The organism is Streptomyces sp. NPDC031670, from assembly GCF_055580545.1.
Window position 1 is genome coordinate 112239 of record NZ_JBVILC010000012.1, and the last position, 54568, is coordinate 166806.

General features: G+C 73.1%; 53 protein-coding genes and 1 tRNA gene (1 of these 54 running past the window's edge). 27 read left to right on the forward strand and 27 right to left on the reverse strand.

From position 1 onward, the window contains the following. Positions 1-46 precede the first annotated feature (46 nt). From ACZ5ID_RS22675 to ACZ5ID_RS22685, 3 genes are all read right to left on the reverse strand, one after another. Positions 47-853 (reverse strand): chaplin, encoded by an 807-nt coding sequence (locus ACZ5ID_RS22675; protein WP_468900805.1) that lies wholly within the window; start codon positions 851-853, stop codon positions 47-49. Between the two features lie 136 nt (positions 854-989). Then, positions 990-1223, reverse strand: coding sequence for a chaplin ChpH (gene chpH / locus ACZ5ID_RS22680; protein WP_406552497.1), 234 nt, complete (start codon positions 1221-1223; stop codon positions 990-992). A 227-nt stretch (positions 1224-1450) separates the two neighbouring features. Further along, positions 1451-2776 (reverse strand): M20/M25/M40 family metallo-hydrolase, encoded by a 1326-nt coding sequence (locus ACZ5ID_RS22685; protein ID WP_406552498.1) that lies wholly within the window; start codon positions 2774-2776, stop codon positions 1451-1453. 194 nt (positions 2777-2970) lie between these two features. Between ACZ5ID_RS22685 and ACZ5ID_RS22690 the strand changes: the two genes are divergently transcribed. The 5 genes from ACZ5ID_RS22690 to ACZ5ID_RS22710 all read left to right on the forward strand — a co-directional run bounded on the left by ACZ5ID_RS22690 (position 2971) and on the right by ACZ5ID_RS22710 (position 6321). Then, positions 2971-3058 (forward strand) — tRNA-Leu (locus tag ACZ5ID_RS22690). Positions 3059-3096: 38 nt separating this feature from the next. Then, positions 3097-4110, forward strand: coding sequence for an RluA family pseudouridine synthase (locus tag ACZ5ID_RS22695; protein WP_468900809.1), 1014 nt, complete (start codon positions 3097-3099; stop codon positions 4108-4110). 83 nt (positions 4111-4193) lie between these two features. Then, entirely contained in the window at positions 4194-5141 is a 948-nt protein-coding gene (locus ACZ5ID_RS22700; protein ID WP_468900811.1) for an aldo/keto reductase, read from the forward strand. Further along, positions 5138-5449 (forward strand): L-rhamnose mutarotase, encoded by a 312-nt coding sequence (locus ACZ5ID_RS22705; RefSeq protein WP_468900814.1) that lies wholly within the window; start codon positions 5138-5140, stop codon positions 5447-5449. The genes ACZ5ID_RS22700 and ACZ5ID_RS22705 overlap by 4 nt, the downstream gene beginning before the upstream one ends. Continuing rightward, positions 5446-6321, forward strand: a complete 876-nt coding sequence (locus ACZ5ID_RS22710; RefSeq protein WP_468900817.1) for an amidohydrolase family protein — start codon at positions 5446-5448, stop codon at positions 6319-6321. The genes ACZ5ID_RS22705 and ACZ5ID_RS22710 overlap by 4 nt, the downstream gene beginning before the upstream one ends. Here the strand turns inward: ACZ5ID_RS22710 and ACZ5ID_RS22715 are convergent. From ACZ5ID_RS22715 to ACZ5ID_RS22730, 4 genes are all read right to left on the reverse strand, one after another. Beyond that, positions 6305-6934: an MBL fold metallo-hydrolase gene (locus ACZ5ID_RS22715; protein ID WP_468900820.1), complete on the reverse strand. Its 630-nt coding sequence runs from the start codon at positions 6932-6934 to the stop codon at positions 6305-6307. The genes ACZ5ID_RS22710 and ACZ5ID_RS22715 overlap by 17 nt on opposite strands. Further along, positions 6934-8019, reverse strand: coding sequence for an S-(hydroxymethyl)mycothiol dehydrogenase (locus tag ACZ5ID_RS22720; RefSeq protein WP_406552504.1), 1086 nt, complete (start codon positions 8017-8019; stop codon positions 6934-6936). The genes ACZ5ID_RS22715 and ACZ5ID_RS22720 overlap by 1 nt, the downstream gene beginning before the upstream one ends. 151 nt (positions 8020-8170) lie before the next feature. After that, positions 8171-9622, reverse strand: coding sequence for an amino acid permease (locus ACZ5ID_RS22725; protein WP_468900822.1), 1452 nt, complete (start codon positions 9620-9622; stop codon positions 8171-8173). Between the two features lie 213 nt (positions 9623-9835). Continuing rightward, positions 9836-10537 carry a FadR/GntR family transcriptional regulator gene (locus ACZ5ID_RS22730; protein ID WP_358832794.1) on the reverse strand — a complete coding sequence of 234 codons (702 nt, stop codon included), beginning with the start codon at positions 10535-10537 and terminating at the stop codon, positions 9836-9838. A gap of 195 nt (positions 10538-10732) precedes the next feature. On the opposite strand from ACZ5ID_RS22730, the gene ACZ5ID_RS22735 reads away from it, so the two are divergent. Next, positions 10733-11242, forward strand: coding sequence for a gluconokinase (locus tag ACZ5ID_RS22735; RefSeq protein WP_468900825.1), 510 nt, complete (start codon positions 10733-10735; stop codon positions 11240-11242). 10 nt (positions 11243-11252) lie between these two features. After that, complete coding sequence (locus ACZ5ID_RS22740; protein ID WP_468900827.1) at positions 11253-12659, forward strand: GntT/GntP/DsdX family permease; 1407 nt, start codon at positions 11253-11255, stop codon at positions 12657-12659. On the opposite strand, the gene ACZ5ID_RS22745 is transcribed toward ACZ5ID_RS22740, so the two are convergent. The 4 genes from ACZ5ID_RS22745 to ACZ5ID_RS22760 all read right to left on the reverse strand — a co-directional run bounded on the left by ACZ5ID_RS22745 (position 12645) and on the right by ACZ5ID_RS22760 (position 16625). After that, entirely contained in the window at positions 12645-13334 is a 690-nt protein-coding gene (locus ACZ5ID_RS22745; RefSeq protein WP_468900829.1) for a cytochrome b/b6 domain-containing protein, read from the reverse strand. The genes ACZ5ID_RS22740 and ACZ5ID_RS22745 overlap by 15 nt on opposite strands. Then, positions 13276-13941 carry a molybdopterin-dependent oxidoreductase gene (locus ACZ5ID_RS22750; protein WP_468901095.1) on the reverse strand — a complete coding sequence of 222 codons (666 nt, stop codon included), beginning with the start codon at positions 13939-13941 and terminating at the stop codon, positions 13276-13278. Before ACZ5ID_RS22750 ends, ACZ5ID_RS22745 begins: the two co-directional genes overlap by 59 nt. Before the next feature lie 123 nt (positions 13942-14064). After that, positions 14065-15597, reverse strand: a complete 1533-nt coding sequence (locus ACZ5ID_RS22755) for an APC family permease (protein ID WP_468900832.1) — start codon at positions 15595-15597, stop codon at positions 14065-14067. A gap of 80 nt (positions 15598-15677) precedes the next feature. Then, positions 15678-16625, reverse strand: coding sequence for a hypothetical protein (locus tag ACZ5ID_RS22760; protein ID WP_468900834.1), 948 nt, complete (start codon positions 16623-16625; stop codon positions 15678-15680). A gap of 549 nt (positions 16626-17174) precedes the next feature. Here ACZ5ID_RS22760 and ACZ5ID_RS22765 point away from each other — a divergent pair. From ACZ5ID_RS22765 to ACZ5ID_RS22795, 7 genes are all read left to right on the forward strand, one after another. Then, complete coding sequence (locus ACZ5ID_RS22765) at positions 17175-18068, forward strand: DMT family transporter (protein WP_468900836.1); 894 nt, start codon at positions 17175-17177, stop codon at positions 18066-18068. A 19-nt stretch (positions 18069-18087) separates the two neighbouring features. Then, a complete protein-coding gene (locus ACZ5ID_RS22770) occupies positions 18088-18630 on the forward strand; it encodes an NUDIX hydrolase (protein WP_468900838.1) in 543 nt (180 codons plus the stop codon). Between the two features lie 23 nt (positions 18631-18653). Then, on the forward strand, positions 18654-19046 hold the full coding sequence (locus tag ACZ5ID_RS22775) for a YidH family protein (RefSeq protein ID WP_468900841.1): 393 nt from the start codon (positions 18654-18656) through the stop codon (positions 19044-19046). Continuing rightward, positions 19043-19360: a DUF202 domain-containing protein gene (locus tag ACZ5ID_RS22780; protein WP_468900844.1), complete on the forward strand. Its 318-nt coding sequence runs from the start codon at positions 19043-19045 to the stop codon at positions 19358-19360. Before ACZ5ID_RS22775 ends, ACZ5ID_RS22780 begins: the two co-directional genes overlap by 4 nt. Before the next feature lie 119 nt (positions 19361-19479). After that, on the forward strand, positions 19480-19779 hold the full coding sequence (locus ACZ5ID_RS22785) for a hypothetical protein (RefSeq protein WP_468900847.1): 300 nt from the start codon (positions 19480-19482) through the stop codon (positions 19777-19779). Between the two features lie 110 nt (positions 19780-19889). Further along, positions 19890-20918 carry a phosphotransferase family protein gene (locus ACZ5ID_RS22790; protein ID WP_468900850.1) on the forward strand — a complete coding sequence of 343 codons (1029 nt, stop codon included), beginning with the start codon at positions 19890-19892 and terminating at the stop codon, positions 20916-20918. A gap of 9 nt (positions 20919-20927) precedes the next feature. Beyond that, positions 20928-22142, forward strand: coding sequence for an acyl-CoA dehydrogenase family protein (locus ACZ5ID_RS22795; RefSeq protein WP_468900853.1), 1215 nt, complete (start codon positions 20928-20930; stop codon positions 22140-22142). A gap of 10 nt (positions 22143-22152) precedes the next feature. Here ACZ5ID_RS22795 and ACZ5ID_RS22800 read toward each other — a convergent pair whose 3' ends face one another. The 3 genes from ACZ5ID_RS22800 to ACZ5ID_RS22810 are packed head-to-tail and all read right to left on the reverse strand — an operon-like array spanning position 22153 to position 25217. Next, on the reverse strand, positions 22153-22746 hold the full coding sequence (locus ACZ5ID_RS22800; RefSeq protein ID WP_468900856.1) for a TetR/AcrR family transcriptional regulator: 594 nt from the start codon (positions 22744-22746) through the stop codon (positions 22153-22155). Between the two features lie 48 nt (positions 22747-22794). Next, complete coding sequence (locus ACZ5ID_RS22805; protein WP_468900859.1) at positions 22795-24447, reverse strand: class I adenylate-forming enzyme family protein; 1653 nt, start codon at positions 24445-24447, stop codon at positions 22795-22797. Then, positions 24444-25217: an SDR family oxidoreductase gene (locus ACZ5ID_RS22810; protein ID WP_468900862.1), complete on the reverse strand. Its 774-nt coding sequence runs from the start codon at positions 25215-25217 to the stop codon at positions 24444-24446. The genes ACZ5ID_RS22805 and ACZ5ID_RS22810 overlap by 4 nt, the downstream gene beginning before the upstream one ends. 170 nt (positions 25218-25387) lie before the next feature. Between ACZ5ID_RS22810 and ACZ5ID_RS22815 the strand changes: the two genes are divergently transcribed. From ACZ5ID_RS22815 to ACZ5ID_RS22825, 3 genes are all read left to right on the forward strand, one after another. Continuing rightward, positions 25388-26629, forward strand: coding sequence for an exo-beta-N-acetylmuramidase NamZ family protein (locus ACZ5ID_RS22815; protein WP_468900865.1), 1242 nt, complete (start codon positions 25388-25390; stop codon positions 26627-26629). 80 nt (positions 26630-26709) lie between these two features. Then, positions 26710-28035 carry an erythromycin esterase family protein gene (locus ACZ5ID_RS22820; RefSeq protein ID WP_468900868.1) on the forward strand — a complete coding sequence of 442 codons (1326 nt, stop codon included), beginning with the start codon at positions 26710-26712 and terminating at the stop codon, positions 28033-28035. Positions 28036-28166: 131 nt separating this feature from the next. Then, a complete protein-coding gene (locus ACZ5ID_RS22825; protein WP_468900870.1) occupies positions 28167-29486 on the forward strand; it encodes a lipase family protein in 1320 nt (439 codons plus the stop codon). 70 nt (positions 29487-29556) lie between these two features. On the opposite strand, the gene ACZ5ID_RS22830 is transcribed toward ACZ5ID_RS22825, so the two are convergent. Beyond that, positions 29557-32334, reverse strand: coding sequence for a penicillin acylase family protein (locus ACZ5ID_RS22830; protein WP_468900872.1), 2778 nt, complete (start codon positions 32332-32334; stop codon positions 29557-29559). Positions 32335-32617: 283 nt separating this feature from the next. Between ACZ5ID_RS22830 and ACZ5ID_RS22835 the strand changes: the two genes are divergently transcribed. Next, entirely contained in the window at positions 32618-33229 is a 612-nt protein-coding gene (locus tag ACZ5ID_RS22835; RefSeq protein WP_468900875.1) for a hypothetical protein, read from the forward strand. Positions 33230-33331: 102 nt separating this feature from the next. On the opposite strand, the gene soxR is transcribed toward ACZ5ID_RS22835, so the two are convergent. Next, complete coding sequence (soxR, locus tag ACZ5ID_RS22840) at positions 33332-33847, reverse strand: redox-sensitive transcriptional activator SoxR (RefSeq protein ID WP_468900877.1); 516 nt, start codon at positions 33845-33847, stop codon at positions 33332-33334. A gap of 128 nt (positions 33848-33975) precedes the next feature. Between soxR and ACZ5ID_RS22845 the strand changes: the two genes are divergently transcribed. Further along, positions 33976-34437 carry a MaoC family dehydratase gene (locus ACZ5ID_RS22845; RefSeq protein ID WP_358836025.1) on the forward strand — a complete coding sequence of 154 codons (462 nt, stop codon included), beginning with the start codon at positions 33976-33978 and terminating at the stop codon, positions 34435-34437. A 7-nt stretch (positions 34438-34444) separates the two neighbouring features. Here the strand turns inward: ACZ5ID_RS22845 and ACZ5ID_RS22850 are convergent, their stop codons facing one another. The 3 genes from ACZ5ID_RS22850 to ACZ5ID_RS22860 all read right to left on the reverse strand — a co-directional run bounded on the left by ACZ5ID_RS22850 (position 34445) and on the right by ACZ5ID_RS22860 (position 36636). Further along, positions 34445-35074, reverse strand: a complete 630-nt coding sequence (locus ACZ5ID_RS22850) for a TetR/AcrR family transcriptional regulator (protein WP_468900881.1) — start codon at positions 35072-35074, stop codon at positions 34445-34447. A gap of 63 nt (positions 35075-35137) precedes the next feature. Continuing rightward, positions 35138-35425, reverse strand: coding sequence for a YiaA/YiaB family inner membrane protein (locus ACZ5ID_RS22855; RefSeq protein WP_358836023.1), 288 nt, complete (start codon positions 35423-35425; stop codon positions 35138-35140). A gap of 59 nt (positions 35426-35484) precedes the next feature. Continuing rightward, positions 35485-36636: an acyl-CoA dehydrogenase family protein gene (locus ACZ5ID_RS22860; protein ID WP_406553851.1), complete on the reverse strand. Its 1152-nt coding sequence runs from the start codon at positions 36634-36636 to the stop codon at positions 35485-35487. Positions 36637-36727: 91 nt separating this feature from the next. On the opposite strand from ACZ5ID_RS22860, the gene ACZ5ID_RS22865 reads away from it, so the two are divergent. From ACZ5ID_RS22865 to ACZ5ID_RS22875, 3 genes are all read left to right on the forward strand, one after another. Continuing rightward, on the forward strand, positions 36728-37411 hold the full coding sequence (locus tag ACZ5ID_RS22865) for a TetR/AcrR family transcriptional regulator (RefSeq protein WP_468900885.1): 684 nt from the start codon (positions 36728-36730) through the stop codon (positions 37409-37411). An 18-nt stretch (positions 37412-37429) separates the two neighbouring features. Beyond that, positions 37430-38128, forward strand: coding sequence for an ArsR/SmtB family transcription factor (locus ACZ5ID_RS22870; RefSeq protein WP_468900888.1), 699 nt, complete (start codon positions 37430-37432; stop codon positions 38126-38128). 66 nt (positions 38129-38194) lie between these two features. Continuing rightward, entirely contained in the window at positions 38195-39163 is a 969-nt protein-coding gene (locus ACZ5ID_RS22875; protein WP_468900891.1) for a DMT family transporter, read from the forward strand. 32 nt (positions 39164-39195) lie between these two features. Here the strand turns inward: ACZ5ID_RS22875 and ACZ5ID_RS22880 are convergent, their stop codons facing one another. From ACZ5ID_RS22880 to ACZ5ID_RS22910, 7 genes are all read right to left on the reverse strand, one after another. After that, positions 39196-40275, reverse strand: coding sequence for a Zn-dependent alcohol dehydrogenase (locus tag ACZ5ID_RS22880; RefSeq protein ID WP_468900894.1), 1080 nt, complete (start codon positions 40273-40275; stop codon positions 39196-39198). A gap of 104 nt (positions 40276-40379) precedes the next feature. Continuing rightward, positions 40380-41774: an aldehyde dehydrogenase family protein gene (locus tag ACZ5ID_RS22885; RefSeq protein WP_468900897.1), complete on the reverse strand. Its 1395-nt coding sequence runs from the start codon at positions 41772-41774 to the stop codon at positions 40380-40382. A gap of 88 nt (positions 41775-41862) precedes the next feature. Next, positions 41863-42657, reverse strand: coding sequence for a class F sortase (locus ACZ5ID_RS22890; RefSeq protein WP_468900899.1), 795 nt, complete (start codon positions 42655-42657; stop codon positions 41863-41865). Then, positions 42644-43276: a hypothetical protein gene (locus ACZ5ID_RS22895; protein WP_468900902.1), complete on the reverse strand. Its 633-nt coding sequence runs from the start codon at positions 43274-43276 to the stop codon at positions 42644-42646. Before ACZ5ID_RS22895 ends, ACZ5ID_RS22890 begins: the two co-directional genes overlap by 14 nt. A 159-nt stretch (positions 43277-43435) precedes the next feature. Beyond that, positions 43436-44812, reverse strand: coding sequence for a CitMHS family transporter (locus tag ACZ5ID_RS22900; RefSeq protein WP_468900905.1), 1377 nt, complete (start codon positions 44810-44812; stop codon positions 43436-43438). Between the two features lie 123 nt (positions 44813-44935). Beyond that, positions 44936-47155, reverse strand: a complete 2220-nt coding sequence (locus ACZ5ID_RS22905) for a molybdopterin oxidoreductase family protein (RefSeq protein WP_468900907.1) — start codon at positions 47153-47155, stop codon at positions 44936-44938. Positions 47156-47345: 190 nt separating this feature from the next. Then, positions 47346-47921 (reverse strand): TetR/AcrR family transcriptional regulator, encoded by a 576-nt coding sequence (locus ACZ5ID_RS22910; RefSeq protein ID WP_468900909.1) that lies wholly within the window; start codon positions 47919-47921, stop codon positions 47346-47348. Positions 47922-48056: 135 nt separating this feature from the next. On the opposite strand from ACZ5ID_RS22910, the gene hmgA reads away from it, so the two are divergent. The 4 genes from hmgA to ACZ5ID_RS22930 all read left to right on the forward strand — a co-directional run bounded on the left by hmgA (position 48057) and on the right by ACZ5ID_RS22930 (position 52950). After that, positions 48057-49376 (forward strand): homogentisate 1,2-dioxygenase, encoded by a 1320-nt coding sequence (gene hmgA / locus ACZ5ID_RS22915; RefSeq protein ID WP_468900912.1) that lies wholly within the window; start codon positions 48057-48059, stop codon positions 49374-49376. Positions 49377-49483: 107 nt separating this feature from the next. Beyond that, entirely contained in the window at positions 49484-50266 is a 783-nt protein-coding gene (locus ACZ5ID_RS22920) for a GntR family transcriptional regulator (RefSeq protein ID WP_468900914.1), read from the forward strand. A 262-nt stretch (positions 50267-50528) separates the two neighbouring features. After that, positions 50529-51686, forward strand: coding sequence for a type ISP restriction/modification enzyme (locus ACZ5ID_RS22925; protein WP_468901097.1), 1158 nt, complete (start codon positions 50529-50531; stop codon positions 51684-51686). Between the two features lie 61 nt (positions 51687-51747). Then, positions 51748-52950, forward strand: a complete 1203-nt coding sequence (locus ACZ5ID_RS22930; protein WP_468900917.1) for a CaiB/BaiF CoA transferase family protein — start codon at positions 51748-51750, stop codon at positions 52948-52950. 92 nt (positions 52951-53042) lie between these two features. Here the strand turns inward: ACZ5ID_RS22930 and ACZ5ID_RS22935 are convergent, their stop codons facing one another. Continuing rightward, the gene (locus tag ACZ5ID_RS22935) at positions 53043-53306 is read right to left on the reverse strand and encodes a hypothetical protein (protein WP_406557014.1); all 264 of its coding nucleotides are present in this window, start codon (positions 53304-53306) and stop codon (positions 53043-53045) included. 270 nt (positions 53307-53576) lie between these two features. Between ACZ5ID_RS22935 and ACZ5ID_RS22940 the strand changes: the two genes are divergently transcribed. Continuing rightward, positions 53577-54568, forward strand: the 5' portion of a protein-coding gene (locus tag ACZ5ID_RS22940; RefSeq protein ID WP_468900920.1) for a serine/threonine-protein kinase. 703 nt of this gene lie beyond the right edge of the window; only the first 992 of its 1695 coding nucleotides appear in the window; it begins with the start codon at positions 53577-53579; its stop codon lies off the right edge, out of view.

Consider the following 54568-nt stretch of genomic DNA (forward strand, 5'->3'; position numbering starts at 1 on the left):
CCCGATCCGTTCTGTCCGGTTACTGCCGCTCCGGGAGCGGCTTCGCCTACGCGCCCGAGCGGGCCCGGCGGTAGAGCGTGGTTCCGGCCAGGAGCAGGCCCGCGCCGACCGGCAGGGCGATGCCCAGCATGTCCGACCCGGTGTGCGCGAGCGCACCGGCGGCCTGCGGGGCGGTCATGGTCCGGCCGCCCGGGGTGTGCGAGACGGCCGAGGTGGCCGGCCCGCCCGGGGTGTGCGGGGTGTGCGGGTGCTGTCCCGGCTTGGTCCGGTGGACCGGCTTGACCTGGTCCCCGGGCTTGCCCGGGTGGTGGGGCTTGCCGGGGTGGTGCGTGTCGCACGGCTCACCGGGCTTGCCGGGGTGCCCCGGCTGTCCAGGGTGACCGGGGTGCCCCGGCTTGCCCGGGTGGTGCGCGTGCTGGTGGTCGTCGCCGGAGACGTTGGCGCAGTCGTTGCCGAAGACCGGGTTGAGGGCCCCGATCACGGTGACACCGTTGCCGCACGCGTTGACCGGGACGTCGACGGGCGCCTGGACGCTGTTGCCGGAGCCGACGCCGGGCGAGTTGCTCGCGCCGCCGTGGGCCGTGGCACCGCCGGCGCCGTGGTGCGAACCACCCTTGTTGACACAGGTGTTGCCCATCACGGGGTTGAGCAGCCCGATGACGTTGACGGTGTTGCCGCACGCGTTGACCGGCACGTGCACCGGCGCCTGGACCGCGTTGCCGGACAGGGCGCCCGGGGAGTTCTTGGCGCCTCCGTTCGCCGTGGAGTCGGCTTGTGCGTAGCCACTGCCCATGGCGATGACGCCGGTGGCGGCGGCCATGGTGATCAGGCCTTTTCTGGTGACCTGTCGCATAGGTTGTTCCCTGCCTTCTACCTACCGGGTACTCCCGGACGCCGGTGCGCCCGGGAGGGGATGCCGGGCGGCCCCGGGGCGCATGGCGCGCGCTCCGGGGCCACCCGGCTCGGGCCTCACGGGTTCGGACTCGACGTCACTTGTTGACGCAGTGGTTGCCGAAGGCGGGGTTCAGCAGCCCGATCACGGAAATCGTGTTGCCGCAGACGTTGACCGGCACGTGGACGGGCACCTGGATGACGTTGCCGGAAGCGACGCCCGGGGAGTTCACCGCGGCGCCCTGGGCACCGGCGTCGGCGACGGCGAGGCCGGCACCCGCGAGAACCAGACCACCGGTGACAGCCGCAGCAGCGACGACCTTCTTGATCATTACTTCCTCCTTGTTGGCAAAGGCGCGATCCCAGCCGCGGACCGCACACCCTGTAACGAGGGGAAAGTTATGGGGCTACGAGCTTATGAACGCGTTCACTCTTCTCAGTCAACTCCGTACACGCGGGCGATTGTTGACGTGACGTTTCACCAGGGACCGCCGTGGAGCGGCCGTTGAGCGGTCCGCGGACACCGGGCGCTCTGCCGGCGCCCGCGGACCCTCCGGGTTCAGGAGGCGTCGATGAACCGGTCGAGGACCCGTACCCCGAACTTCAGACCGTCCAGGGGCACCCGCTCGTCCACGCCGTGGAACATCCCGGCGAAGTCGAGCTCCGGCGGCAGCTTCAGCGGCGCGAAGCCGAAGCAGCGGATGCCGAGGTCGGCGAAGGACTTCGCGTCGGTGCCGGCCGAGAGCATGTACGGCACGGCCCGCGCGATCGGGTCCTCGGCCACCAGGGCCGTCTGCATGGCGTCGACGAGCGCCCCGTCGAAGGTGGTCTCCAGCGCCTTGTCGGCGTGCACGTCCTCGCGCCGGACCCGGGGCCCCAGGATCCGGTCGAGGTCGGCGAGGAACTCCTCCTCGTACCCCGGCAGGAAGCGCCCGTCGACGTGCGCGGTGGCCTGCCCCGGGATCACGTTGACCTTGTAGCCCGCGCCCAGCTGGGTGGGGTTGGCGGTGTTCTGGAGCGAGGCGCCGATGAGCTTGGCGATGCCGCCGAGCTTGGCCAGCGTCTCGTCCATGTTCTCCGGGTCGAGCTCGGTGCCGAGCGCGTCACCGAGCTCGTCGAGGAAGTGCCGCAGCGTCTTGGTGACGCGCACCGGGAACTTGTGCCGTCCCAGCCGCCCGACCGCCTCGGACAGCTCGGTGATGGCGTTGTCCTTGTGGATCATCGAACCGTGCCCGGCGCTGCCGTCCACGGTCAGCTTCATCCAGTGCATGCCCTTCTGGGCCGTCTCCACGAGGTAGAGCCGCAGGTTCTCGTTGACGGTGAACGAGAAGCCGCCGACCTCGCTGATCGCCTCCGTCACGCCCTCGAAGAGGTCGGGGTGCTTGTCGACGAGGTAGCGGGCGCCGTAGGTGCCGCCCGCCTCCTCGTCGGCGAGGAAGGCGAGCACGATGTCGCGCGGGGGCTTGCGCCCGCTGCGCAGCCGGTCCCGTACGACCGCGAGGGTCATCGCGTCCATGTCCTTCATGTCGACGGCGCCGCGCCCCCAGACGCAGCCGTCGGCGATCTCGCCCGAGAACGGGTGGTGCGTCCAGTCGTCGGCGTTGGCCGGGACGACATCGGTGTGGCCGTGGATGAGCAGCGCGGGCCGCGAGGGGTCCTCGCCCTCGATCCGGGCCACGGTGGAGGCCCGTCCGGTGTGCGACTCGAAGATCTTCGGTTCGAGCCCCACCTCCGCGAGCTTCTCGGCGACGTACTCGGCCGCCGCCCGCTCGCCGGGTCCGGAGTGGTCCCCGTAGTTGCTGGTGTCGATCCTGATCAGGTCGCGACAGAGGTCGACGACCTCGTCCTCGCCGGTCACGCCTCGCGCCGCCTTCGACTCGCTCACGCTGCTTCCTCCCGCTGCTGCCGCTGCCGCTTCGTCGATTCCCCCACATCCTCCCTCGCGCGCCCCGCGCACCCAAGGGCGGCGTCCCGTCGACATACGGCGTTCACGCAGGCCACGGGGGTGATCGAGCACCCCCAGATGTTTGCTATTGTTTTCCACGTCGGAACGGGCACGGCCCGCGAGACAGACACCTTGTCCGGGTGGCGGAATGGCAGACGCGCTAGCTTGAGGTGCTAGTGCCCTTTATCGGGCGTGGGGGTTCAAGTCCCCCCTCGGACACCACTTGAAAACCCCAGCTGAGCTGGGGTTTTCTTGTTTTTGTGAGACGTAGGTCAAAGATCCCGGCCGCCCCGCTCCCCCAGCGCGACGGCATCGACCCGGTACGGGTGCGGCTGCCCGCCGACCCGGAGGGGGCCTGGGGGACGGTCGCCGAACACCTCGTCGGGCGGTTCGGGGGCGCGATCGGGGCCGCGCGGGTGGCGGAGATGGTGCGCGACGGGCGGTTCCTCGGCCCCGACGGGCCCGTGGACGAGGCGCTGGCGTACCGGGCGGGGATGTACGTCTGGTTCCACCGCGACTTCGCCCCCGAGGTGCCCGTGCCGTTCGGGATCGGGATCGTCCACCGCGACGAGCGGATCGTGGTCGCGGACAAGCCGCACTTCATGGCCACCACGCCCCGGGGGCGGCACATCACCGAGACCGCCGTGGCCCGGCTGCGACGCGAGCTGGACCTGCCCGCGCTCCAGCCCGCGCACCGCCTGGACCGGCTGACCGCCGGGCTCGCCCTGTTCGTGGTGCGGCCCGAGGACCGGGGCGCGTACCAGAACCTCTTCGCCGAGCGGCGGGTGCGCAAGGAGTACGAGGCGGTCGCCCCGTACGACGCGCGCGTGGTGCTGCCGGTGACCGTACGCAGCCGGATCGTCAAGGAGCGCGGGGTGATCGCCGCCCGCGAGGAGCCGGGCGAGCCGAACGCCGAGAGCCGGATCGAGCTGATCGGCCACCGGGGCGGCCTCGGCCGCTACCGGCTGCTTCCGGCGACCGGGCGCACCCATCAGCTGCGGGTCCATATGAACGGGCTCGGGCTGCCGATCCTCCACGACCCGGTGTATCCGGTGGTGGCCGAGGAGCCCGACCCGGAGGACTTCCGCCGCCCGCTGCAACTGCTGGCGAGGGTGCTGGAGTTCACCGACCCGGTGGACGGGCGGGAGCGGAGGTTCGAGAGCGGGCTGCGGCTGGCCGCCTGGGACGAGGACGGCCGGACGGAGGAGGACGGCCGGGACAGCCGGGGCAGTCAGGGCGACCCGGGCAGCCAAGGGCCGCAGGGCCAGGGATAGGTCGGATCAATCGGGGCCCGGAGGACGGAAATCCGGGTTCCAGGGGTACCTTCCCGCCTCAGACATCTGATAAATCTCCTCGTATGCGTGTCACCCAGCTCGGCGACAGCGGCTGCGCCGTCAGTGCGCTCTCCCTCGGTGCGGCCGGGCTCGGCAACCTCCTGGGCGAGGTGTCCGACGCGGACGCCCGGGAGGCGGTGGACGCCGCCTGGGAGGCCGGTGTCCGTTACTTCGACACCGCCCCGCACTACGGCCTCGGTCTCTCCGAGCGCCGGCTCGGGGAGGCGCTGCGGGACCGGCCCCGGGACGCGTACACCGTCTCCACCAAGGTCGGCCGCGTCCTGGAGCCGCTCGACGGGCCGGCCGGCGACGACCTCGCGGAGGGGTTCGCGGTGCCCGCCACCCACCGGCGCCGCTGGGACTTCAGCGCGGACGGGGTGCGCCGCGGCATCGAGGACAGCCTCGACCGCCTCGGCCTCGACCGGATCGACGCGGTCTTCCTGCACGACCCCGACGACCACGCCGAACAGGCCCTGCGCGAGGCCTATCCGGCGTTGGAGCGGCTGCGTTCGGAAGGTGTCGTCCGGGCCATCGGCGCCGGGATGAACCACGCCGGGCCGCTGGCGCGGTTCATCCGGGAGACGGACATGGACGCGGTGCTGTGCGCCGGGCGGTACTCGCTGCTCGATCAGCGCGCGGCCGACGTCCTGCTGCCCGAGGCCGCCGCGCGCGGCAGGAGCGTGATCGTCGGCGGGGTCTTCAACTCGGGGCTGCTCGCCGACCCCCGGCCCGGCGCCCCCTACGACTACGCGGCGGCGCCGCCGGCCCTGCTGGAGCGGGCGCTGCGGATCAAGGCGGTCTGCGAGCGCCACGGCGTCCCGCTGCGGACCGCCGCGCTCGCCTTCCCGCTGCGGCACCCGGCGGTGGCGAGCGTGCTGGTGGGGGCGCGTTCGGGGGCAGAGGTCCGGGACGCCGCCGGACGGTTCGGGCGGCCGGTGCCGCAGGCGCTGTGGGAGGAGCTGGGCGTATGAGGGTGGCACTGCACACCAGGGTCCGGGGCGACGCGATCGAGGCGTACGAGGCGGCGCACCGGGAGGTCCCGGCGGAGCTGACGGCCGCCATCCGGGCGGCCGGGGCCACCGAGTGGACGATCTGGCGCAGCGGCACCGAGCTGTTCCATGTGATCGAGTGCGCCGACTACGCGCGGCTGCTGGCGGCACTGGAGGGGCTGCCGGTGAACATCGCCTGGCAGAGCCGGATGGCCGGACTCCTTGAGGTCGTCCACGACTACTCCGCTCCGGGCGCCGACGCCGGGCTGCCGGTGGTGTGGGAGCTGTGACGGCCGGTCCGGATCCGGCCGGTCCGGTCGTCGACGCGCACCACCATGTGTGGGACCTCGCCGTCCGCGCGCAGGAGTGGCTCGCGGCCCCCGGACTCGCCGCCCTGCGGCGCGACTTCCCCGTCGAGGAGCTGCGGTCCGAGGCCGCCGCCGCCGGGGTCGGTGCCACCGTCCTCGTCCAGACCGTGACGGTGGCCGAGGAGACCCCGGAGCTCCTGGCGCTCGCCGCGGGCGACCCGCTGGTGCGCGGGGTCGTCGGCTGGACCGATCTCACGGCGCCCGGGGTGGCCGACGAGCCGGCCCGGCTCGCGGCGCTGCCCGGCGGCAGCCGGCTGGTGGGGATACGGCACCAGGTGCAGGGCGAGCCCGACCCCCGGTGGCTGCTGCGGCCGGACGTGGGCGCGGGTCTGGCGGCGGTCGCTGCGGCCGGCCTCGCGTACGACCTGGTGGTCCTCCCCCACCAGCTCCCGGCCTGCGTCCGGGCCGCCGAGCGGCATCCGGGGCTGACCTTCGTGCTCGACCATCTGGGCAAGCCGCCGGTGGCCCGCGGCTCCGTGGAGCCCTGGGCGTCGGCCGTCCGCGCGCTCGCCGCGCTCCCGAACACGGTCTGCAAGCTGTCGGGCCTGGTCACTGAGGCAGGGCCGGGCTGGAGCGTCGAGGCGCTGCGGCCGTACGCGGACACCGTCCTCGACGCGTTCGGCCCCGGGCGGCTGATGTACGGCTCGGACTGGCCGGTGTGCCTGGCGGTCTCCTCGTACGGCGAGGTCCTGGACACCGCGCGGGAGTTGGTGAGGGACCTGAGCCCGCAGGAGCGGGCCCAGGTCCTCGGGGGTACGGCCGAGCGGGTCTACGGCCTCAGTGGCCGCGCTTGATCCACTCGTCCAGGTGCGGTGCCTCGGCGCCGATGGTCGTCGAGTCGCCGTGGCCCGTCCGTACGACCGTGTCGGGCGGCAGGGTCAGCAGCCGCTCGCGGATCGAGTCGACGATCGTCGGGAAGTGCGAGAAGGACCGGCCGGTCGCGCCCGGTCCCCCGGCGAACAGGGTGTCGCCGGTGAAGACCGTGCCCAGCTCCGGCGCGTACAGGCACACCGCGCCCGGGGCGTGGCCCGGGGTGTGGACGACCTCCAGGCGCGTCCCGGCGACCGATACGGCCTGACCGTCGGCCAGTTCGCCGTCGGGGGCGCGGTCCGGGTGGGTGAGCTTCCACAGCGGCAGGTCGTCGGGGTGCAGCAGGACCGGGGCGCCGGTGGCCTCGGCGAGCTCGGGGGCCGCGTCGATGTGGTCGTTGTGGGCGTGGGTGCACAGGATCGCGCGCAGAGTGCGCCCGCCGAGGGCGGCCAGGATCGCCGGGGCGTCGTGGGCGGCGTCGACGACCACCGCCTCCTCGTCGTCGCCCACGATCCACACGTTGTTGTCGACGTCCCAGACGCCGCCGTCGAGGGCGAAGGTGCCCGAGGTGACGAGGTGTTCGATACGGGCGGCCATCAGAACGCCACCACCGAGCGCAGCACATCGCCCTCGTGCATCCGCTCGAAGGCCTTCTCGACCTCGTCGAGGGCGATCGTCTCGGTGACGAAGGCGGCGAGGTCGATCCGGCCCTGCTGGTGCAGGTCGATCAGCATGGGGAAGTCCCGGGAGGGCAGGCAGTCGCCGTACCAGGACGACTTGAGCGCGCCGCCGCGTCCGAAGACGTCGATCAGCGGCAGTTCGAGCTTCATGTCCGGGGTGGGGACGCCGACCAGGACGACGGTCCCGGCCAGGTCGCGGGCGTAGAAGGCCTGTTCGTAGGTGTCCGGGCGGCCGACCGCCTCGATGACGACATCGGCTCCGTAGCCGCCGGTGAGGGAGCGGATCGCCTCGATGGCGTCGGCGGTGCGGGAGTTGACGGTGTGGGTGGCGCCCATGGCCCGGGCGGTGGCCAGCTTGCGGTCGTCGATGTCGACGGCCACGATCTTCGACGCGCCCGCGAGCCGGGCGCCCACGATCGCCGCGTCCCCGACGCCGCCGCAGCCGATGACGGCGACCGAGTCGCCCCGGCTCACGTTGCCGGTGTTGAGGGCGGCGCCGATGCCCGCCATGACGCCGCAGCCGAGCAGTCCCGCCACGGCCGGGGAGACCGTGGGGTCGACCTTGGTGCACTGCCCGGCCGCCACCAGCGTCTTCTCGGCGAAGGCGCCGATGCCGAGCGCGGGAGAGAGCTCGGTGCCGTCGGTGAGGGTCATCTTCTGCCGGGCGTTGTGGGTGTTGAAGCAGTACTGGGGGCGCCCGCGCAGACAGGAGCGGCACTGGCCGCACACCGCGCGCCAGTTCAGGATCACGAAGTCGCCGGGGGCCACGTCGCTCACCCCGGCGCCGACCGACTCGACCACACCGGCCGCCTCGTGGCCGAGGAGGAAGGGGAAGTCGTCGTTGATCCCGCCCTGCTTGTAGTGCAGATCGGTGTGGCACACCCCGCACGCCTGGACCTTCACCACGGCCTCGCCGGGCCCCGGGTCCGGTACCACGATCGTCTCCACCCGTACGGGCTCGTTCCTGCCCGGCGCGACGACCCCTCGGACCTGCTGCGGCATACGTGGACTTCCTTTCTCGCACCGCCGGTACGCGCGGACGCGCACGGGCGGAGATGGGTACGGGCCCGACCTCCGCACGTTACCGGGTGCGTGCCGAAGGGCGGCACCCCGCGCCCCGGGGTGCCGCCCTTCTCGTACCGCCGCTGCGCGCCTAGCGCTTCGCCGCGAGCTCCGTGACCCGCTTGCGGACCAGGAACCAGCCGCCGACCAGCATGCCCAGGATGATGGGCAGGCAGTAGACGGTGGTGCGGCCGACGCCGCCGCCGTACCACATCAGGTACAGGACCGTGGCGAGGAAGACCAGCGTGACGATCTGGGTGTACGGGGCCCAGGGCAGCCGGTAGGACGGGCGGGTGAGCAGGCCCTCCTGGGAGCGGCGCCAGAAGAGCAGCGAGCAGACCATGATCATGGCCCAGGTGCCGAGGATGCCGATGGAGGCGAAGTTGAGCACGATCTCGAAGGCGTCGTCCGGCATCAGCTTGTTCAGGGCGACACCGGCGGCGCCGAAGGCGGCGGTCAGCAGGACACCGCCGTAGGGCACCTGGCCCTTGTTCATCCGGGCCGTGAACTTGGGCGCGGAGCCCGCGACGGCCATCGAGCGCAGGATGCGGCCGGTGGAGTACAGGCCGGAGTTGAGGCTGGAGAGCGCGGCGGTGAGGACCACCAGGTTCATCACGCCGGCCGCGCCCGGCACGCCGAGCTTGTCCAGGACGGTGACGAACGGGCTCTGGTCGCCCGAGTAGGCGGTGTACGGCAGGATCAGCGCGAGCAGGACGACCGAGCCGACGTAGAACACGCCGACGCGCCACATGATCGAGTTGATCGCCTTGGGCAGGATCTTCTGCGGGTTCTCGGTCTCGCCGGCCGCGACACCGCAGAGCTCGACCGAGGCGTACGCGAAGACGACGCCCTGGACGACCAGGAGCATCGGCAGCGTGCCCATCGGGAAGATGCCGCCGTGGTCGGTGATGTTGGCCAGGCCCGGGGTGTTGCCGTCGACGCTGTGCTGGGTGGCGACCAGGTAGATGCCGACCAGCATGAAGGCGACCAGGGCGGCGACCTTGACGATCGCGAACCAGAACTCCATCTCGCCGAAGTACTTCACCGAGATCAGGTTGGCGGTGAGGACCACGGCCAGGGCGATCAGGGCGAGGACCCACTGCGGGATGTCGCTGAACATCGCCCAGAAGTGGGCGTAGGTGGCGGCGGCCGTGATGTCGGCCACGGCGGTGGTCGACCAGTTCAGGAAGTACAGCCAGCCGGCCGTGTAGGCGCCCTTCTCACCCATGAACTCACGGGCGTAGGAGACGAAGGCGCCGGAGGAGGGGCGGTAGAGCACGAGCTCGCCGAGGGCTCTGACCACGAAGAAGGCGAAGACACCGCAGACCGCGTAGGCGATCGCGAGCGAGGGGCCCGCGCCCGCCATCCGGCCGCCGGCGCCGAGGAACAGCCCGGTACCGATCGCGCCGCCGATGGCGATCATGTTGATGTGCCGGGACTTGAGGTCCTTGCTGTAACCGGCGTCACCGGCGTCGATGTGGGGGGTGCCCTGCGTCTGCGCGGGCGCCGACGTCTCGGCCGCAGGCATGGTGCGGTCACTCATGTAGCTGTATCGCCTTCGTGAGGGGTCATGCGGTCGTGCGATACCGGGCAGTGCCGGTGCCGTCCCGGCGGTGGCCGGTGATGCGGGAAGAGCGCTGTGGGGTCACCCGCGGCGTGGCTGATTCGGGACATGGTCGCGGCTCGACGGGTCATTTGGCAGTGGCCAATGTCACGTACGGGCAGATCTGTGATGAATCTGAGGTAAATCTGAGCTTTACGGGGCGAGAACGTCCAATTCCTTGAGGGCACCGACGGCGATCTCGCGGGTGAGCCGCTCGGCCCGTTCCGCGTCCCGCTCCCGGACCGCCTCGGCCACCCGGACGTGCAGGGTGACGGCGGCCGGGTCGGGGTCCTCGAACATCACCTGGTGGTGGGTGCGGCCGGTCAGGACCTCGGCGACCACGTCGCCGAGCCGGGCGAACATCTCGTTGCCCGAGGCGTTCAGGACGATCCGGTGGAAGGCCACGTCGTGGACGAGGTAGCCCTCCAGCTGGCGTCCGCGCGAGGTGGCGACCATGCCGAGCGCCTGCTCGGTGAGGGCGGCGCACTGCTCGGGGGTGGCGTGGTGGGCGGCGAGCCCGGCGGCGACCGGCTCCACGGCCGAGCGCAGCACGGTCAGTGAGCGCAGCTGGCGCGGCCGGTCGGCCCCGGCCAGGCGCCAGCGGATGACCTGGGGGTCGTACACGTTCCACTGCTCGGTGGCCCGGACCGTCACCCCGACCCGGCGCCGGGACTCCACCAGCTGCATGGACTCCAGGACCCGGATCGCCTCACGGATCACGGTGCGCGAGACGTCGAAGCGCTGCGCGAGCTCGTCGCCGCGCAGCACGCTGCCGGGCGGGTAGTCGCCTGCGGTGATCGCGCGGCCGAGGGTGTCGAGCACCTGTGCGTGCAGTCCCTGGGCCTGTGTGGTCATGGCCGTAAGGGTACGGGGCGGTGGAACCCGGGCAGGACGGGCACACGGACCCGGCGAGCAGAAAAGTATTACTTATTTATCACGAGGTCTTGAATACGTCGCACCTTTCGGGTTTCAGTAGCGCGACGGACGGATGGCCGGAAACGACTACCGCCCGGACCACATCGATGTCGACGAAGACAGCGAGGCACCGCTATGAGCACCCCCCACGTCGTCGTGGTGATGGGCGTGGCCGGCACCGGCAAGACCACGATCGGCCCCCTGGTCGCGCGGGCCCTGGGCGTTCCGTACGCCGAGGGCGACGACTTCCACCCGGCGGCCAACGTCGCCAAGATGTCGGCCGGCGTCCCGCTGGAGGACGGCGACCGGTGGCCCTGGCTCGACGCGATCGGGCGCTGGGCGCACGGGCGGGCCGGGCTCGGCGGGGTGGTGAGCAGCTCCGCGCTCAAGCGCGCCTACCGCGACCGGCTGCGGGCAGCCGCCCCCGGCCTCGTCTTCCTGCATCTGACCGGCGACCGGGAGCTCATCGAGCGCCGGATGGGCGAGCGCAGGGGCCACTTCATGCCCACCGCGCTCCTCGACTCGCAGTTCGCCACGCTCCAGCCGCTCCAGGCGGACGAGGCGGGCGTGGCCGTCGACGTCGCCGGGACGCCCGAAGAAATCACCGACCGGGCCGTCGCCGCGCTGCGCCGGCTCCCCGCCTGAGGACCACACCGTGACCAGTCCATGCGTCGAGATCCTGGCAGCGGGCGCGGCCGAGCCGATCACCTCGGCGGGCAACGCCCGGTTGGGGATCGCCGTACTCGCCGGCATCGCCGTCATCGTCCTGCTCATCACCCGGTTCAAGCTGCACGCCTTCCTCTCCCTGACCATCGGCTCGCTGGCGCTGGGCGCCTTCGCCGGGGCGCCGCTGGACAAGGCCATCACCAGCTTCACCACGGGCCTGGGCAACACCGTCGCGGGCGTCGGGGTGCTCATCGCCCTCGGCGCCATCCTCGGCAAGCTCCTCGCCGACTCCGGCGGCGCGGACCAGATCGTCGACACGATCCTGGCGAAGGCCGGGAAGTCCGGCGGGCGGGCGATGCCCTGGGCGATGGTGGTCATCGCCTCGATCATCGGCCTGCCGCTCTTCTTCGAGGTCGGGATCGTGCTGCTGATCCCGGTGGTGCTGCTCGTCGCCAAGCGCGGCAACTACTCGCTGATGCGGATCGGCATCCCGGCGCTCGCCGGGCTCTCGGTGATGCACGGGCTGATCCCGCCGCACCCCGGCCCGCTGGTCGCCATCGACGCGGTGGGCGCCAACCTGGGCGTCACGCTCGCCCTCGGCGTCCTGGTCGCGATCCCCACGGTGATCATCGCGGGACCCGTCTTCTCCAGGTACGCGGCCCGCTGGGTCGACATCCCGGCGCCGGACCGGATGGTCCCGGCCCGCCCCTCCGAGGAGCTCCGGACGCGGCCGAGCTTCGTCGCGGCCGTCTCGACGGTGCTGCTGCCGGTCGTGCTGATGCTGGTGAAGGCCCTGGTCGACATCGTGGTCGACGACCCGAAGAACCACCTCCAGCGGGTCACCGACGTGATCGGCTCGCCGCTGATCGCGCTCCTCGCGGCCGTCCTCGTCGCCATCTTCACGCTGGGCCGGGCCGCCGGGTTCAGCAAAGAGCGGATCTCCACCACGGTCGAGAAGTCGCTCGCCCCGATCGCCGGCATCCTGATGATCGTCGGCGCTGGCGGCGGCTTCAAGCAGACACTGATCGACGTCGGTGTGGGCCGGATGATCCTGGACATCTCCAAGGACTGGTCCATCCCCGCCCTGCTGCTCGCCTGGCTGATCGCGGTCGCGATCCGGCTCGCGACCGGCTCGGCCACGGTGGCGACCATCTCCGCCGCCGGTCTGGTGGCCCCGCTGGCCGCGGACATGTCGACCGGGCACACGGCCCTGCTGGTCCTGGCCGTCGGCGCGGGCTCGCTCTTCTTCAGCCATGTCAACGACGCCGGGTTCTGGCTGGTGAAGGAGTACTTCGGGATGGACGTCGGCCAGACGGTGAAGACCTGGTCGGTGATGGAGACGATCATCTCCGTGGTGGCCCTGGGCTTCGTCCTGCTGCTGTCACTGGTGATCTAGCGGCCCTCCGGCGCCGTCCGCCGGCTCCTCCAGCCACAGCCCGTGCTCCCGCCGGGCCCAGGAACGCTCCACCGACCCGGTGCGCATGCCACGGCGTGCCTCCGGGTCGCGGAGCGCCATGGCCACATGGCCGCTCAGCGCGATCCCGACGGCCAGCGCCAGCCAGTCGTGGACGAAGGTCGAGCCGATCCGCACCGGCAGCGGCGCGAGGTGGGTGAACCACATGAACAGCCCGGTGCCGAGCAGGACGAGCGCGGCCCCGGTGATCCACCCGGCGTAGACCTTCTGCCCGGCGTTGAACTTGCCCGCCGTGCGCGGCCGTCCGTCCCGGGTGAGCGCCGAGCGCAGCCAGCGGCGGTCGTGCCGCCCGAACCGGTTGAGCCGGCGCAGATCGGCCCGGAAGGCCCGGGAGAGGAGCCCCGCCAGGACCGGTACGGGCAGCAGCACGCCGGAGAACTCGTGCACCGTCACCACCAGCTCCCGGCGGCCCACCGCCTCGGCGAGCTGCGGCAGGTAGAGCACGGCGGCCGACAGCACGCACACCCCGAACACGAGCGCGTTGGCGCGGTGCACCCAGCGCTCGGCCGGGGTGAACCTCCGTACCCGCGCCGCCGGTTCAGCCGGTGGGATGGTCGTCGCGTCCGTTGGACCGGCCGACCCAGGCATCCGTGTCATAGCCCCGCTCCTCCCAGAACCCGCGCCGTACCGTGCCCGTCACGGTGATCCCGGAGAGCCATTTCGCCGACTTGTAGAAGTACATGGGCGCCACATAGAGGCGGACCGGGCCGCCGTGCGCGTGGGAGACCGGTTTGTCCTTCATGCTCAGGGCGACCAGCACGTCGTCGCGGCGCGCCTGTTCGAGCGTGAGGCTCTCGGTGTACGTACCGTCGAAGCAGGTGAAGCGGACCGCCCCGGCCCCCGCGCGCACCCCCGCGGCGTCGAGCAGCCGGGACAGCCGCACCCCCGCGAACGGCGTGTCCGGCACCCGCCACCCCGTCACGCACTGCACGTCCCGCACCAGCCGCGTCTGGGGCAGCGCCCGCAGCGCGTCCAGGGTGTAGGTGGCGGGACGGTCGACGAGGCCGTCGACGGTGAGCCGGTAGTCGGCGGCGCCCCTGTGCGGTACGGAGGCGGCGACGGAGTAGTAGCGGAAGCCGCCGCCGTTGGGCAGCAGGCCGGTCAGGCCGGTGGGGTCCTTCCCGGCGGCGGCGCCGAGGAGGGACTCCAGGCCGCGCTGGAGCGCGGGGGCGGCGGCGACCCCGGCGACGCCGAGGCCGAGCATGCCGAGCACGATCCGGCGGCCGACCGGGGCGCCGCCGTCGAGCGGTGGTTCAGGGTTCACCCCCTGATTCGAGCACCGGCGGCCCCCGGACACCAGGGGCACCGGCCCACCGTCACCGTTTGGTCAGATCCGGGCCTGCTCCTCGCTGCCCCGGGCGGCCTTCTCCAGCCGGAAGGCCTCGTTGCCCTGGCCGATCCGGGCGTGCGCCTCGGGCCGCACCGCCCGGACGACCAGTCCGTACCCCACACCGCCCGCCAGGGCGAGCGCGATGATCGAGGGCAGCAGCCAGCTGAGCGAGGAGTCCGGGCCCGCGCCGACGAGGACGTCGAAGTCCTTGACCGTGTAGAAGGCGATGACGAGGAGCGCGACCCCGGCGACGCCGGAGGCGAGCAGCCGCCACAGCTGGGCGCCGGCCGCGCCCCGGCGGACGAAGAACGCGATGACCGCGAAGGAGGCGGCGGCCATCAGCACGATCACACCGAGCGCGCCCACGTTGCCCATCCAGGTGAACAGGTGCAGCACGGCGGCGGTCGGGTCACCGGTGGGCTTGTCGTCGGCGACGGCGAACGCGACGACGACCAGGAACGAGATCACGGTCTGCAGGAGCGAGCCGGAGCCGGGGGCTCCGCTGGTGTGGTTGGTCCGGCCGAACGCGGCGGGCAGCAGGCCCTCGCGGCCCATGGCGAACACGTACCGGGCGACCACGTTGTGGAAGCTGAGCAGCGCGGCGAACATGCCGGTGACGAAGAGGACGTGCAGGACGTCGGTGAAGGTGCTGCCGAGCCGGTCCTCGGTGAGTCCGAACAGCAGGCCGGGACCGTTCTTGCGGGCCGCGTCGACGATGCCGTCGGGGCCGGCGGCGACGTTGAGCGCCCAGGAGCTGAACGCGAAGAACACCGCGGAGAAGCCGACGGCCAGGAACATCACTCGGGAGACGACCAGATGCGGGCGGCTGGTCTCCTCCGCGTACACCGGGGCCTGCTCGAAGCCGGTGAAGGCGGCGATGCAGAAGCACAGGGCGGTGCCGATGCCCGCGCCGGAGAGGGTGGAGGGGTTGAAGGCGTGCAGCGACAGGCCCTCCTTCGCCGGGTCGGCCACGGCCGCGAAGTCGAAGACGACGACCAGCGCCACCTCGATGACGAGCAGCACGCCCAGCACCTTGGCGTTGAGGTCGATCTTCAGCCAGGCGAGTACGCCGACCAGGGCGACGGCTGCCAGCGCCGGAATCCACCAGGCGAGTTCGGTGTCGAGGTAGGTGGCGAAGAGGCTGGAGACCTCGAAGCCGAACATGCCGTAGATGCCGACCTGGAGGGTGCTGTAGGCGACCAGCGCGACGAAGGCGGCGCCCGCCCCGGCGGTGGGACCGAGGCCCCTGGCTATGTACGCGTAGAACGCGCCCGCGTTGTGGACGTGGCGGCTCATCTCCGCGTACCCGAAGCTGAAGAGGACCAGGACGGCGCCGAGGATGAGGAAGAGCAGGGGCTGGCCGACGATGCCCATCACGCCGTACGTGGTCGGCATGACACCGGCGACCACCATCAGCGGGGCGCTCGCGGCGAGCACCGAAAGGAGCAGCCCCGGGGTGCCGAGCCGGTCGGCCCGCAGGGCTCTCTCCTGTCCCTTGTACGTACGGATCTCATCGCTGTCGGTCGACATGGCGGGGGTGCCCTTTCGGTGGGACGCGGGGGGTGGTGCCGAGCGGGTGGAGCCGTGGTGCGTGCGGTGTACCGGTGGAGCTAGGCCGTGCCCAGTGCGGCGCTGCGCGCGGCCTGGAAGGCGCGGTAGGGGTCCCGGTCCGGGTACGACCAGGGGGCGGGGGTGAAGTGCCGGCCGATGCGGTGGAAGAGGGCGGCGGCCTCGGCGGGGCGGCCCTCGCAGTGCTTGGCGTGGGCGAGGAAGTTCAGGTCGACCCCGGCCCGGGGGTGGTCCTCGCGCTCCCACTCCAGCCACCAGTCGAACGCGGACTTGATCACCTGGCGGGCGCGGCGGCCGGTCCAGTGCTCGGAGGCGACGGGGTCGCGCGGCGCGGCGCCCCGGGCGGCGAGCACCCGGTACCGCTCGGCGTGGGCGACCAGCGGCAGCAGGGCCAGCGGGGAGTCGGCGGGGGCGCGGGCCGCGCCGGCGGCGGCGAAGGCGTACACCTCGTGCATCGGGTCGGGGCCGTCCCCGGGGCGGCGCTCGGCGAGCCGGGCGGCCATCAGGTGGTGGGCGTGGTGGTGGTCGGGGTGGCGGGAGCACACCTCGGCGAAGATCTGCTCGGTCTCGTTGTCCGAGCCGTGGCGGCGGGAGAGCGCGAGCAGGGCGAGCCACGGGGTGGGGTCGGCGGGGGCGAGCCGGGCCGCCTCCAGACAGGCGTCGCGGGCGCGGTCCTTGTCGCCCTTGCCGCTCAGACAGCGGGAGACGAGGGCGCAGGCGTAGAGGGCGGCGGCGTCCGCGCTGTCCGGCTCGGCCAGCAGCCATTCGCGGGCCCAGGCCGCGGAGGTGGCGGGCTCGCCGAGGACGGTGAGGCGGTGGCCGCGGCGGTCCCAGTCGTCGCCGGTCGCGCCCAGCAGCGAGCGGACCCTCGTCCACCGGCCCTGGGCCAACTGGGCGCGTACGTCGACGAGTTCGGCGTCGTCGAGCGCCGGGTCGAAGGCTCGTCCGCCGCGTCTGCGGGGGCGGCCGAGCGGGGGCGGGGGCGGCATCCGCATACATCCCGGGGGGTGGTTGGTGTGGTGCGGGTGTGAGGGGTGGGGCTCGTGTGGTCGGTGACAGGGTGATCGCGGACAGCAAAGCGGTACCCAAGGCTCCACGTCAAGGTCGGGAGGGGGCGCTTCGCGCTTCAACTTGGTGGGCGGGTTGGGGGGTTGCCCCTCCGGGGGCGGGGGGGTGGGGGGTGAGGGGTGCATGAGGGGTGCATGAGGGGTGCAAGTGGTTTCTCCCGGGGCTGCGCCCCGGACCCGCTTCGGGGCTTCGCCCCGGAAACCCCCTCCTTCGGCTGCGGACCGTGCCGGGTTGCTCGCGCAGTTCCCCGCGCCCCTGGGCATCTGGGGTGCGGGGAGCTGTTGCCTGCTGCCGGACCGAAGGCCCTGGGCATCTGGGGTGCGGGGACTGTTGCCCGACCGGAGGGGTTCGGCGGTGCCGTGCCAGGGCCAAAAGGGGGCCGGGGGCTGCGTCCCGGGAGGCGTCGGGGGCCCCGGAGCGCTATCGTCGAGCAAGTTCACCTACCCCGGCCGCACTTGAAGGTGTCCCTCGTGTCGGTTCTCGTCCTCGCTCTCGCCGTGGGCGCGGCCTGCTGTCTGGGCTTCGGGTTCGTGCTCCAGCAGGACGCCGCCCAGCGGGCCCCGCTGAGCGACTTCCTCTCGCCGCGGCTGCTGCTGGACCTCGTACGGGTGCCCCGCTGGCTCGCCGGGATGGGACTGATGATCGCGGGCATGGTGCTCGGCGCCCTCGCGCTGGGCCAGGGCGAGGTCTCCCAGGTGGAGCCGCTCCTGGCCACCAACCTCTTCTTCGCCATGGCCCTGTCGCGCTGGCAGACCAAGCAGACCCTGGGCCGCCAGGGCTGGGCGGGCCTCACCCTGCTCGCGGGCGGGGTGACCGCGTTCATGGTGGCGGGGCAGCCCGTCGGCGGCGACGCGGTGGCCGGCCCCCTGCGGCACTGGCTGATCGTCGGAATCGTCGTCGGGATCGCGCTCCTGCTCACCGTCTTCGCCCAGCGCTCCCGCCTCAGCGCCGGCCCCACCCTCCTGGCCGTCGCGGCCGGCTCGCTCTACGGCCTCCAGGACGCCCTGACCCGGGTCAGCGGCGAACGCTTCCGGGCCGACGGCTTCGCCCCCATGCTGATGGGCTGGCAGCCCTACGGTGTGCTGGTGCTCGGGGTGAGCGGTCTGATCCTGGTGCAGAGCGCCTTCGAGACGGCCCCGCTGCGGATGTCGCTGCCCGCCCTCACCGCCGCCCAGCCGCTCGCCGGGATCGCCTGCGGCGTCGGATTCCTGGGCGACGAGCTGCGTACCGACGCGGCGGCGCTCGCCTGGGAGGCGTTCGGGCTCGCCGCCATCGTCGCCGGGATCATCCTGCTCGGCCTGCACCCGGCGATGCCCTCGGGCACCCGGCCCAAGGAGCCCGCCCGCGACCTCCAGCCGCACTGAGCCCCTGCCCGGTGGTTGGATGAGCCGTATGAGCGCCTCTCCCCCTTCCCCCTCGGACGAGATCATCGACATCGTCGACGAGCACGACCGCGTCGTCGGCCGGGCCGCGCGCGGTGAGGCGTACGCCCGGGGGCTGCGCCACCGCTGTGCCTTCGTCCTGGTCCGGGACGCCGAGGACCGGATCTTCGTGCACCGGCGCACCGCGGCCAAGATGGTCTTCCCCTCGCTGTACGACGTGTTCGTGGGCGGGGTCGTCGGCGCGGGCGAGAGCTACGACGACGCCGCGCTGCGCGAGGCGGAGGAGGAGCTGGGGGTGTCGGGGCTGCCCCGGCCCGTACCGCTGTTCCGGTTCCTCTACGAGGGCGGGGCGGACGGGCGGCAGACGTGGTGGTCGGCCGTCTACGAGGTCCGCTGCACGCTGCCGGTCCGGCCGCAGGCGGAGGAGGTCGCCTGGCACGCCTTCCTGCCCGAGGCCGAGGTGGAGCGGCGGCTGGCGGAGTGGGAGTGGGTGCCGGACGGGCTCGACGCGTACCGCAGGCTGCGCGCGCACCGGGCGGGATGATCCACCGCGGGTAGTGTGCCGATGTGATCAGCATCGCGCAGACCCTGCGGCTGTGGTTCGCACCCGGGCGCATCGGCGAGGAGGGCGAGACCCCGGACTACCGGTTCTCGCTCGCCAACGAGCGTACGTTCCTGGCCTGGATCCGGACGTCGCTCGCCCTGGTCGGCGGCGGTTTCGCGGTCGACCAGTTCCTGCCGGACCTGCGCCGGGGGCTACGGGTCGGGCTCGCCCTGGCGCTGCTGGCGGCCGGGGTGCTGTGCGCGCTGCGGGCCGTGAACCACTGGGTGCGGTGCGAGCGGGCGATGCGGCGCGGCGAGGACCTGCCCGTCTCCCGCTTCCCCACCCTGCTGAGCGTGGCGGTGGCGGCGGTCGCCCTGGTCATGGTGGTGGTCGTCGTCTTCGGCTGGGCCGGGTGAGGGGCACCTTTGACCGGGACCCCGGCCTGCAGCCCGAGCGGACCCGGCTCGCCTGGCGCCGCACCACGCTGTCCTGCACGGTGGCCGCGGTCCTGGCGGCCAAGCAGGCCCTGCGCGGCGGCGCGACGGCAGTCGGCCTGGTCACCGTGGCCGTGAGCGGCCTGGTGTGGCTGGGCTTCCTGGCCGTGGCCCACCGGCGCATCCAGTCCCTGAGCCGCTCGGCCCGCCCCGGGGTGCTGCGGCCCCGCGAGGCGGGCGCGGCGGTGGTGTGCGTGGCGGCGCTGGCGCTGTTCGCGGTGGCCGTGCTGCTCTGAGCGGGCCGGCCGGGCCCCCGGCGGGCCGCGGCCGGCGGCGGTCCCGGTCCGCGTCGCGCGAGCGGAGGCGGGTCCGGCGCACTAGCGTGGGAGGCGAGCGATCTTCGGAGGTGAACGCCATGACCGCCCGCCACGAGGAGGACCCCGCCCTCCACGAGCACGCGCACGGCCCCACCTGCGGGCACCGGGCGGTACCGCACGGGGACCACACCGACTACGCCCACGACGGCCATCTGCACCGGGAGCACTCGGGGCACTGGGACGAGTGCGAGCCCGCCGGGCACGTCGCCCACGACGGGCACGCGCACGAACACGGCGTCGGCTGCGGCCACCACTCGGTGGTCCACGGCGACCATCTGGACTATGCGCACGACGGCCACCGGCACGCGGAGCACGAGGGCCACTGGGACGACCACTGACAGGTTGACCCCCTCGGCGGGGTACTGATCCGGCACCGGCGTCTGGACGACATACCGACTGGTCGGTAGCGTGTCCGTGACACGATCGCCGTTCCCGGAGGTATCCCGCCATGAGCACCGTCCCGCCAGGCCTCGACCCCGAGCGGCTGCGCGCCCATCTCGACAGCGCGCGGCCGGGGCTCGTGAACGGGCCGCTCAGCGCCCGGCTCGTCGAGGGCGGCCGGTCGAACCTGACGTACCTCGTCACCGACGGCACCGGCCAGTGGGTGGTCCGCCGGCCCCCGCTGGGCCATGTGCTGGCCACCGCGCACGACATGAAGCGCGAGCACCGGGTGATCAGCGCGCTGCACCCGACCTCGGTCCCGGTGCCGGAGCCGTTGCTGCTGTGCGAGGACGACTCGGTGCTCGGGGCGCCGTTCTACGTCATGGAGTACGTGGCGGGGACCCCGTACCGCACGGCCGAGCAGCTGGCCCCGCTGGGCCCCGAGCGCACCAGGGCCGCGCTCCTCGGCCTGGTGGACACGCTGGTGGAGCTGCACGCGGTGGACCCGGAGGCGGTCGGCCTCGGGGACTTCGGACGCCCGGAGGGCTTCCTCGACCGCCAGCTGCGCCGCTGGGGCAAGCAGCTCGACGCCTCCCGCAACCGGGAACTGCCCGGCATCGACGAGCTGCACGCGGCGCTCGGCCGCGACCTCCCGGTCTCCCCCGCCGCCACGGTCGTCCACGGCGACTACCGGCTCGACAACGTCCTGGTCGGGGACGACGACAGGATCAAGGCCGTCCTCGACTGGGAGATGTCGACCCTCGGGGACCCGCTCACCGACCTCGGACTGCTGGTGATGTACAGCGCCGAGATCAAGGTGAAGGACTCCCCCGTCTCCACCACCGCCGGGGCGGCCGGCCACCCCACCCCCGCCGAGCTGATCGAGCGGTACGCCGTCGGCTCGGGCCGGGACACCTCGGCCATCTCCTGGTACACGGCGTTCGCCTGGTTCAAGCTCGCCGTGATCCTGGAGGGCATCCACTACCGCTACACCCTGGGCCAGACCGTCGGCGCGGGCTTCGACCGCATCGGGGACCTGGTACCGGTCTTCATCGACCACGGCCTCACCACCCTCCAGTCACCGCAGGAAGGCTGAACCCCCGCCATGGACTTCGCATTCGACGCACCCACCCAGGAGCTGCGCGCCAAGCTGCTCTCCTTCATGGAGAGCCACGTCTACCCGGCCGAGACCACCGCCCACGAGCAGCGCCTGCTGCTGAAGTCGCCGTGGGACACGCCCGCCGTGGTGGAGGAGCTGAAGGCCGAGGCCCGCAGCCGGGGGCTGTGGAACCTGTTCCTGCCCGACGCCGAGCACGGCGCCGGGCTCACCAACCTCCAGTACGCGCCGCTCGCCGAGATCACCGGCCGCTCCCCGCATCTGGCGCCCACCGCCCTGAACTGCGCGGCGCCGGACACCGGGAACATGGAGGTGCTCGCCCAGTTCGGCTCGGACGAGCAGCGCAAGCGGTGGCTGGAGCCGCTGCTCGCCGGGGAGATCCGGTCGGCCTTCGCGATGACCGAGCCGGAGGTGGCCTCCTCGGACGCCACCAACATCGAGACCCGTATCGCGCGGGAGGGCGACGAGTACGTCGTCACCGGCCGCAAGTGGTACATCTCCGGGGCGATGAACCCCGACTGCAAGATCTTCATCGTGATGGGCAAGACCGACCCGGACAACGAGGACGTCCGCCGCCAGCAGTCGATGGTGCTGGTGCCGCGTGACACGCCGGGTGTCGAGGTCCGCCGCGCCATGCAGGTGTACGGCTACGAGGACCACGCGCACGGCGGCCACGCCGAGGTCCTCTTCCACGGCGTGCGGGTGCCCGTGGAGAACCTGGTCGGCGAGGAGGGCGGCGGCTTCGCCATCGCCCAGGCGCGCCTGGGGCCCGGCCGGATCCACCACTGCATGCGGCTGATCGGCATGGCCGAGCGGGCCATCGAGCTGATGTGCCGGCGCGCGGCGGCCCGTACCGCGTTCGGCAGGCCGATCGCCCAGCAGGGCGTGGTGCAGGAGTGGATCGCGGACGCGCGCGTGGCGGTGGAGCAGTTGCGGCTGCTGGTGCTGAAGACCGCCTGGCTGATGGACACGGTGGGCAACAAGGGCGCCCACACCGAGATCCAGGCCATCAAGATCGCCACGCCCCGGACGGTCCTCGACATCATCGACAAGGCCGTCCAGGTGCACGGCGCGGGCGGCGTCGGCCAGGACTTCCCGCTGGCCGAGCTGTGGGCCTCCGCGCGGACCCTGCGTATCGCGGACGGGCCCGACGAGGTCCACCAGCGCTCGCTGGCCCGCCGGGAGCTGAAGAAGTACCTGTAGCCGGCCCCGGTCAGGGGCGCAGGGCCCGCAGCAGCAGGTCGGCGAGGTGGTCGGCGACCTGCTGCGGGGTGAGCGGGCCGTCCGGCCGGTACCAGGTGGACAGGTGGTGGACCGACCCGAAGTGGTAGTCCACCACCAGGTCGGCCGGGGTGGCCGTGGAGAAGACCCCGGCCGTCTGGCCCTCCTCGATCAGCGCCCGGAACCGCTCGTGGTAGCGGCGCCGCTCGACCCGCACCTGCTTGTTCTTCTCGGGGCTGAGGTGGTGCATCGAGCGGAAGAAGATGGACGCGTCGTCGAGGTTGTCGATGGTGGTGACCACCACGTCGGCCGCCGCGTCGCGCAGCCGCCGCTCCACCGGCGCGTCCGCGTCCGCGAAGGCGTCCAGCCGCTCCTGCTGGAGGCGCAGTACGCGCGCGTACACCTCCTGGAGCAGGTCCTCCTTGGAGCCGAAGTAGTGGTAGAGCGCCCCCTTGGTGACGCCCGCCGCCTCGACGATCTCCTGGACCGAGGTCCTGTCGTACCCGTTCTCCGCGAAGAGGCGGGTGGCGGCGGCCAGCAGCCTCTGGGGGACGGGGGTGCCGCTCCCGTCCGTCGTCCTGGCCATGCCGTCGCCGCCTCTCTCTCGCGTGTTCACCCGCGCTTTCGCGCCGTTTCAGTGGCGGGAACGCAGTTCCCGCCTCAGGATCTTCCCACTCGCCGTCTTGGGAAGCTCCGCGAGGACCTCGACCTGCCGCGGATATTTGTAGGCCGCCAGCCGCTCCTCGCAGTACGCGGAGAGCTCGGCGGGTGTCGCCTCGGCGCCGGGGCGCAGGCTCACGTACGCCTTGACGTTCTCGCCCCGGTACGGGTCGGGGACACCGACGACGGCCGCCTCGCGCACCGCGGGGTGGCCGTAGAGCACGTCCTCGACCTCGCGCGGCCACACCTTGAAGCCGGACGCGTTGATCATGTCCTTCTTGCGGTCGACGACGTAGAGCCAGCCGTCGCGGTCCATGAACCCGATGTCCCCGGTGCGCAGTTCGCCGTCGGGGAAGGTCTCGGCGGTGGCCTCGGGGCGGCGCCAGTAGCCGGGCACCACCTGCGGGCCGCGCACCACGATCTCGCCCTGCTCGCCGAAGTCCACCTCCTCGCCGTCCTCGCCGACGATCCGTACGACCGTCTCGGGGCCGGGCAGGCCCACCGAGAGCGTGCCCGAGACCGGGTCCACGGGCGCCTCCCGCTCGGGCGGCACCGAGGCGCAGGGGGCCGTGCACTCGGTCAGCCCGTAGCCGTTGCGCAGATACGGGCCGAAGGTGTCCCGGAACTTCTCCACGAGCGCGGGCGGCAGCGGCGCGCCGCCCGAGGAGATCACCCGGAAGGAGTCGAAGTGCTCGCGGGTGACGCCGGGGGCCGCCGCGAGGGCCATGAAGGCGGTGGAGGGGCCGACGGTGTAGGCGGGCCGGTGCTCGGCGAAGGCGTCGAGGACCACGCCGGGGTGGAAGCGGTAGGACAGGACCAGCGTGCCCGCGTTGGCGACGCAGGCGGCGAGCTGGCAGACCATGCCGGTGATGTGGAAGAGCGGGGCCAGCGCGTAGTAGGCGGCGCCCTCGGGGATCGGGTGGCCGGTGCGCTGCCGCTCGGCGTTGTAGGTGATGCCCCGGTGGGTGTTCATGGCGCCCTTGGGGGTGCCGCTGGTCCCCGAGGTGTAGCTGATCAGCGCCGTGGCGTCGGGGGCTGGTTCGCGTCCGCCCGGGGCGGGCAGCCCCTGCCGGGCGACGGCCAGCAGGTCGTCGGTGTCGGCGGGGCGGGGCAGCCGCTCGAAGGCGAGCACGCGCGCGTCGTCGCGGCTCTGGAGGTCGAGCTCGCAGGCGGTGAGCGCGATCCGCACGCAGGAGCCGGCCGCGGTGCCCCGCAGATACGCCTCCCACGCCCGGTCCGAGCAGATCAGCGCGGCTGCCTCGGAGTCGCCCAGGACGTGCCCGACCTCGGCCGACTTGTACATCGGGTTGAGCGGGACGACGGTCGCGCCCGCCTTCCAGGCGCCGAGCAGCGCGATCACGAAGTGCGGGGTGTTCTGGAGCATGATCGCGACCCGGTCGCCGCTCTGGAGGCCCCGGGCGGCGAGATGGCCGGCCACGGAGTCGGAGAGCGCGTCGGCCTCGCGGTAGGTGAGCCGCCCGTCGAAGTAGGCGAGGGCGGTGCGGTCGGGGGCGCGCAGGACGGCGGCCCGGAAGGCGTGCACCACGCTCGCGGGCGGGCTGACCGGCGCCCGCTGGGCCTCGGTGAGCTGCCCGAGCCAGGGCCTGGTCGCGTACCGGGAGCTCATGCCTGGCCCGCCTCCCACTTCTGCTGGAGATGGTTCATGGAGGTGAGCCAGCGGTCCGGATCGCCGGCCCGCACACCGTAGAAGTGGGCCACCTCGGGGTGCGGCAGCACCAGGAACCGCTCCTCGGCCATCGCCGTGAAGAGCGCGTCGGCCACGGCCGGGGGCTCGATCGCGGTCGGCGCGAGGACCAGGTCCCCGGCCGAGCCGGTGGCGGCCAGCATGTCGGTGCGTACGCCCTGCGGGCAGATCGCGTGGACCCTGACCCCCCGGTGGCGGTAGGTGAGCGAGAGCCACTCGGCGAAGGCGAGGGCGCCGTGCTTGGTGACGCTGTACGGGGCCGCGCCGATCATGGTGAGCAGCCCGGCGGCCGACACCGTCGACACGAACCGGCCGCCGCCGCGCTCCAGCCACTCGGGCAGCAGCTCGCGGGCGGCGCGGACGTGCGCCATCACGTTGACGTCCCAGGCCGCCGCCCAGACGTCCTCGGGGGCGGCCTCGGAGCCGCCGGAGCCGAGGCCCGCGTTGGCGCAGTAGACGTCGATCCGTCCCCCCAGCGCCTCGCGGGCGAGCGGGACGACGCCGGAGGCGTCACCGGGGACGGCGATCGCGCCGATCTCCTCGGCCGTCCTGCGGGCCTTGGCCTCGTCCAGGTCGTTGACGACGACCCGGGCGCCCTCCGCCGCGAATCTGCGCGCGAGCGCGGCGCCTATGCCGCCGCCCGCCCCGGTGACCACCACTGCCGCGCCCTGGACGTCGCTGTCCGAACCCATCGGGAATCCGCCTCTCCACATGTCGACCAATGAGCAGACTAACCAGTCGGTATGTACGGACGGAAGGGGACGTGGCCAACCGTTGCGTGCGGCTCGTTCCCCGTCGCCCGGCCGCGCGCTACCGTGCGGGGCCAGGACACCGCGCGCGACCGGGCCGGGGAGGTACGCCGATGAGCCTGTCCAGACGGGGACTGCTGGCGGGGACGGGGACCGTGGCGGCGAGCGCGGCGGTCGTGGGCGCGGCTCCCGCCCGCCACCACCCGGCCCGCCCGCGGACCGGCTTCGACCGGCTGGCCGCCGACGGGTACCGGGCGCTGGAGGGCCGCCGGGTCGGTGTGGTCACCAACCCGACCGGCGTGACGGCCGACGTCCGGCACATCGTGGACGTGATGCACGCCGACCCGCGCGCCGGCCTGGTCGCGGTGTTCGGCCCCGAGCACGGGTTCCGGGGCACGGCCCAGGCGGGCGGCTCCGAGGGGCGCCACGACGACCCGGCCACCGGACTGCCGGTGTACGACACGTACGGCGTCAGCGGGCAGGCGCTCGCCGCCGTCTTCACCGCCTCGGGCGTGGACACGGTCGTCTTCGACATCCAGGACGTGGGGGCGCGCTTCTACACGTACATCTGGACGCTCTACGACTGCATGGAGGCCGCCGTCCTCGCCGGGAAGCGGTTCGTGGTCCTGGACCGGCCGAACCCGGTGACCGGCCGGGCGGCGAGCGGACCCGTGCTCGACAGGGCGTTCGCGACTTTCGTCGGGCGCGAGCCGATCGCGCAGGCGCACGGGATGACGGTGGGCGAACTGGCCCGGCTCTTCGACGCCGAGTTCCTCGGCGGGCGCGTGGGGGTGCGGACCGTGGCGATGACGGGCTGGCGGCGGGAGGACTTCTACGACTCCACGGGGCTGCCGTGGGTGCCGCCGAGCCCCAACATGCCCACCCCCGACACGGCGCTGGTCTACGCGGGCACCTGCCTGTTCGAGGGCACCAACCTCTCCGAGGGGCGCGGCACCACCCGGCCGTTCGAACTGCTCGGCGCCGAGGGGATCGACGCGCGCTGGGCCGCCGCCGCCAACGCCCTGGACCTGCCCGGGGTCCGCTTCCGCGAGGCGTACTTCACGCCCGCCTTCTCCAAGTTCCAGGGCAGGACGGTCGGCGGCCTCCAGCTCCACGTCCACGACCGCGTGTCGTACGACCCGGTGCGCACCGGGGTGGCGCTCCTGGTGACGGCGAAGAAGGTGTGGAGCGGCTTCGCCTGGCGGCCCGACCACTGGATCGACAAGCTCACCGGGTCGGCGAACGTCCGCACCCTGATCGACGCGGGTGCGGACACCGACGAGGTGGTGGGCGCCTGGCAGGACGGACTCACAGCCTTCAAGGCGACGCGCGCGGAGTATCTGCTCTACCGGTGAGCGGCCCGGGGGAAAACCCCCGGCGGGGACGGTGGCTGGCGGGATGGGCCGGCCCCCCGCCCGGCCGACAGGCTGGGGCCATGCATCTGTTCCACGACACCCACCACCGGTCCCGCCCTGCCTTACTCCTGCTGCTGGGCCTGACGCTCGGCCTGTTCACCGCGGCCGTCCCGACGGCACGGGCCACCGGACCCGCCACCCCCGAACGGCAGTTGGCGCACTCGGCCCGGCCCCTCGACGACCTCCGGCCGCTCGGCCGTATGGTCGGCCGGGCGGACATCGTGGGTCTGGGCGAGGCGACGCACAACTCGCACGAGTTCTTCGCGACCAAGCGGCGCGTGTTCCAGTACCTCGTCGAGGAGAAGGGCTTCACCACCTTCGCCCTGGAGACGGCCTGGTCCTCCGGGATGCGGATCAACGCCTATGTGCTGCGCGGCGAGGGCGACCCCGAGCGGATCGCGCGCGAGGAGTTCCAGGGCTCGTACGCGATGTGGCAGACCCGGGAGTACCTGGACCTGATCCGCTGGATGCGCGGCTACAACCTGCACCACGCCCGCAAGGTCCAGTTCATGGGCGACGACATGGGGTACGCGGGCCCCGAGCTCTTCGACCGGGTGAGCGCCTACACCGCCCGGTACTGGCCCGACCTGCTGCCCGAACTCACCGCCCTCTACAAGGACTCCCGGCCCACCGCGGGCGTCGGCGCCACCATGGACGCCATGATCAAGCGCCCGCTCGCCGACCGCGCGCGGCAGGCGCGGGAGGTGCGCCGGGCGTACGACCTGCTGCGGAGCCGGAACCCCGGCCCGGACCGGGCCGAGCACGCCTGGATCCTCCAGTACGCGCGCACCATCGCCCAGACCGGCACCCTGTGGTCCTTCGACTTCTTCGACCCGGCCCAGCTCAAGGAGTCGCGGCGCTACCGCGACCAGGTGATGGCGGAGAACACGGTGTGGTGGCAGCACCGGACCGGCCACCGGATGCTGCTGTCGGCGCACAACGGCCATGTGGCGTACGTCCCGACGCTCACCGATGAGTACCCGAAGGCCCAGGGCGCCTACATCCGGGAGCTGGTCGGGGCCGCGTACATGAACATCGGGTTCACCTTCGGCCAGGGCTCGTTCAACGCGCTCGACCTGGACGACCCCGCCGAGCCGATCCGCGAGTTCACCGTCGGACCGCCCGGGCCGGGCAGCAACGAGGAGGTCCTGGAGCGGGTCTCACGGCGCGACTACTACCTCGATCTGCGCCGGGTCGCCGGCCCGGCGAAGGAGTGGCTCGCCTCCTTCCGGCCGACGCGGTCCATCGGCAACTCCTGGCCCCAGGACCCGGAACAGGTCCGGCTCGGACCCTCGTTCGACGTCCTGGTGCACCTGCACCGGGTGACGGCGGCGCACCGGCTCTGACCTCCCCGGTCGCTCCCGCGTTCGCTTCCGTTCTGCGATGTCCTGCGTATGGCCGGCCCTCCGGTTCCGGCGGGACGATGTGAGGCCCCAGCCACGCCCCATCGTCAGCGAACGGACCGGAGGGCCCCGCCATGGCGGACATCGGAGTCGAGCCGTACAGAGAGATCACCTTCGACGCGGACGGCGACGCCGCCCCGGACGGGCGGGCTGCCCTCGCGGAGCTGGACGTCACCGATCTGGTGATGTTCTCGCACGGCTGGAACAACACCCCGTCGGTCGCGACCGACCTCTACCGCCGCTTCTTCGCCCCCTTCCCCGCCCTGCTGGCCGAGGCGGGCCCGGCCGCGGCCGGGGTGCGGCTGGGATACGCGGGCATCATCTGGCCCTCCATCCGCTTCGCCGACGAGGACATCCCCGACTTCCCGCACACCGCCCTGGCCACCGAGGAGTGCGCGGGCCTGGACCCGGCGACCGTGGACGCCCTCAGACGGGCCTTCCCGGGCCACGAGGCGACCGTGGCGGAGCTGGCCGGGCTGCTCGACGAGCGCCCGGACGACGAGGAGGCGCTGCGCCGCTTCGGCCTGCTGACCCGCCGGCTGGTGGCGGACGAGGGGGAACCGCCCGGGTTCGCGGCCGACACGGTGGACCACGCGGGCGGCGGCGCGGTGCTCCTCACCGACGACCCGCTCGGGCTGTTCCAGCGGTTCGCGCTCGCCCTGCGCGACACCGGGATGCGCATCGACCCTGACCCGCCCGGCACCCCGTTCTCGCTGGGCCGCTCGCTCAAGCACCTGTGGGACGGCGCCAAGGAGGTGCTGCGCCAGACCACGTACTACGAGATGAAGCGCCGCGCGGGGAAGGTGGGACAGCTCGGTCTCGGGCCCCTGCTCGGGGAGCTGGCCCGGGCCAGACCGGCGATGCGGGTGCATCTGGTCGGCCACAGCCAGGGCGGCCGGCTGGTCGCCTTCGCGCTCAAGGGGCTGGCGGAGGGGGTGCGCAACGTCAGGTCGGTGACCCTGCTCGAAGGGGCCTTCTCGCACTACGCGTTCGCGGAGCGGCTGCCGTCCGGACTCGACGGGTCGGGCGCGCTGGCAGCCCTCCAGCGGCGCGTGGAGGGCCCGGTGGTCTCCTGCTACTCGCGCTTCGACACCGCGCTCGGGGTGATCTACCCGCTGGCGTCCGAGCTGGCCGGGGACTACCGGGGCCTGCTGGAGCTCGACCGCCGCTGGTGGGCGATCGGGCACGACGGCATCCAGTCGGTGGCCCCCTGCACCGAACTCACCCTCGCGGAGGTCCTGCGCCACGGGGTGCCCGACTCGGGCTGCGTGAGCGTGAACACGGAGTCGGTGGTCCGAGCGGGCGGCCCCCCGGCGGGCGCCCACTCGGACATCTGCCATCCGGAGCTGGCGCGGGTGGTGCTGGCCGCGGGCCGGATCGGCCGCGCCCGCTAGCGGACGGACCGCCGTACGGCTCCACCGGCCGCCGCCGGTGGAGCCGGTGGACAACGCCCCGCGTCAGCGCTCAGCGGTGCGAGGCGAACTCCACCACCTGCTGATACGTGGGCCGGTTCTGCCAGTTGACCGCGGTGTGGCCGATCCCGCCCAGCGGGCGCTGGACGATGGAGTCGGCACACCACTGGTCCCCGGCCGAGCATCCCGCGTCACCGGGATACACCTGGGCCGGCGTCTTCGCCGCGGCCTGCTTCAACGTGGCGAGCAGGGCGTCACGGCAGGCGGAGAGCTTCCCGTCGCCGCAGTACGTACGGGCCAGCGGTCCCTGCACGGGCTCTCCCAGCAGCGTCCGCAGATCCTTGTCCGCGTAGCTCCACCAGCCGCTCTGGAACGAGGACCCGGCGTGCGCCCCGGTCGGGCCGTGCCCGGCCGAGGGCGCCTCGTCGACGGACTGGACCGACGTGAGCGCCGCGTACAGCCCGTCCCCGAGCCCCGGCCGGAACTCGGCCTCGATCATCAGCGGCCACCAGGCGTCCATCAGCCGCACCGCGTCGGGGTGGGTGTAGACGCGTGAGCCCTGCGCGGTCTCCCTGCGCTGGGAGCCGTCCGCCTTCCACGACTCCAGTTGCTGGACGGCGGTGGCCAGTTGGGGATCGGTGACGGGGGCGCTCCGGACGACCCTCAGCAGCTCGGGCAGCACGTCCTCGCCCCGGAGGTCGGTGACGGCGGCCTGGGCCATGGCCCGGGTGAGCGCGGAGCGGGTGACACCGCCCTGGGCGACGAGCGCCTTCACCCGGTCGTCGAGGAGGTTGCCCCGGTGCACCGAGCCGTTGCCGAACCCGGCGGAGGTGTACTCCTTGGCCTGCTTGTTGTTCCAGGAGATGTAGTAGTCCTGTCCGACCGACTGCGGGTGCTGGGCGGGCGGGGTGTAGTCGGCGGTGTTGTACGTGGGGTCGTAGCCCTGCCATTCGTAGGCGCGGTCGGCGGCTATCGGCAGCGAGGGGTCGACGGCGGGGTTGCGCACCGGGTTCTTGCCGCTGTTGTAGTAGGCGGCGGTGCGGGAGTCCGCGTAGAACCAGTTGAAGGCGTAGTCGACGTGCTGGGCGGCCTGCTGGAAGGTGGCCGCGTCCTTGACGAAGCCCGGGTCGTTGAACATCTGGAAGCCGATGATCGAGTCGGCGTCGTGGCGGTAGGTCGAGCGCAGCGAGGTGTACGCGACCGGCTTGCCGGCGACCTTGGCGCGGGCGGTGACGATGCCGTAGTCGGTGCGCCACACCTGCATCCGGTAGGAGCCGGCGGCCGTGTTGTCGGCGGTGGTCGGCTTCCAGGCGTTGGCCTTCTCCAGCTTCTCCATCGGGGTGCACACGCCCCGGTAGAGGTAGTGGGTGTCGTCCTGGCAGAGCTCGACGGCGTAGGTGTCGGTGATGTCCTGCCCGGCGGAGGTGGCCGACCAGGCGTAGTCCTGGCCCCGGCCGAGCTGGACGTACATGCCGACGCCGGCGAAGGAGGCGCCCCGGGCGCTGATGCCGGGTCCCTGGATCTCCTGGAGCATCAGCAGCTGGGGTGCGAAGTAGCCGGTCTGCGGGCCGAAGACGGCGACCGGATTGCCGCTCGCGGTGCGGCTGCCGGAGACGAGGAGGGCGTTGGACATCCCGCGCGGCCTGCCGATGTCGAAGCCGGGCACGGCGCCGCTGTTGAAGATCCCCTTGAGCGGCTTCAGCCGCTCGGGGACGCGCACATCGGCCCTGGCCCCGGTGACGGCCGAGCCGGTGCGGTCGTAGACGAGCTGTTCGGGGACGACCGTGCCGGGGTCGGGCATGGCGGTGCCCTGCGGGTTCGCGGGCTTCGTCGCGTACGGGAAGCTGGTGCCGTCGTGGACGGTGAGCGCGGCCTCGGGGTCGTTGCGCTCGCGGAAGGACTCCCACACCTTGGTGCCCTCGGCGACGCCGTACCTGGCCTGGGCGGCCTGGAGGGAGAGCGCGGCCTGCACCTCGCCGCCACCGCCGCCGCCGAAGAGCCCGCCGACGACGGAGGCCAGCGCGATCAGGTCGGTGAGCTTGAACGGCTGGATCTCGCCGATGTTGGTGATGGCGTCGATCTTGCCGGTGAGGACGTACTCGCCGGGGAAGTACCGGCCGTCCTTGGACTGCTTGGCGTAGGCGTTGATGCCGTCCACGTACGCCTGCGCGTCGGCCATCGCCTGTTCGCCGCGCGGGCCGTTGGTGGTGCGGATGCGGTCGACCTGCGCCTGGAGGTCGGCCTCGGTGTACGGGGCCTGCGGCCAGAACTCCTGCTCCAGGCCCTGGTTGGCGAGCGCGCCGCCCGCGAACGAGGTGAGCTCGCCGCGCCCGATGTGGCGGAAGAGGTCCATCAGCCAGAGCCGGTCCTGGCCGGCCGCGTACCCGGCGCCGTACTCGGTTCCGTAGCGGGTGGTGCCCTTGACGTGCGGGACGCCGGTGGCCTTGTCCCGGGTGATGGTGACGTCGGGGCGCGGTGAGCTGGTGGAGGCCACCTGGGCGCTGGGCACCCCGAAGGAGGCGTCGTTGAAGAAGGAGTTGAGCTTGTCGTCGGTGAGCGAGGACTGGCCGGCCACCAGCGCGTCGTACTTGCCGAGCTGGTCGTCGCTGTGCGCGGGATGGGTGCCGAAGGCCTTGTTGCCGAGGATCTCGACGAGGGTGGCGTTGCCGTTCTCGCCGGGCGGCAGGATGTCGCCGCACTGCCCGAGGCAGTAGTCACCGTTGGGGGGTTCGGCGGCGCCGGCCCGGCTGAGGGGGGCGAGGAGGGCCGCCGAGAGGGCGATCACGGTGGCGGCGGTGGCGGTTCTGAAGCGTGCGGTGGGTCGTCGCATGCGTGCTCCTAGGGAGGACCGATGCGGCGGAGGTTACTGAGGGGTACCGCAGGAGGGAAGATGAACACACGTCACCTTTCCCGAACGTGCGTGACCTCCCCGGAATCCGCACAGCGCGAGGGGGTGGGGCGCCCGGAGCACTCCGGGGGGCGTGCGACGGATTCCGGTCAGCACCGTCTGATGGGGCCCATCCGATTTTCGATGGAGCCGGATCGGGTAGCCGTACGTCCATTCCTCGACGCCGAACATTCGCCGATAGACGAGCGACGGAGGTGGCAGGGCCATGGCCGGTTTCCGCAGCCTTGCGAGACAAGTCCGCGACCCAGGAAACGATCTCGCACTGCGCCGGTACTCGCTGCGCAAGTGCCTTGAGCGGTTCGCCCCCTATGGACACCGGGCGACCTGGGACCACTTGTGCGAGAGGCATCGCATCGGGCCCGAGGACCGGGCCCCGGATCCGGCGCGGCTGGTGGCCGCGCTCGACGAGCTGGAGGCGGCGCGGGCCGTCTGGCTCCGGTACGAGGCGGAGTTCGCGGCCCGCAGGAAACGTGAGAAGCACGCGGGTCTGCGGATCCCGGGCTCCTTCGACGACTGGCACCGGCGCACCTGGGGCGGTTTCGGGGTGGCCTGGTGCGAGGACCCGTCGGTGCACCCGGCGCAGCCGCTGGCCGAGGTGCTCCGCCGGATCATCGCGGCCCTGCGGGCGGTGCCGGGCTCCGCCTGCCCGGTCTGCGACGGGCAGCGGCTGGTGTGGCAGCGCGATCTGGCCCACGACCCGTGGTGCGGGCCGGTCTGCACCGGCTGCGGCATCCTGGTGCCCCAGCCGGTGCTGACCGCCGAGGCGCTGGTGCGGGCCAAGGCGGTCCGGCACCGCGAACTGGCGTCGGTGGCCTGAGACACGCGGGGGCGGACGCGGCCGGGGGCCGCCCCGTGCCGCCCCCGCGTCGTCCGGAGGCGTTCCGCCCTCCGCCGCTCACCGCCGGCCCGTCCCGTACGGCTAACAGGTCTCGCACGAAGCGGTGCCGGTCGCGGGCGCGGGCGCGGTCCGCTGCTGCTTCCCGCGCTCGGGCAGCAGCCGCGAGCCGGTCAGGCGCTCGCCGGAGATGTCGTCCGGATTGGACAGGACACAGGTCTCCAGCGACAGACAGCCGCAGCCGATGCAGTCGGTGAGGTGGTTGCGCAGCCGGTTGAGCTGCTTGATGCGCTCGTCGAGTTCGGAGCGCCAGGTCTCGGAGAGCCGCGCCCAGTCCTCGCGGGTGGGGGTGCGCTCCTCGGGGAGTTCGGCGAGGGCGTCCCGGATGGTGGCGAGCGGGATGCCGACGCGCTGGGCGGCCCGGACGAAGGCGACCCGGCGCAGCACGTCGCGGCTGTAGCGGCGCTGGTTGCCCGAGGTGCGGCGGCTGCTGATCAGACCCTTGGACTCGTAGAAGTGCAGAGCGGACACGGCGGCCCCGCTACGGGCGGAGAGTTGACCGACCGTGAGCTCATGGACCTTCTCTGGAATCTGCGGCACTCCTCGAACCCTACTGCGCGGGTGGGACCACCGTTGACAGCGGGCACCGCCCCCACCATGCTGAGCAAGCGCTTGGACAGCTCAGGCGCGAAGGCAGCCTAATCATGCGAGAGAGGCAGGAACCGGGCATGGCAGAGCCGAGGATCTTCACCTCCGCCGACGAGCTGAAGGCCGGAGTGGGCGAGCCGCTCGGGTACAGCGACTGGCTGGAGATCGACCAGCACCGCATCGACCTGTTCGCCGACGCCACCGGGGACCACCAGTGGATCCACGTCGATCCGGAGCGGGCGGCGGCCGGGCCGTTCGGGACGACCATCGCCCACGGCTATCTGACGCTCTCGCTGCTGCCCGCGCTCGTCCCGCAGGTGCTGCGCGTCGAGGGCATGAGGATGGGCATCAACTACGGCACCGAGAAGGTGCGCTTCCCCGCCCCGGTCCCGGTCGGCTCACGGCTGCGGGCCACCGCGGTCCTCACCGACGTGGTGGAGGCGGGCGGCGGGGTGCAGGTCACCGCGAAGGTCACCGTCGAGCGCGAGGGCGGCGAGAAGCCGGTGTGCGTGGCGGAGTCGGTGTCGCGGTACTTCTTCTGATCCGGCGCTACGCGCCCCGCGCCCCGACCATCCGCAGCACGAGGCCGGCGTAGAGCGCGCCGACCTCGTCGGGCGTGCGGCGCCCGTCCACGTTGAACCAGCGGGCCACGTCGATGCAGAGCGACAGGACCGCGAGGGTGGTGCCGGGCACGTCCGGCACGTCGAACTCGCCCGCCGCCACACCCTCGTTGAGGATGCGCCGCACGGCCGCGTCGCTGCGCCGGCGCAGTCCCACGATCTCGGTGCGGTGCTCCTCGCCGAGCGCGTCGAGTTCGTACTGGACCACCCGGGCCGTCATGTGGTGCCCGGCGTGCCAGCGGACGAAGGAGCGCACGGCGTCCGCGAGGCGTTCGGCGGCGGTGCCCCCGGCGTCCGCCGCCGTCTCCAGGATCTCCAGCGCCTTGTCGTGGCCGATCCGGCTGATCCGGTGGAGCAGCTCTTCCTTGGTCTTGTAGTGGATGTAGAGCGCCGCCGGGCTCATCCCGGCGCGGCCTGCGATGTCCCGGGTCGTCGTGGCGTGGTAGCCGCGCTCCGCGAAGGCCTCCACGGCGGCGACGAGCAGCCTCCGGGCGGCCTCGGGCGTGACCTCGCCCCACGGCCTGTCCTCGCCGACCGCCATCTCCTCAGCCGCACCCATCGCCTGCCCCTTCCTTCGGACGAACACCATACCCCGAAGGTGAGCAAGCGCTTAGAGAGAGCGCTACAGCTTCTGGAACGGGTCGTGCTCGGCGAGCAGCTTCTCCAGACGGGCCTGGTCGACCCGGCTGACGATCTGCCCGGCCTCCTGGCGGTCGCGGACCACCTTGGCGAGCGTGAAGGCGGAGGTGACGAGGTAGAGGACGGCTATCCCCAGGAAACCGCGCACCCAGGCGTCGGCGTGGAGCCGGGTGATGCCGATCGCCGTGGCCCCGAGGGCGAGGGCGAAGGACGCGACGGCCTGTCCGTAGTACGCGGCCGTGTTCTGCTGTTTGACCGGTGTCTCACTCATGGGCCCAGCATGCGGCGGATGTGTCCGGTGCCACATCCGCTCCCGTACTCAGGACGTACTCAGAAGGCCGAGACGCCCGTCTCCGCGCGGCCGATGATCAGCTTCTGGATCTGGCTGGTGCCCTCGTACAGCGTCATCACGCGCGCGTCGCGCAGCAGCTTGCCGACGGGGTACTCGTCGATGTAGCCGTAACCGCCGTACACCTGGAGGGCGTTGTTGGCCGCGCGCACGGCGGCCTCGGAGGCGAAGAGCTTGGCCTTGGAGGCGGCGGTGGCGAACTCCTCGCCCCGGTCGATGAGATCGGCGACCCGCCAGGTCAGCAGCCGGGCCGCGTCCACGTCCACCGAGATGTCGCTGATCAGCTCCTGCACCAGCTGGTAGTGGGCGATGGACCGGCCGAACTGCTCGCGCTGCCCCGCGTACGCGACCGCCGCGTCCAGCGCCGCGCGGGCGATGCCGACACAGCCCGCCGCCACCGACATCCGCCCCTTGGCCAGCGCGGACATGGCGATCGAGAACCCCTTGCCCTCCGGTCCGAGCAGCGCGTCCGCGGGCAGCCGGACGTCCTGGAGGACCACTTCCGCGGTCGCCTGCCCGCGCAGACCGAGCTTGCCGTGGATGGGGCGCCGGCTCAGGCCGGGGGTGTCGGTAGGCACCAGGAAGGCGGAGACCCCGCGGTGGCCGGGGGTGTCGTTGGTGCGGGCGAAGAGCAGCACCACATCGGCCCAGGTGCCGTTGGTGATGAACATCTTGGAGCCGTTGATCACGTAGTCGCCGCCGTCGCGGACCGCCCGGGTCGCCAGGTTCCCGGCGTCCGAGCCGGTCCCGGGCTCGGTCAGCCCGAAGCAGCCCAGCGCCTCGCCGGAGGCCAGCCGGGGCAGCCAGGCGCGCTTCTGCTCCTCGCTGCCCCAGTGCGCGAGGGTCTTGGCGACCAGGCCGAGCGAGACGGAGACGATGCCGCGCACCGAGGAGTCGCCGCGCCCGAGCTCCTCGGTGACCAGGCAGTACGCCAGGTGGTCACCGCCCGAGCCGCCGTACTCCTCGGGGAGGGTGAGCCCGAGGAACCCCAGCGCGCCGAGCTTCTTCACGATCGACCGGTCGACGTTCTCGGCGCGGTCCCAGGCGGCGGCGTGGGGGGTGACCTCGCGGGCGACGAAGTCCTCGGCGAGCCGCCGCACCGCGGCCTGCTCCTCGCTCAGCTCCAGGTTCATCCCGCTCGCACCCCAGGTAGTCCGGGCGGCCGGTCGGCCACCATTTAATTACCACTGCTAGTTTTCTGCGCGCAGGCCTACTATGTGCCGCATGGCCCGACCGCGCAAGCCCCTCCTCAGCCACGACCGCATCGTCGCTGCGGCGAGCGCGCTCGTGGACGCCGAAGGGCTCGCGGCCGTCTCCACCCGCCGCCTCGCCGCCGAGCTGGGGGTGAGCGGCCCCTCCCTCTACAACCACTTCCGCACCAAGGACGAGATCCTGGAGGCGGTGGCGGACGCGACCTCGGCCCAGGTCGACCTGTCGATGTTCGAGGCGGACGACGGCCGCGACTGGCGCACCGCGCTGCACGACTGGGCCGTCTCCTACCGCGCGGTCCTCACCCGCCACCCCCATATCGTCCCGGTGCTCGCCCAGGGCCCCGGCCGCCGCCCGGCCGGCCTGCGGCTCGCGGACGCGGTCTTCGGCGGGATGGTCGCGGCGGGCTGGCCGCCCGCCCAGGCCACCCGCATCGGCGCGCTGATGCGCTACTTCGTCATGGGCTCGGCCCTGGGCTCCTTCGCCCGCGGCTTCGTGGCCGACGAGAGCGCGTACGACCCGGCCGACTACCCCCACCTCGGCCAGGCCCATCTGCTGGCCGAGCGCCAGGAGGAGATCGACGAGGGCGCCTTCGGGACCGGGCTGCGCGCCCTGCTGGACGGCCTCCAGACGCAGTACGACGCACTGCCCGGCCGCCCCGGCCGCCGCGCCCACGGTTCGGCCCCGGCCGAACGGTGACGGCGGCATCCTTGAGGTATGACAACCACGACGGGATCCGGACTGGCCGCGTTCGCCTCGCTGCTCGCCGACGAGACCCGGGCGGCCTTCTGTCTTGCGCTGCTGGACGGGCGGGCCTGGACGGCCGGTGAGCTGGCGCGGCACGCGAAGGTCGCCCCCTCCACGGCCAGTGAGCACCTGGGCAAACTGGTGGCCGGCGGTCTGCTCCGCGAGGAGCGGCAGGGGCGGCACCGGTACGTACGCCTGGCCGACGCCGGAACCGCCCATCTCGTCGAGGAACTGGCGGCCCGGACGGCGGCCCCGGACCGGCCGCGCACCCTGCGGGCCGCCTCGGCGGGCAGCGCGATGGCCCGCGGGCGCACCTGCTACGACCACCTCGCCGGCCGCCTCGGCATCGCCGTCACGGACGCGATGACGGTACGGGGCCTGCTCACCCAGGACGCCGGGTTCGCGCTGACGCGCGAAGGGGTGCGCTGGTACCGGGAGTTGGGGCTCGACCTCGCCTCCGGGGGCAAGCGCCCGCTGGTCCGGTCGTGCCTGGACTGGACCGAGCGCCGCCCGCATCTGGCCGGGGTGGCCGGAGCCGTGCTGTGCGCGCACGCGCTGGAGGCCGAGTGGTGCGTACGGATCGGGTCCGAGCGGGCGGTGCGGGTGACGCCGGCGGGCGAGGAGGCGCTGTCGGAGCTGCTCGGGGTGGAGAAGGCGAGCCTGCGGTGACCCGGGAACAGGGCGGCGGCCGATAATTCGGTGAGCGCCGAACAGTTGCGGCCGTACCGTCGTCACATGACGAACTCCTCGCACACCGGCCGCCGCTCCGAACGGCTCGCCCTCGCCGCCGCCGGAGTGTCCGTGGTGCTGTGGGCCTCGGCCTTCGTGTCGATCCGCAGCGCCGGTGACGCCTACTCCCCCGGGGCGCTCGCCCTGGGCCGCCTGCTCTCGGGCACCGTGGTGCTCGGCGTGCTGATGGCCGTCCGGCGCGAGGGGCTGCCGCCGCGGGCCGCCTGGCGCGGCATAGCCCTCTCCGGACTGCTGTGGTTCGGCCTCTACATGGTGGTGCTCAACTGGGGCGAGCAGCAGGTGGACGCGGGGACGGCCGCGATGATCGTCAACATCGGGCCCATCCTGATCGCCCTGCTCGGCGCCCGCTTCCTCGGCGAGCGGCTGCCGCCCCGGCTGGTGGCGGGCATGGGCGTCTCGTTCGCGGGCGCGGTGGCGGTCGGCCTGTCGATGTCCGGCGGGGGCGGCGCCAACGTCCTGGGGGTGGCGCTGTGCCTGCTGGCGGCTGTGACGTACGCGGCCGGAGTGGTGGCGCAGAAGCCGGCGCTCGCCCACGGCAGCGCGCTCCAGGTCACCTTCTTCGGCTGTCTGGTGGGGACCGCGGTCTGTCTGCCGTTCAGCGGGCAGCTGGTGGCGGACGCCGCCGGCGCGCCGGTCCCGGCGACCCTGAACATGGTCTATCTCGGTGTCTTCCCGACCGCGCTCGCCTTCACGACCTGGGCGTACGCCCTGGCCCGTACGACGGCGGGCCGTATGGGCGCGACCACCTACGTGGTGCCGACGCTCGTGGTGCTGATGTCCTGGCTGCTCCTCGACGAGGTCCCCGCCTGGCTCACCCTCGTCGGCGGCGCACTCTGCCTCGCGGGCGTGGCGGTCTCCCGCTCCCGCCCCCGGCGCCGTACGGACCGTACGGAACCGGTGGGCGTGAGCGTCCCGGTGGTGCCGGAGCCGGAGGCCGCGGGCGGGACCTGCTAGGGCGTGCAACACGCCCTGGCGGGCGGGGCCCGTCAGAAGACCACCAGGGCCCGGCCGCCCCGGCCCGCGAGCATGTTCTCGAACGCGGCCGGGATCCCGTCGAGCCCGATCCGCTCCGAGACCATCGCCCCCAGGTCCAGCCGCCCGGCCCGGACGTGCTCGGCGAGCACCGGCAGGTCGCGGGCCGGGTCGCTGTTGCCGTAGACGCAGCCGGAGAGCGTACGGCCCCAGTGGAAGATCTCCAGGGCGTTGAAGGAGACCTGCTGGTCCTTGCCGCCGATGCCGACGACCGTGGTGCGCCCGCCGCGCCGGGTGGACTCCCAGGCGGCACGGATGGTCACCGCGCGTCCGACGCACTCCACGGCCACGTCCACGCCGTGGCCGCCGGTCAGCCCGCGGATGTCCTTGGCGGTCGTCTCCGAGGCCACGACGAAGTCGGTGGCGCCCGCCCGCCGGGCCAGCTCCTCCTTCGCCGGGGAGACGTCGACCGCCACGATCCGGGCGGCGCCCGCGATACGGGCCGACTGGACGGTGGCCAGGCCCACGCCGCCGACACCGAACACCGCGACCGTCTCGCCCTCGCGCACCCTGGCCGAGTGGTGGATGGCGCCGTAGCCGGTGAGGACCGCGCAGCCGAGCAGGGCGGCCTCGGTGAGCGGGATGCCCTCGGGCAGCGGCAGCAGACAGTTCTCCGCCACCACCGTCTCCTCGGCGAACGCGGCGACGTTGAGACCGGGGTGGAGCTCGGTCCCGGCCGCGGTGCGCGCGTACACCGCGCCCGCGCCGCTCAGCGCGTTCACGCAGAGCCAGACCTCGCCCAGCGAGCAGGGGTGGCACGCGCCGCACGAGGGCGCCCAGTTGAGCACCACGCCGTCGCCCGGCGCCACCGAGGTGACCCCCTCGCCCACGGAGACGACCGTGCCGGCGCCCTCGTGGCCGAGGACGGCGGGGACCGGCACCCGCATGGTGCCGTTGGAGAGCGACAGGTCGGAGTGGCAGACCCCGGCGGCGGCGAGGCGGACCCGCACCCGGCCGGGGCCGGGCTCGGGGAGTTCTATCTCGGTGACCTCCAGCGGGGAACCGATGGAGGGAAGGACGGCGGCGCGGACCACGAGGTGCTCCCGGGTTCGGAAAGTCGGCAGGGGCTGGGCGTCGGAACTGGCGTCGGAACGGGTCGTCGGAATCGGGTGCCGGAGGTGGGTGTCGGGGCCGGGGGTCAGAACTGCAGGGACTTGGTCTGGAGGTACTCGGCCAGGCCGTGCGGGCCGAGCTCGCGGCCGACGCCGGACTGCTTGTAGCCGCCGAACGGGGCCAGCGGGTTGAACCGGCCGCCGTTGATGTCCACCTGGCCGGTCTCCATCCGCCGCGCGAAGGCCACGGCCTCGGCCTCGTCCCCGGCCCAGACCGCGCCCGCGAGCCCGTACACGGTGCCGTTGGCGATGCGCAGCGCGTCCTCCTCGTCCTCGTAGCGCAGCAGCGAGAGGACCGGGCCGAAGATCTCCTCCTGGGCGATGGTCATCTCCGGGGTGACGTCCGCGAAGACGGTGGGCGCCACGTAGTACCCCCGCTCCAGCGGGGCCCCGGCGCCGCCCGCGACCAGGCGGGCGCCCTCCGCAACGCCCTGCTCGATGTAGCCGCGCACCCGCTCCCGCTGCCGGGCGCTGACCAGCGGGCCGACGCGCTCGCCCACCGGGTACTTGGCCACGGCCGCCTTCGCGAGCTCGACCGCCTCCTCGTACCGGTCGGTGTGGACCAGCATCCGGGTCCAGGCGCTGCACGTCTGCCCGGAGTTGCTCATGACGTTGGCGACACCGACGGCGACGGCCTTGGCGAGGTCGGCGGAGGGCAGGATGACGTTGGCGGACTTGCCGCCGAGCTCCAGGGCGACGCGCTTGACGGCCCCGCCCGCCGTGGCGCCGATCCGCCGGCCGACGGCCGTGGAGCCGGTGAAGGAGACGAGGTCGACGCCCTCGTGCGCGGCGAGTGCCTGGCCGGCGACCGGGCCGAGACCGGTGACCAGGTTGAACACCCCGGCGGGCAGGCCCGCTTCGTGCACCGCCTCGGCGAAGAGCCGCGCGGTGAGCGGGGTGTCCTCGGCGGGCTTGAGCACGACCGTGCAGCCCGCAGCGAGCGCCGGCGCGACCTTGGCGACGATCTGGTGCAGCGGGTAGTTCCAGGGCGTGATCGCGCCGACCACGCCGACCGGCTCGTGGAGGACCGTGGAGTTCCCGATCCGCTCCTCGAAGGGGTGGCCGGCGGCGAGTTCGGCGTACGAACCGGCGACCGCGATCGGCAGGCCGACGTGCACCTGCCGGGCGAACTGCTCGGGCGCCCCGAGCTCGGCGGTGACGGTCGCGGCGATCTCGTCCGTGCGCGCGGCGAGCCGGTCCCGCAGGGCGGCGATCAGCGCGGCGCGCCCGGCGGGCGGGGTCGCGGCCCAGCCCGGCAGCGCCGCGCGGGCCGCGCGCACCGCCGCGTCGACGTCCTCGGCGGTACCCGCCGGGACGTGGGCGATGACCCGCTCGTCCGCCGGGTTCACCACGGCGATCGTGTCGCCACCCGCGGCGGGCGTCCACCGGCCGCCCGTGTACATCCCGTCGTGGACCTTCATCGCGCTCCTCCTGGGTCTGGGACAGTGCACCCAAACTAGCGCCGGTAGTTTTCCGGCACCAGGGGCGCCCGGCCCCGGCAGGAGGAGGCTATGCGGTCCGCCCGGGGCCCCGGACGGCGGTCAGGTGGGCGAAGACCACGACATTGCCCTCGTAGCCCTTCTTGCGGTCGAACTTTCCGCCGCAGGTGATGAGCCGCAGTTCGGGCCGGTTCCGCGGGCCGTACACCTCCTCGTCGGGAAAGCCCGCCTTGTCGTACTTGCGGACCGCGTCCACCGTGTACACCGCGGTCCGGCCGTCGGCCCGCCGGACCTCGACCGGCCGGCCGGGCCGCAGCATCGAGAGGTTGGCGAAGACGGCCGCCCCGGTGCGGGTGTCGCGGTGGCCGACGGCGACGGCCGTGCCCGCCTCGCCCGGGGTGGGGCCGCCCTGGTACCAGCCGACCAGCTTGGGGTCGTCGACCGGCGGGGTGGCCAGGTGGTGCGCCGGGTCGAGCCCGAGGCCGACGACCGGCGCTTTCAGGCTGAAGTACGGGATGGCGAGGGCGGTCGCCCTGGACGGCGGCAGGGGCCGGGGCGGGCGGGGAGCGGCGGGCCCGGCGGACCGGCCGCGCCCGGCGGGGCCGCCCGCACCGGGGCGCCCGGCCCCCGGCTTGGCGCCCGCGACGGCCGGGGGCCGCCTGTCCCCGTCGCCCCCCGTGGGGGCCGAGGGCGCCGCCGCGCCCCCGGCCCCCGCGGCGCCCACGGCGACCGGTGCGGGAGACCCGTCGTCCTGGGACCACCAGACGCCGCCGACGACCAGGGCCGCGGCCAGCGCCGCCGTCCGCGTCAGCCGGTAGGCGCGGGTGCGGTGGAGGGGCCTGGGGGAGCCGTTACGCGTCGCCATGGCCGCGCCGGCGCAGCCGTCGCACGAAGAGCGCCCCGGAGAGGCCCACGAGACCGAGGGCAGCCGCGCCCGCCGCCGGGGAGACCCCGTCGGTGAGGCCGCCGTCGTTCCCGGCCAGTCCGCCGCCGCCGGCGTTCGGGCCGCCGTTGGGCAGGATGCTCCTCGGGACGCCCGAGGGGCCGGTGACCGGGCTGCAGTCGACCTTGAAGACCTTCGTCTTGCCGGCGCCGTTGCCCCCGACGATGTTCCAGGTGAGCTTGTACTGGCCGTCGGGGAGGGTCAGCGGCAGGGTGTGGCCGACGCCGGTGGGCAGGGCGATGGCGCCGTTGAGGGCCGCGCCGCCCGCCCGCAGCGGCTGCGTCTGGATCGACCAGCTGATGTTCTGCTTCGGGTCGAAGTTGAACCCGTCGAGGTAGAACCCGCAGACCTTGGGCTCGTTGCGCTGGTCGGTGAACGGGGTGCCCAGGTTGTGGATCTTCACGTCGCCGTTGTCGCCGGGGGCGGCGTGGGCGACGGGCGCCCCGGCCAGGGCGGCTCCGGCCAGCCCGAGGGCGAGGGCCGCGGCGGCGGTGAGGGCGGGGCGGCGGACGGTGGGGCGCGGAGGTGAGGAGGCAGACATGCGCTTTCCTTCGAGTCAGATTGTCATATAAATCGACCTTTCGTCTGACTCTCTTTCACATCCGCCCCGCGAAACGGCGGAGCAGCGCCGGACGAACCGCTCGATATCGCCCGTCCGGCGCAACGCCCCGCGTCCGGGGCCTCGTATCCGGCTCCCCCGTCAGATGATCCCGAAGAGGATCCCGGCACCGAGGACCACCAGTGAGGTGAGCACCGCCCACTTCACCGTGAAGCGGGTGTGGTCGCCGAACTCGACCTTGGCCATGCCCACCAGGACGTACACCGCCGGCACCAGCGGACTCGACATGTGCAGCGCCTGCCCGACCAGCGAGGCGCGGGCGATCTCCAGGGAGGAGACGCCGTGCGCGGCCCCGGCCTCCGCGAGGACCGGCAGGACGCCGAAGTAGAAGCCGTCGTTGGACATGAAGTACGTGAGAGGCAGGCTCAGGACGCCGGTGACCAGCGCCATGTGCGGGCCCATGGCGTCGGGGACGGCGCCGACCAGCCAGTCGGCCATGTGCTTGACCATGCCGGTGCCGTTGAGGACCCCGGTGAAGACGGCCGCCGCGAAGACCATGCCCGCCACGTTGACGACGTTCTCGGAGTGGGCGGCGATCCGGGCCCTCTGGTCGGGCATGTGCGGGAAGTTGACGGTGAGCGCCAGCGCCGCGCCCAGCAGGAACAGCACCGGGATCGGCAGCCACTCCATGATCATGGCGGTGAGCAGTGCCACCGTGAGGGCCGCGTTGAACCAGTACAGCTTGGGCCGCAGGGTCGCGCGCTCGGGGTCGAGCCCCTGGAACCCGGGGGTTTCGGAGCTCCGCGCGCCCCCGTCGGCCGCGGCCGGGCGCGGCGGCTCGGAGCCGCCCGCCGCCACCAGGACGGTCTCGCTCTCCGGCTCCAGTGCCTCGTCGAGCGAGAGGTAGCCGAGCCGCCCGCGCTCGCGGCGGCCCAGTACGTACGCGAGGACGAAGACCGCCACCAGACCGACCGCGAGGGCGGGGATCATCGGGACGAAGATGTCGGACGCGTCGAGCTTGAGGGCGGTGGCGGCGCGGGCGGTCGGGCCGCCCCAGGGCAGGGTGTTCATCACGCCGTTGGCGGTGGCGGCCACTCCCGTCATCACCACCAGGCTCATCCCCAGCCGCTTGTACAGCGGGTACATCGCGGAGACCGTGATCATGAAGGTGGTCGAGCCGTCGCCGTCGAGGGAGACGATGGCGGCGAGCACCGCCGTACCGACGACCACGCGCACGGGGTCGGCCTTGCAGAACCGCAGGATGCCCCGGACCACCGGGTCGAAGAGGCCGACGTCGATCATCACCCCGAAGTAGATGATCGCGAACATCAGCATCGCGGCGGTGGGCGCGAGCTTGCCCACGCCGTCGACCACGTAGTCGCCGAGGTGGGCGCCCTTGCCCACGAAGACGCAGAAGAGGGCGGGGATCAGAACCAGCGCCGCGATGGGCGACAGCTTCTTCATCATGATCAGCACCAGGAAGGTAGCGATCATGGTGAAGCCTAGGACGGTCAGCATGGAGGACACCTAACGTTCACCCTTGAACTCCCGCCAGGGGGCTGGCGGTGCGGATGACGTTAGGGCGGTCCTTCCGGCGTCAGCAAGACGTTGACGTGTGAGCAATACGAGCAAAACCCCAGGTCAACGAAGTGCGACCAGCTCGACGGGGAAGCCGTTGAGCACCGCCGTCCCCGACAGCGGGTCCAGCCGCGAGCCGTCGAGCAGCTGGTTGACATTGACCCCAGGCCGCCCGGCGGCGACCCCGAGGCGGGTCTCCGGGCGGTCGTGGCCCCAGCCGTGGGGGAGGCTGACGACACCGGTGCGGACCGAGTCGGTGATCTCCACGGGCGCCGTCACCTCGCCGCCGTCCGCCGTGACGCGCACGGAGTCGCCGTCGCGCAGACCGAGGCGCGCCGCGTCCTCGGGGTGGACGTGGAGGGTGCAGCGGTTGGAACCGCCGTTCAGGGACGGGATGTTGTGCAGCCAGCTGTTGTTGGAGCGCAGGTGCCGCCGGCCGACCAGGACGAGCCCGTCGGGCCGGGCGTCGAGCGCCGCGCGCAGCCGGGGCAGGTCCTCGGCGATCGGGGCGGGCAGCAGCTCGATCCGCCCGCTGCGGGTCCGCAGCACCTGCGGCAGCCGGGGTTTCAGGGGCCCGAGGTCGATGCCGTGCGGGTGGGCGAGCACCCGCTCCAGGTGGAGGCCCCCGGGGTCGGCGCCGAAGCCGTCGCCGTACGGGCCGAGCCGCAGCATCATGTCGAGCCGCCGCTCGGGGCCGCTCTCGCCGGTCAGCTGCCCGGCTAGCTCCCGCGGGTCGCGTCCGTACACGGCCGAGTGCGGGTCGGCCACGGCCTTGCCCAGGGTGCGTTCGACGACCATCGCGTCCACGGCGTCCGGCGGGGCGCCGTGCATCCCGGTGGCCGCGAGGACGAGCCGGGCGTGGATCTCGCACTCGTCGAGCCTGCCCTCGGCGAGCGGCACGGCGGCCCGGGTGTAGCGGACCTGGTTGCGTACGGCGAGGGCGTTGAAGGCGAAGTCGAAGTGGGCGCTCTGCGACGGCGGGGGCGGCGGCAGCACGACATCGGCGTGGCGCGAGGTCTCGTTGAGGTACGGGTCCACGCTGACCATGAAGTCGAGCCCGTCCAGCGCGCGGTCGAGCCGGTCGCCGTCGGGGGCGGAGAGCACCGGGTTCGCCGCGCACACGATCAGCGCCCGGATCTGCCCCTCCCCCGGTGTCTCGATCTCCTCGGCGAGGGCCGCGGTGGGCAGCTCCGACTTGGCCTCGGGGTGGCCGCCGACCCGGCTGCGCCAGCGGCCGATCTCGAAGCCCCGGCCGGGTCCGGCCGGGCGCGGGGCGCGGTCGGTGGCGGAGAGCGGGAAGAGCGCGCCGCCGGGCCGGTCCAGATTGCCGGTGAGGATGTTGAGGACGTCGACGAGCCAGCTGGCCAGGGTGCCGTGCTCCACCGTGCAGCTGCCGATGCGGCCGTAGACGGCGGCGGTGGGCGCCGCCGCGAGCTCCCGGGCGAGGACGCGGATCTCGTCCGGGTCGAGGTCGCAGGCCGCCCCGACCGCCTCGGGGGTGAACTCCCGTACGGCATCGTGGACTTCGGGCATTCCCTCCACCACGTCCGCGAGTTCGCCGGGCGAGGTGAGCTTCTCCTCGAAGAGGACGTGGGCGAGCGCGGCGAGCAGCAGCGCGTCGGTGCCCGGCCGGGGCGCCAGATGGCGGTCGGCGAGCTTGGCGGTCCGGGTGCGGCGCGGATCGACGACCGTGAGGGTGCCGCCGCGCGCCCGCAGGGCCTTGAGTTTCCCGGGGAAGTCCGGGGCGGTGCACAGACTCCCGTTGGACTCCAGGGGGTTGGCGCCGAGCAGCAGCAGATGGTCGGTGCGGTCGAGGTCCGGCACCGGTATGGCGAACGGGTCGCCGAAGAGGAGCCCGCTGGAGACGTGCTTGGGCATCTGGTCGAGGGTGCTGGCGGTGAAGAGGCTGCGGGTGTGCAGGGCGCCGAGCAGGACGGGCGGGTAGAGGGCGCCGGCCATGGTGTGGACGTTGGGGTTGCCGAGCACCACTGCGACGGCGTCGGCGCCGTACGTCTCGACGACCGGCCGGATCCGCTCCGCGACCAGGCCGAACGCCTCGTCCCAGGTCGCCTCCACCAGTCTGCCGTCCCGGCGGACCAGGGGCGCGGTGAGCCGGTCGGGGTCGGCGTCGATCTCCCCGAACGAGGCGCCCTTGGGGCAGATGAACCCCTGGCTGAACACATCGTCCCGGTCGCCGCGGGCACCGGTGACCCGGGTTCCCTCGACGGTCAGGGTCAGCCCGCAAGTGGCTTCGCAGAGGGGGCAGATGCGGAGTGCGGACATGGGGGGTCCTCCCCGGGGCGGCGGGCGGGTGACGCACGGGCGATCCCGAGCATACCGACCGGTAGGCATGGTGACGAGGGCCATGACGCGGTGCGCCGGGCGCGCGTGCCGGGCATCGGGGCGCGGGAGGGGTTCGACACGGCACGGGCGAGGGGCGAAAGGGCACAGCCGGGGGCCGAAGGACCGGCCCTCAGCCCAGCGTCCTGGCCAGATACGCGTGCAGCAGCTCCCGGGTCTCGGACACGATGCCCGGGTCCCCCGCCGGGTCGGTACGGAAGGCGAGCCGCAGCAGGGCGTCCGCGGCCTCGACCGCCACCAGGATGGTCAGCCGCAGCTCCGCGTCGGGGGCGCGGCCGAACTGGGCCGGGAGCAGTTCGGCGAGCCGCTCGGCCAGCAGGTGGTTGGCGTCGGCGGCGGGGTCGGCGACCGGCTGCGGCCCGCCGAAGTCCACCAGGTTGAAGCCGGGCACGGTCTTCTTCAGGACCAGGTACTCGTCCAGCACCGCGTCGATCGCCCCGCGCCAGTCCTCGGCCTCGATGGTGGCGAGCCGGGCGCCGACGATCTCCGCGAACCGGTCGAGGTTGCGGGCGGCGAGCGCCTCGGCGAGGGCCCGTTTGTTGCTGAAGAAGCGGTACACCGAGCCGATGGGCACGCCCGCCCGCTGGGCCACGGCCCGGGTGGAGAGGTCCTCGTAACCGGTCTCGTCCAGCAGTTCGGCGCAGGCGTCCAGGATCCGGCTGAGGCGCTCGGCACTGCGTCGCTGCACGGGTGCGCGGCGGAGGTTCGCATGGGGCACGGCCCCATCATGCCGCCCTCGGCCGGTTCTGCCGTTGACGCGGTCCGATCCTAATCCTACGGTGACCCATAGGATTGCAGGATTCTTCAGCGGCGGGAGCGGCGGATGACCACCAGCAGCGAGCAGGCCAGGAAGACGGCACAGGCGCTGTCGTACTCCCCGGGGTTCGGTAACGAGCACAGCTCGGAGGCGGTTCCCGGCGCCCTGCCGCATGGCCGGAACTCGCCGCAGCGCGCCCCCCTCGGGCTCTACGCGGAGCAGTTGAGCGGCTCCGCGTTCACCGAGCCCAGGGCGCACAACCGCCGCTCCTGGCTGTACCGGATCACGCCGTCCGCCGCCCACCCCGCGTTCGTCCGGACCGACAACGGCCGGCTGCGCAGCGCGCCCTTCACCGAGACCGTGCCCGACCCCAACCGGCTCCGCTGGAACCCGCTGCCGGAGCCGGCGGCCGGCACGGACTGGCTGGCGGGTCTGTGGACGCTCGGCGGCAACGGCGACGCCACCCAGCGCACCGGCATGGCCGTGCACCTCTACCACGCCAACGCCTCCATGGACCGGGTCTTCAGCGACGCGGACGGCGAGCTGCTGATCGTCCCCGAGCGCGGCGGACTGCTGCTGCGCACCGAGTTCGGCCTGCTCGCGGCAGGTCCCGGGGAGGTCGCGCTGATCCCGCGCGGGGTGCGCTTCCGGGTCGAGCTCCTCGACGCGACGGCCCGCGGCTATGTGTGCGAGAACTACGGGCAGCCCTTCCAGCTCCCCGACCTCGGCCCGATCGGCGCCAACGGCCTCGCCAACGCCCGGGACTTCCTCGCGCCGGTCGCGGCCTACGAGGAGGTGACGGGTCCGGTGGAGGTGGTCAACAAGTTCTGCGGCAACCTGTGGAGCGCGCGGTACGACCACTCGCCGCTGGACGTGGTCGCCTGGCACGGCAACCATGTGCCGTACGTGTACGACCTGCGCCGCTTCAACGTCATCGGCACGATCTCGTACGACCACCCGGACCCGTCGATCTTCACGGTCCTCACCTCCCCCTCCGACACCCCGGGCCTCGCGGGCGTCGACTTCGTGGTCTTCGCGCCGCGCTGGCTGGTCGGCGAGGACACGTTCCGGCCGCCGTACTTCCACCGCAATGTGATGAGCGAGTACATGGGCCTGATCGAAGGCGCGTACGACGCGAAGGCGGAGGGCTTCGTTCCCGGCGGCGGCTCGCTCCACAACATGATGTCGGCGCACGGCCCCGACCGGGAGACCTTCGACAGGGCGAGCGCCGCCGAGCTGAAGCCGCAGAGGATCGACGACGGCCTCGCGTTCATGTTCGAGACGCGGTGGCCGGTGACGGCGACGGAGCAGGCGGCGTCGGCGGAGCACCTCCAGCGGGGGTACGACGAGGTGTGGCGGGGGCTGGAGCGCCACTTCCGCGCGTGACGCGCGCGCCGGCGGTCCCGGCGCGCGCGGTACCGTCCGCGTGCCCGGTGCGGCCGGATCCTGAGCCACACCTTCCGCCGCGCCCCAGAGCCTGATACGGAATGCCCGTGACCTCCTCGACCCCCGCACCGCCCCCGGCCTCCTCCTTCGCTCCGGACTCACTGGTCCTGAACCGCAAGCTGCCACTGTGGTACCAGGTCTCGCAGTCCCTGCGGGCGTCGATACTGGGCCGCACCCCCGACGCCTCGCTGCGACTGCCCACCGAGGAGCGGCTCGCCGCGCACTACGGCGTGAGCGTGCTGACCATGCGGCAGGCGCTGAAGGAGCTGGAGGAGGAGGGGCTGATCACCCGGCACCGGCGGCGCGGCACGTTCATCGAGCCGGCCGCGCGGCGGGGGGCACCGGTGCGGCTGCTCGGCTCGATCGACGCGATCGTGGCGCAGCAGTCGGGGGAACCGACGACGGTGCTGGGGCACGGGGCCGGGCCGGTGCCGGGGGAACTCGCGGAGTACTTCCCCGACTGCGACTCGGTGGTCACCTACCGCCGTCTGCGCCGCGACGGCGCCAGCGGCGAGCCCGCGAACTGGGCGGAGAACGCGGTCCGCCCCGAACTCGCGGCCTCCATCGACGTCCGGGACCTCGAACGGTGGCCGATGACGAAGGTGCTGCGGGATTCGGTCGGGGTCAGGATCAGCCGGATCACCGACACGGTCGAGGCGAGACTGGCGGACCCCCGGACGGCGGAGCTCCTGGAGGTCCCGCTGCTGTCACCGATCCTGCACTACACGGGGGTGTCGTACGACGCGGCGGGCCGGGTGGTGGACGTGGCCCGGATCCGGTACCGGGGGGACCGTTTCGCCTTCTCGGTCACGGTGGAGGCGTCGCGGTAGGGCGGGCTCTCGGCGCGGATGCTCTGTGGCTGAGCGTGGGGTTCGCCTGCGGGTGCTCTGTGGCGGGTCGCGCAGTTCCCCGCGCCCCTGGGTGGTTGGGGGCGCGGGGAACTGCGCGAGCAACCCTCCACGGTCCGCAGCCGAACAGGGGCCGGGGGCCGGGGGCGCGGCCCCCGGAAGAACCGCCTCACCCCCACCCACCGCCCCCACCCCCCTAGCATGGGCCCCCGTGAGTGACGACCTGCAGCCGCTCGACGACCTGATGCCCTGGTCCGTGGCCCCCCTGCGCCCGGGCCGCCCCTGGGTCACCGCCCCGGACGCCCGCACGCTCGGAACCCGCTGGGCCACCCTCGTCCAGGCCGACGCCCCCACCCGCGAACGCCTCTTCCGCCCCACCCGCCCCCGCACCCTCCACACCCGCGTCCCCGCGCTCCCCTCCCCGGGCCACACCGGCACCGCCCCGCTCGCCCTGGAAGCCGGCCCCTGCCCCGCCCCCGTCCGCTTCACCCACGGCGCCTTCGACCAGCAGTGGCTGATACCCGATCACCGCCTCCTGGACGCCGCCCGCCCGGAGCTGTGGCGCGTCGCCGACGAGCGGCAGCTGTTCGCCGTGGAGCAGGGGTACGTGCCGAAGGCCACCGGGCCCGCCCTCACCGTCTCCGCGCTGCTCCCCGACGGCCGCTCCCCGGCCGGCCGGGGAGGCCGCATCCGCCCCCTCTACCGCCGCCCGGGCGGCGCCGAGCCCAACGTCGCGCCGGGCCTGCTCGCCCTGCTCGGCAAGGAGTACGGGCGCCAGGTCGCCCCCGAGGACCTGTTCGCCTGGGTCGTGGCCGCCGCCCTGCCCTCCCCCGCCGGGTGCGTACTGCCGCTCACCCCCGACCCGGTCCTCTGGGCGCGGGGCGTGGAGCTGGGGCACCGGATCACCGCGCTGACCGTGCGCGGGGCGCGCGGCGGCGAGAAGCCCCGGCTGCCCGGCGGCCGGCGGCCGTATGTGCGGGCCGCGATCCCGCCCCGCCCCGACACGCTGCGCTACGACGCGGAGGACGAGAGCCTGTATCTCGGCGAGGGCCGCGTCTCCCCGGTGCCCCGGGCCGCCTGGGAGTTCGAGGTGGGCGGGGTGCGTGTGCTGGAGGCGTGGTTCGAGGAGCGGACGCGGAGCGGCGAGCCGGGAACCCTGGAGGCCGTACGGCCCGCGTCCTGGCCGCAGGAGTGGACGTCCGACCTCCTTGAGCTCGTCACCGTCCTGGCCCTGCTCGACGAAGTCCGCCCGGACCTGCGGGAGCTGGCGGACGGTCCCCGCCTCGCCCGCGAACGGCTGGTCGAGGCACGCGTCCTGCCCGTACCGCCGTCGGCCCGCCGCCCCGCCTCCGTACTCGACCATCCGGAAGAGGGCCCGGACGGGCAGCTGGCCCTCCTCTGAGGAGCGCCGCCGCCGAGCCGCCCGTGACAAAAGTGCCCCATACACGATAAGCACGGCTCCCATGAGCACTCCGCAGCCCCAGCCCCTCCCCCTCGACGGCATCACCGTCGTCGCCGTGGAGCAGGCCGTCGCCGCCCCCTTCGCCACCCGCCAGCTCGCCGACCTCGGCGCCCGGGTCATCAAGGTCGAGCGGCCCGACGGCGGCGACTTCGCCCGGCACTACGACACCGCCGCCCGCGGCCTCGCCTCGCACTTCGTCTGGTGCAACCGCGGCAAGGAGTCGATCGCCCTCGATCTGAAGGACCCGCGCGGACTGGACGTCCTGCGGCGGCTGATCGCCGGGGCCGATGTGTTCGTGCAGAACCTGGCGCACGGGGCCGCCGCCAGGATGGGCCTGGACGCGGCCACGCTGTGCGCCGCGCACCCGCGCCTGGTCGCGGTCGACATATCGGGGTACGGGGCCGACGGCCCGTACGCGCACAGACGGGCGTACGACATGCTCGTCCAGTGCGAGGCCGGGCTCGTCTCGGTGACGGGGACGCCGGAGCAGCCCGTGAAGGCGGGTGTCCCGGCCGCCGACATCGCCGCCGCCATGTACGCGTACTCGGGCGTCCTCGCGGCGCTGCTGCGCCGGGGCACGACCGGCCGGGGCGGCCCGGTGGAGATCTCGATGCTGGACGCGCTGGCGGAGTGGCTGGGCCATCCGCTGCACCATGTGATGCACGGGGGGACGGAACCGGCGCGCACCGGCGTCGCGCACGCCGTCATCGCCCCGTACAACGCCTATGCGACGGCCGACGGCCAGGTGCTGCTCTCCGTACAGAACGACCGTGAATGGCGCAGACTGGCCGTACAGGTCCTGGAGCGACCGGAGTTGGCCGATGATCCGGCGTACGCGACCAATACCGCGCGGACCGCGCACCGGGGGCGGACCGACAAGGCGGTCGGGGACGCGCTGGCCCCGATGACGTCCGCCGAGGCGGTGACGCGGCTGGATGCGGCGGGCATCGCCTGCGCCCGGCTCAACACGGTCGCCCAGGTCGCCGCGCATCCGCAGCTCGCCGCGCGCGACCGCTGGCGGGAGGTGGACTCGCCGGTGGGCCCGCTGCGGGCGCTGCTGCCGCCGGTCGGTCTGCCGGGCGGCCCCGAGCCGCGGATGGGGGCGGTGCCGGCCTTGGGCGAGCACACCGAAGCGCTGCTGCGAGCCCTGGGGATGACAGAGGAGCTGACAGCAGCGCTGCGCCGGGACGGCGTGATCGCCTGAGCATGGATCAGAAAGTCAAAGGGTTCTCGGGAATCCGGTTTCCCGGGGTGCCGGATTCTCGGGAAGTCACTGATCGTGGGCTGTCGTGGACTTCAGCCGCGGCTGCCGAAGAGCGAGCGGCGAAGGCGCCGCAGCGGGGCGAAGAGCGAGACGCGGGCGCTCTTGCTCCTCCGACTGTGCGCGATGTCACGCGAGGTCAGCTCACGCATCAGCAAGGTCGCCTCGGCCGACTCCCGCAGCGGGACGGCGGGACCGCCCAGCACCGAGAGATGGCGGTCGAGCCGCGAGCTGGTCGCACTGCTCCCGCAGGTGATGGCAGGTACTCGCGCCCTGCTGCGCACTGTTATCTGTTCCATGTCACTCCCCACCCATACGAGGGCACCCGGCCCCGGGCAGGGTAACCCTATCGCCCCCGCGTCACACTCGTGTATCCCGGTGGTGGGATTCACCTCTCCCGAGGAGGGGTTGACAGAAGCACCCGGTTACTCTCTGAATATGCCTGATTCCAGGGCGAGTTGGACAGTGCGTCCAAGGGGGCCGCTACCGCGCTGACCTGAGCTAACGTGGAGAGGATCCGCGGTAGTTGGTCGTCTTGTGGTCGTCCCGTCGCCAAGGAGGCCCCGCCAGTGAGCGAAGTGCCGGGCAGCGAACAGCGCGTGATCCAGGGACGCTACCGTCTGCTCTCCCCGCTCGGCCGCGGCGGCATGGGCGAGGTGTGGCGGGCGCGCGACGAGGTGCTGGGGCGCGAGGTCGCCGTGAAGGAGGTACGAGCGCCGGCCGGGCTGGACTCCACCGACGAACAGCGGATGTACGCGCGCCTCGAACGCGAGGCGTGGGCGGCGGCCCGGATATCGCACCGCAATGTGGTGACGGTCTACGACGTGGCGACCCACGAGGGCCGCCCCTGGATCGTGATGGAACTCGTACGGGGGCTCTCGCTCTCCGAGGTGCTGGAGGCGGACGGGCCGCTCACCCCGCGGCGCGCCGCGCACATCGGCGCCGAGGTCCTCGCGGCCCTGCGCGCCGCGCACGCGGCCGGGGTGCTGCACCGCGATGTGAAGCCCGCCAACGTACTGCTCGCCAACGACGGCCGGGTGGTCCTCACCGACTTCGGCATCGCCATGGTCGCGGGCACGTCCACGCTCACGATGACCGGTGAGGTGATCGGCTCGCCCGAGTTCCTCTCCCCCGAACAGGCGCTGGGGCGCACCCCCGGGCCCGCCTCGGACCTGTGGTCGCTGGGCGTGCTGCTGTACGCGGCGGTCGAGGGCAGCTCGCCCTTCCGTCAGTCCACCCCGCTCTCCACGCTGCGGGCCGTGGTGGACGAGGAGCTGCCGCCGCCGCGCCGGGCGGGTGCGCTCGCGCCGGTGATCTCGGGGCTGCTGCGCAAGGACCCGGCCGGGCGTCTGTCGCCGGAGGACGCCGAGCGCCAGTTGCGGGTGGTGGGGGCGGGCGGTGAGGTGCGGGACATCCCACCGCCGTTCCCCGGCCCGGAAGGCGTCCCCACCGTCGTCACGGGCATGCCCGGCGCCGACCCCACGGCGCCGCCGCCGACCCGGGTGGCGCCGGGGACGTACGGCCCGGCGGCCGACGAGGAGCGGCCCCGCCGGAGCGGGGC

Excerpts from the sequence above, each read along its gene's own strand:
- ACZ5ID_RS22785 (WP_468900847.1), top strand. The coding sequence starts at position 19,480 with ATGACCGCCCGCCACGAGGAGGACCCCGCCCTCCACGAGCACGCGCAC.
- ACZ5ID_RS22770 (WP_468900838.1), top strand. The coding sequence starts at position 18,088 with ATGAGCCGTATGAGCGCCTCTCCCCCTTCCCCCTCGGACGAGATCATC.
- ACZ5ID_RS22755 (WP_468900832.1), bottom strand. The coding sequence starts at position 15,597 with ATGTCGACCGACAGCGATGAGATCCGTACGTACAAGGGACAGGAGAGA.
- ACZ5ID_RS22795 (WP_468900853.1), top strand. The coding sequence starts at position 20,928 with ATGGACTTCGCATTCGACGCACCCACCCAGGAGCTGCGCGCCAAGCTG.
- ACZ5ID_RS22810 (WP_468900862.1), bottom strand. The coding sequence starts at position 25,217 with ATGGGTTCGGACAGCGACGTCCAGGGCGCGGCAGTGGTGGTCACCGGG.
- ACZ5ID_RS22735 (WP_468900825.1), top strand. The coding sequence starts at position 10,733 with ATGAGCACCCCCCACGTCGTCGTGGTGATGGGCGTGGCCGGCACCGGC.
- ACZ5ID_RS22835 (WP_468900875.1), top strand. The coding sequence starts at position 32,618 with ATGGCCGGTTTCCGCAGCCTTGCGAGACAAGTCCGCGACCCAGGAAAC.
- ACZ5ID_RS22815 (WP_468900865.1), top strand. The coding sequence starts at position 25,388 with ATGAGCCTGTCCAGACGGGGACTGCTGGCGGGGACGGGGACCGTGGCG.
- ACZ5ID_RS22730 (WP_358832794.1), bottom strand. The coding sequence starts at position 10,537 with ATGACCACACAGGCCCAGGGACTGCACGCACAGGTGCTCGACACCCTC.
- ACZ5ID_RS22700 (WP_468900811.1), top strand. The coding sequence starts at position 4,194 with ATGCGTGTCACCCAGCTCGGCGACAGCGGCTGCGCCGTCAGTGCGCTC.
- ACZ5ID_RS22805 (WP_468900859.1), bottom strand. The coding sequence starts at position 24,447 with ATGAGCTCCCGGTACGCGACCAGGCCCTGGCTCGGGCAGCTCACCGAG.
- ACZ5ID_RS22925 (WP_468901097.1), top strand. The coding sequence starts at position 50,529 with ATGCCCTGGTCCGTGGCCCCCCTGCGCCCGGGCCGCCCCTGGGTCACC.
- ACZ5ID_RS22935 (WP_406557014.1), bottom strand. The coding sequence starts at position 53,306 with ATGGAACAGATAACAGTGCGCAGCAGGGCGCGAGTACCTGCCATCACC.
- ACZ5ID_RS22790 (WP_468900850.1), top strand. The coding sequence starts at position 19,890 with ATGAGCACCGTCCCGCCAGGCCTCGACCCCGAGCGGCTGCGCGCCCAT.
- hmgA (WP_468900912.1), top strand. The coding sequence starts at position 48,057 with ATGACCACCAGCAGCGAGCAGGCCAGGAAGACGGCACAGGCGCTGTCG.
- chpH (WP_406552497.1), bottom strand. The coding sequence starts at position 1,223 with ATGATCAAGAAGGTCGTCGCTGCTGCGGCTGTCACCGGTGGTCTGGTT.
- ACZ5ID_RS22930 (WP_468900917.1), top strand. The coding sequence starts at position 51,748 with ATGAGCACTCCGCAGCCCCAGCCCCTCCCCCTCGACGGCATCACCGTC.
- ACZ5ID_RS22875 (WP_468900891.1), top strand. The coding sequence starts at position 38,195 with ATGACGAACTCCTCGCACACCGGCCGCCGCTCCGAACGGCTCGCCCTC.
- ACZ5ID_RS22900 (WP_468900905.1), bottom strand. The coding sequence starts at position 44,812 with ATGCTGACCGTCCTAGGCTTCACCATGATCGCTACCTTCCTGGTGCTG.
- ACZ5ID_RS22905 (WP_468900907.1), bottom strand. The coding sequence starts at position 47,155 with ATGTCCGCACTCCGCATCTGCCCCCTCTGCGAAGCCACTTGCGGGCTG.
- ACZ5ID_RS22830 (WP_468900872.1), bottom strand. The coding sequence starts at position 32,334 with ATGCGACGACCCACCGCACGCTTCAGAACCGCCACCGCCGCCACCGTG.
- ACZ5ID_RS22855 (WP_358836023.1), bottom strand. The coding sequence starts at position 35,425 with ATGAGTGAGACACCGGTCAAACAGCAGAACACGGCCGCGTACTACGGA.
- ACZ5ID_RS22825 (WP_468900870.1), top strand. The coding sequence starts at position 28,167 with ATGGCGGACATCGGAGTCGAGCCGTACAGAGAGATCACCTTCGACGCG.
- ACZ5ID_RS22885 (WP_468900897.1), bottom strand. The coding sequence starts at position 41,774 with ATGAAGGTCCACGACGGGATGTACACGGGCGGCCGGTGGACGCCCGCC.
- ACZ5ID_RS22705 (WP_468900814.1), top strand. The coding sequence starts at position 5,138 with ATGAGGGTGGCACTGCACACCAGGGTCCGGGGCGACGCGATCGAGGCG.
- ACZ5ID_RS22845 (WP_358836025.1), top strand. The coding sequence starts at position 33,976 with ATGGCAGAGCCGAGGATCTTCACCTCCGCCGACGAGCTGAAGGCCGGA.
- ACZ5ID_RS22890 (WP_468900899.1), bottom strand. The coding sequence starts at position 42,657 with ATGGCGACGCGTAACGGCTCCCCCAGGCCCCTCCACCGCACCCGCGCC.
- ACZ5ID_RS22760 (WP_468900834.1), bottom strand. The coding sequence starts at position 16,625 with ATGCCGCCCCCGCCCCCGCTCGGCCGCCCCCGCAGACGCGGCGGACGA.
- ACZ5ID_RS22715 (WP_468900820.1), bottom strand. The coding sequence starts at position 6,934 with ATGGCCGCCCGTATCGAACACCTCGTCACCTCGGGCACCTTCGCCCTC.
- ACZ5ID_RS22850 (WP_468900881.1), bottom strand. The coding sequence starts at position 35,074 with ATGGGTGCGGCTGAGGAGATGGCGGTCGGCGAGGACAGGCCGTGGGGC.
- ACZ5ID_RS22895 (WP_468900902.1), bottom strand. The coding sequence starts at position 43,276 with ATGTCTGCCTCCTCACCTCCGCGCCCCACCGTCCGCCGCCCCGCCCTC.
- ACZ5ID_RS22720 (WP_406552504.1), bottom strand. The coding sequence starts at position 8,019 with ATGCCGCAGCAGGTCCGAGGGGTCGTCGCGCCGGGCAGGAACGAGCCC.
- ACZ5ID_RS22820 (WP_468900868.1), top strand. The coding sequence starts at position 26,710 with ATGCATCTGTTCCACGACACCCACCACCGGTCCCGCCCTGCCTTACTC.
- ACZ5ID_RS22865 (WP_468900885.1), top strand. The coding sequence starts at position 36,728 with ATGGCCCGACCGCGCAAGCCCCTCCTCAGCCACGACCGCATCGTCGCT.
- ACZ5ID_RS22860 (WP_406553851.1), bottom strand. The coding sequence starts at position 36,636 with ATGAACCTGGAGCTGAGCGAGGAGCAGGCCGCGGTGCGGCGGCTCGCC.
- ACZ5ID_RS22750 (WP_468901095.1), bottom strand. The coding sequence starts at position 13,941 with ATGCTCGGCCTCGGCGTCGCCGGGGTCGCCGCCGCCCCCGCGCTCCAG.
- ACZ5ID_RS22725 (WP_468900822.1), bottom strand. The coding sequence starts at position 9,622 with ATGAGTGACCGCACCATGCCTGCGGCCGAGACGTCGGCGCCCGCGCAG.
- ACZ5ID_RS22675 (WP_468900805.1), bottom strand. The coding sequence starts at position 853 with ATGCGACAGGTCACCAGAAAAGGCCTGATCACCATGGCCGCCGCCACC.
- ACZ5ID_RS22800 (WP_468900856.1), bottom strand. The coding sequence starts at position 22,746 with ATGGCCAGGACGACGGACGGGAGCGGCACCCCCGTCCCCCAGAGGCTG.
- ACZ5ID_RS22870 (WP_468900888.1), top strand. The coding sequence starts at position 37,430 with ATGACAACCACGACGGGATCCGGACTGGCCGCGTTCGCCTCGCTGCTC.
- ACZ5ID_RS22745 (WP_468900829.1), bottom strand. The coding sequence starts at position 13,334 with ATGACACGGATGCCTGGGTCGGCCGGTCCAACGGACGCGACGACCATC.